The organism is Marispirochaeta aestuarii (genome assembly GCF_002087085.1).
Taxonomy (GTDB): domain Bacteria; phylum Spirochaetota; class Spirochaetia; order JC444; family Marispirochaetaceae; genus Marispirochaeta; species Marispirochaeta aestuarii.
In genome coordinates, this window is record NZ_MWQY01000004.1 from 1 (window position 1) to 57,336 (window position 57,336).

53 protein-coding genes (1 of these 53 only partly in view) are annotated in these 57,336 nt (G+C 53.2%); 19 read left to right on the plus strand and 34 right to left on the minus strand.

The window, feature by feature from the left end:
* Nucleotides 1–182 precede the first annotated feature (182 nt).
* The 4 genes from B4O97_RS04215 to B4O97_RS04230 form a co-directional block, all read right to left on the minus strand.
* Complete coding sequence (locus B4O97_RS04215) at nucleotides 183–812, minus strand: hypothetical protein (protein ID WP_083048645.1); 630 nt, start codon at nucleotides 810–812, stop codon at nucleotides 183–185.
* The gene (locus tag B4O97_RS04220) at nucleotides 809–1,126 is read right to left on the minus strand and encodes a hypothetical protein (RefSeq protein WP_083048647.1); all 318 of its coding nucleotides are present in this window, start codon (nucleotides 1,124–1,126) and stop codon (nucleotides 809–811) included. Before B4O97_RS04220 ends, B4O97_RS04215 begins: the two co-directional genes overlap by 4 nt.
* 212 nt (nucleotides 1,127–1,338) lie before the next feature.
* Entirely contained in the window at nucleotides 1,339–1,650 is a 312-nt protein-coding gene (locus B4O97_RS04225; RefSeq protein ID WP_083048648.1) for a CopG family antitoxin, read from the minus strand.
* A 1-nt stretch (nucleotide 1,651) separates the two neighbouring features.
* The gene (locus tag B4O97_RS04230; RefSeq protein ID WP_083048650.1) at nucleotides 1,652–1,918 is read right to left on the minus strand and encodes a hypothetical protein; all 267 of its coding nucleotides are present in this window, start codon (nucleotides 1,916–1,918) and stop codon (nucleotides 1,652–1,654) included.
* A gap of 907 nt (nucleotides 1,919–2,825) precedes the next feature.
* On the opposite strand from B4O97_RS04230, the gene B4O97_RS04235 reads away from it, so the two are divergent.
* Nucleotides 2,826–4,070 (plus strand): integron integrase, encoded by a 1,245-nt coding sequence (locus tag B4O97_RS04235; protein ID WP_083048651.1) that lies wholly within the window; start codon nucleotides 2,826–2,828, stop codon nucleotides 4,068–4,070.
* 150 nt (nucleotides 4,071–4,220) lie between these two features.
* Here the strand turns inward: B4O97_RS04235 and B4O97_RS04240 are convergent, their stop codons facing one another.
* From B4O97_RS04240 to B4O97_RS04250, 3 genes are all read right to left on the minus strand, one after another.
* Nucleotides 4,221–5,942, minus strand: a complete 1,722-nt coding sequence (locus tag B4O97_RS04240) for a sensor histidine kinase (RefSeq protein WP_083048653.1) — start codon at nucleotides 5,940–5,942, stop codon at nucleotides 4,221–4,223.
* 3 nt (nucleotides 5,943–5,945) lie between these two features.
* Nucleotides 5,946–6,698, minus strand: a complete 753-nt coding sequence (locus B4O97_RS04245; protein ID WP_158084146.1) for a substrate-binding periplasmic protein — start codon at nucleotides 6,696–6,698, stop codon at nucleotides 5,946–5,948.
* Nucleotides 6,699–6,837: 139 nt separating this feature from the next.
* A complete protein-coding gene (locus B4O97_RS04250) occupies nucleotides 6,838–7,257 on the minus strand; it encodes a response regulator (RefSeq protein ID WP_083048656.1) in 420 nt (139 codons plus the stop codon).
* Nucleotides 7,258–7,462: 205 nt separating this feature from the next.
* Here B4O97_RS04250 and B4O97_RS04255 point away from each other — a divergent pair, with 205 nt between their 5' ends.
* Entirely contained in the window at nucleotides 7,463–8,224 is a 762-nt protein-coding gene (locus tag B4O97_RS04255; RefSeq protein ID WP_158084147.1) for a substrate-binding periplasmic protein, read from the plus strand.
* A 44-nt stretch (nucleotides 8,225–8,268) separates the two neighbouring features.
* Here B4O97_RS04255 and B4O97_RS04260 read toward each other — a convergent pair whose 3' ends face one another.
* Nucleotides 8,269–8,838 (minus strand): DNA-3-methyladenine glycosylase I, encoded by a 570-nt coding sequence (locus tag B4O97_RS04260; RefSeq protein WP_083048659.1) that lies wholly within the window; start codon nucleotides 8,836–8,838, stop codon nucleotides 8,269–8,271.
* Nucleotides 8,839–9,103: 265 nt separating this feature from the next.
* Between B4O97_RS04260 and B4O97_RS04265 the strand changes: the two genes are divergently transcribed.
* The 7 genes from B4O97_RS04265 to B4O97_RS04295 all read left to right on the plus strand — a co-directional run bounded on the left by B4O97_RS04265 (nucleotide 9,104) and on the right by B4O97_RS04295 (nucleotide 16,915).
* Nucleotides 9,104–10,819 (plus strand): TrkH family potassium uptake protein, encoded by a 1,716-nt coding sequence (locus B4O97_RS04265; RefSeq protein WP_083048661.1) that lies wholly within the window; start codon nucleotides 9,104–9,106, stop codon nucleotides 10,817–10,819.
* A 13-nt stretch (nucleotides 10,820–10,832) separates the two neighbouring features.
* On the plus strand, nucleotides 10,833–11,537 hold the full coding sequence (locus tag B4O97_RS04270; RefSeq protein ID WP_083048663.1) for a potassium channel family protein: 705 nt from the start codon (nucleotides 10,833–10,835) through the stop codon (nucleotides 11,535–11,537).
* A gap of 2 nt (nucleotides 11,538–11,539) precedes the next feature.
* Entirely contained in the window at nucleotides 11,540–12,328 is a 789-nt protein-coding gene (locus B4O97_RS04275) for a PAS domain-containing protein (protein WP_083048665.1), read from the plus strand.
* Nucleotides 12,325–13,389: a magnesium/cobalt transporter CorA gene (corA, locus tag B4O97_RS04280; protein WP_083048668.1), complete on the plus strand. Its 1,065-nt coding sequence runs from the start codon at nucleotides 12,325–12,327 to the stop codon at nucleotides 13,387–13,389. Before B4O97_RS04275 ends, corA begins: the two co-directional genes overlap by 4 nt.
* Entirely contained in the window at nucleotides 13,380–14,570 is a 1,191-nt protein-coding gene (locus B4O97_RS04285) for an MFS transporter (RefSeq protein WP_083048670.1), read from the plus strand. Before corA ends, B4O97_RS04285 begins: the two co-directional genes overlap by 10 nt.
* On the plus strand, nucleotides 14,557–16,029 hold the full coding sequence (locus B4O97_RS04290) for a nucleotidyl cyclase domain-containing protein (RefSeq protein ID WP_083048672.1): 1,473 nt from the start codon (nucleotides 14,557–14,559) through the stop codon (nucleotides 16,027–16,029). Before B4O97_RS04285 ends, B4O97_RS04290 begins: the two co-directional genes overlap by 14 nt.
* 61 nt (nucleotides 16,030–16,090) lie before the next feature.
* Nucleotides 16,091–16,915, plus strand: a complete 825-nt coding sequence (locus B4O97_RS04295) for a hypothetical protein (protein ID WP_083048673.1) — start codon at nucleotides 16,091–16,093, stop codon at nucleotides 16,913–16,915.
* Here B4O97_RS04295 and B4O97_RS04300 read toward each other — a convergent pair.
* The 9 genes from B4O97_RS04300 to B4O97_RS04340 form a co-directional block, all read right to left on the minus strand.
* On the minus strand, nucleotides 16,909–17,805 hold the full coding sequence (locus tag B4O97_RS04300; protein WP_083048675.1) for a DUF4340 domain-containing protein: 897 nt from the start codon (nucleotides 17,803–17,805) through the stop codon (nucleotides 16,909–16,911). The genes B4O97_RS04295 and B4O97_RS04300 overlap by 7 nt on opposite strands.
* Complete coding sequence (locus B4O97_RS04305; protein WP_083048677.1) at nucleotides 17,802–19,838, minus strand: GldG family protein; 2,037 nt, start codon at nucleotides 19,836–19,838, stop codon at nucleotides 17,802–17,804. Before B4O97_RS04305 ends, B4O97_RS04300 begins: the two co-directional genes overlap by 4 nt.
* Before the next feature lie 3 nt (nucleotides 19,839–19,841).
* Nucleotides 19,842–20,546: an ABC transporter permease subunit gene (locus B4O97_RS04310; protein ID WP_083048678.1), complete on the minus strand. Its 705-nt coding sequence runs from the start codon at nucleotides 20,544–20,546 to the stop codon at nucleotides 19,842–19,844.
* Nucleotides 20,543–21,493: an ABC transporter ATP-binding protein gene (locus tag B4O97_RS04315; RefSeq protein ID WP_083048680.1), complete on the minus strand. Its 951-nt coding sequence runs from the start codon at nucleotides 21,491–21,493 to the stop codon at nucleotides 20,543–20,545. Before B4O97_RS04315 ends, B4O97_RS04310 begins: the two co-directional genes overlap by 4 nt.
* A 91-nt stretch (nucleotides 21,494–21,584) precedes the next feature.
* Nucleotides 21,585–22,241 (minus strand): class I SAM-dependent methyltransferase, encoded by a 657-nt coding sequence (locus tag B4O97_RS04320; RefSeq protein WP_083048682.1) that lies wholly within the window; start codon nucleotides 22,239–22,241, stop codon nucleotides 21,585–21,587.
* A gap of 54 nt (nucleotides 22,242–22,295) precedes the next feature.
* Nucleotides 22,296–22,832, minus strand: a complete 537-nt coding sequence (locus tag B4O97_RS04325) for a PadR family transcriptional regulator (protein WP_083048683.1) — start codon at nucleotides 22,830–22,832, stop codon at nucleotides 22,296–22,298.
* A gap of 84 nt (nucleotides 22,833–22,916) precedes the next feature.
* Nucleotides 22,917–24,710, minus strand: a complete 1,794-nt coding sequence (locus tag B4O97_RS04330) for a methyl-accepting chemotaxis protein (RefSeq protein WP_158084148.1) — start codon at nucleotides 24,708–24,710, stop codon at nucleotides 22,917–22,919.
* Between the two features lie 219 nt (nucleotides 24,711–24,929).
* Nucleotides 24,930–25,859 carry a SufB/SufD family protein gene (locus B4O97_RS04335; RefSeq protein WP_233142907.1) on the minus strand — a complete coding sequence of 310 codons (930 nt, stop codon included), beginning with the start codon at nucleotides 25,857–25,859 and terminating at the stop codon, nucleotides 24,930–24,932.
* Complete coding sequence (locus B4O97_RS04340) at nucleotides 25,856–26,611, minus strand: ATP-binding cassette domain-containing protein (RefSeq protein ID WP_083048687.1); 756 nt, start codon at nucleotides 26,609–26,611, stop codon at nucleotides 25,856–25,858. Before B4O97_RS04340 ends, B4O97_RS04335 begins: the two co-directional genes overlap by 4 nt.
* Nucleotides 26,612–26,784: 173 nt before the next feature.
* Between B4O97_RS04340 and ftsH the strand changes: the two genes are divergently transcribed.
* Nucleotides 26,785–28,650, plus strand: coding sequence for an ATP-dependent zinc metalloprotease FtsH (gene ftsH / locus B4O97_RS04345; RefSeq protein ID WP_083048689.1), 1,866 nt, complete (start codon nucleotides 26,785–26,787; stop codon nucleotides 28,648–28,650).
* 38 nt (nucleotides 28,651–28,688) lie between these two features.
* Here ftsH and B4O97_RS04350 read toward each other — a convergent pair whose 3' ends face one another.
* On the minus strand, nucleotides 28,689–29,210 hold the full coding sequence (locus B4O97_RS04350; RefSeq protein ID WP_083048691.1) for a cyclic nucleotide-binding domain-containing protein: 522 nt from the start codon (nucleotides 29,208–29,210) through the stop codon (nucleotides 28,689–28,691).
* A gap of 39 nt (nucleotides 29,211–29,249) precedes the next feature.
* Between B4O97_RS04350 and B4O97_RS04355 the strand changes: the two genes are divergently transcribed.
* A complete protein-coding gene (locus tag B4O97_RS04355) occupies nucleotides 29,250–30,176 on the plus strand; it encodes a methylated-DNA--[protein]-cysteine S-methyltransferase (protein ID WP_083048692.1) in 927 nt (308 codons plus the stop codon).
* On the opposite strand, the gene B4O97_RS04360 is transcribed toward B4O97_RS04355, so the two are convergent.
* The 4 genes from B4O97_RS04360 to B4O97_RS04375 all read right to left on the minus strand — a co-directional run bounded on the left by B4O97_RS04360 (nucleotide 30,173) and on the right by B4O97_RS04375 (nucleotide 33,261).
* Nucleotides 30,173–30,625, minus strand: a complete 453-nt coding sequence (locus B4O97_RS04360) for a YhcH/YjgK/YiaL family protein (RefSeq protein WP_083048694.1) — start codon at nucleotides 30,623–30,625, stop codon at nucleotides 30,173–30,175. The genes B4O97_RS04355 and B4O97_RS04360 overlap by 4 nt on opposite strands.
* Before the next feature lie 74 nt (nucleotides 30,626–30,699).
* Complete coding sequence (locus B4O97_RS04365) at nucleotides 30,700–31,668, minus strand: D-2-hydroxyacid dehydrogenase (RefSeq protein ID WP_083048696.1); 969 nt, start codon at nucleotides 31,666–31,668, stop codon at nucleotides 30,700–30,702.
* 115 nt (nucleotides 31,669–31,783) lie between these two features.
* Nucleotides 31,784–32,479 (minus strand): PrsW family intramembrane metalloprotease, encoded by a 696-nt coding sequence (locus B4O97_RS04370; RefSeq protein ID WP_083048698.1) that lies wholly within the window; start codon nucleotides 32,477–32,479, stop codon nucleotides 31,784–31,786.
* A gap of 14 nt (nucleotides 32,480–32,493) precedes the next feature.
* Nucleotides 32,494–33,261: a TrmH family RNA methyltransferase gene (locus B4O97_RS04375; RefSeq protein WP_158084149.1), complete on the minus strand. Its 768-nt coding sequence runs from the start codon at nucleotides 33,259–33,261 to the stop codon at nucleotides 32,494–32,496.
* A gap of 174 nt (nucleotides 33,262–33,435) precedes the next feature.
* Between B4O97_RS04375 and B4O97_RS04380 the strand changes: the two genes are divergently transcribed.
* The 3 genes from B4O97_RS04380 (at nucleotide 33,436) to B4O97_RS04390 (ending at nucleotide 36,544) form a co-directional block, all read left to right on the plus strand.
* The gene (locus tag B4O97_RS04380) at nucleotides 33,436–33,702 is read left to right on the plus strand and encodes an RNA recognition motif domain-containing protein (protein ID WP_083048701.1); all 267 of its coding nucleotides are present in this window, start codon (nucleotides 33,436–33,438) and stop codon (nucleotides 33,700–33,702) included.
* 63 nt (nucleotides 33,703–33,765) lie between these two features.
* Nucleotides 33,766–34,509, plus strand: a complete 744-nt coding sequence (locus B4O97_RS04385; RefSeq protein WP_083048702.1) for a TrmH family RNA methyltransferase — start codon at nucleotides 33,766–33,768, stop codon at nucleotides 34,507–34,509.
* A gap of 64 nt (nucleotides 34,510–34,573) precedes the next feature.
* Nucleotides 34,574–36,544, plus strand: a complete 1,971-nt coding sequence (locus B4O97_RS04390) for a GNAT family N-acetyltransferase (RefSeq protein ID WP_158084150.1) — start codon at nucleotides 34,574–34,576, stop codon at nucleotides 36,542–36,544.
* A gap of 70 nt (nucleotides 36,545–36,614) precedes the next feature.
* Here B4O97_RS04390 and B4O97_RS04395 read toward each other — a convergent pair whose 3' ends face one another.
* The 6 genes from B4O97_RS04395 to B4O97_RS04420 all read right to left on the minus strand — a co-directional run bounded on the left by B4O97_RS04395 (nucleotide 36,615) and on the right by B4O97_RS04420 (nucleotide 41,917).
* Nucleotides 36,615–36,836 carry a ferredoxin gene (locus B4O97_RS04395; protein ID WP_083048705.1) on the minus strand — a complete coding sequence of 74 codons (222 nt, stop codon included), beginning with the start codon at nucleotides 36,834–36,836 and terminating at the stop codon, nucleotides 36,615–36,617.
* A 75-nt stretch (nucleotides 36,837–36,911) separates the two neighbouring features.
* The gene (locus tag B4O97_RS04400; RefSeq protein WP_083048707.1) at nucleotides 36,912–38,006 is read right to left on the minus strand and encodes a sugar kinase; all 1,095 of its coding nucleotides are present in this window, start codon (nucleotides 38,004–38,006) and stop codon (nucleotides 36,912–36,914) included.
* A 100-nt stretch (nucleotides 38,007–38,106) separates the two neighbouring features.
* A complete protein-coding gene (locus B4O97_RS04405) occupies nucleotides 38,107–38,640 on the minus strand; it encodes a nitroreductase family protein (RefSeq protein ID WP_083048708.1) in 534 nt (177 codons plus the stop codon).
* Between the two features lie 103 nt (nucleotides 38,641–38,743).
* Nucleotides 38,744–39,349 (minus strand): peptide-methionine (S)-S-oxide reductase MsrA, encoded by a 606-nt coding sequence (msrA, locus tag B4O97_RS04410; protein WP_233142909.1) that lies wholly within the window; start codon nucleotides 39,347–39,349, stop codon nucleotides 38,744–38,746.
* Between the two features lie 57 nt (nucleotides 39,350–39,406).
* Nucleotides 39,407–41,260, minus strand: a complete 1,854-nt coding sequence (locus B4O97_RS04415) for a DUF2264 domain-containing protein (protein WP_083048710.1) — start codon at nucleotides 41,258–41,260, stop codon at nucleotides 39,407–39,409.
* Nucleotides 41,261–41,314: 54 nt separating this feature from the next.
* A complete protein-coding gene (locus B4O97_RS04420) occupies nucleotides 41,315–41,917 on the minus strand; it encodes a protein-L-isoaspartate(D-aspartate) O-methyltransferase (protein ID WP_083048711.1) in 603 nt (200 codons plus the stop codon).
* Between the two features lie 69 nt (nucleotides 41,918–41,986).
* On the opposite strand from B4O97_RS04420, the gene B4O97_RS04425 reads away from it, so the two are divergent.
* The 3 genes from B4O97_RS04425 to B4O97_RS04435 are packed head-to-tail and all read left to right on the plus strand — an operon-like array spanning nucleotide 41,987 to nucleotide 47,198.
* Complete coding sequence (locus B4O97_RS04425) at nucleotides 41,987–44,746, plus strand: DEAD/DEAH box helicase (RefSeq protein WP_143305537.1); 2,760 nt, start codon at nucleotides 41,987–41,989, stop codon at nucleotides 44,744–44,746.
* A gap of 8 nt (nucleotides 44,747–44,754) precedes the next feature.
* Entirely contained in the window at nucleotides 44,755–45,939 is a 1,185-nt protein-coding gene (locus B4O97_RS04430) for a hypothetical protein (protein WP_083048714.1), read from the plus strand.
* Between the two features lie 47 nt (nucleotides 45,940–45,986).
* The gene (locus B4O97_RS04435; RefSeq protein WP_083048716.1) at nucleotides 45,987–47,198 is read left to right on the plus strand and encodes an MFS transporter; all 1,212 of its coding nucleotides are present in this window, start codon (nucleotides 45,987–45,989) and stop codon (nucleotides 47,196–47,198) included.
* 378 nt (nucleotides 47,199–47,576) lie between these two features.
* Here the strand turns inward: B4O97_RS04435 and B4O97_RS04440 are convergent, their stop codons facing one another.
* A complete protein-coding gene (locus B4O97_RS04440; RefSeq protein ID WP_083048717.1) occupies nucleotides 47,577–48,287 on the minus strand; it encodes a response regulator transcription factor in 711 nt (236 codons plus the stop codon).
* A gap of 81 nt (nucleotides 48,288–48,368) precedes the next feature.
* Here B4O97_RS04440 and B4O97_RS04445 point away from each other — a divergent pair, with 81 nt between their 5' ends.
* Both B4O97_RS04445 and glgX read left to right on the plus strand, forming a co-directional pair.
* Complete coding sequence (locus tag B4O97_RS04445) at nucleotides 48,369–50,534, plus strand: methyl-accepting chemotaxis protein (RefSeq protein ID WP_083048719.1); 2,166 nt, start codon at nucleotides 48,369–48,371, stop codon at nucleotides 50,532–50,534.
* Between the two features lie 96 nt (nucleotides 50,535–50,630).
* Nucleotides 50,631–52,751 carry a glycogen debranching protein GlgX gene (gene glgX, locus B4O97_RS04450; protein WP_096348839.1) on the plus strand — a complete coding sequence of 707 codons (2,121 nt, stop codon included), beginning with the start codon at nucleotides 50,631–50,633 and terminating at the stop codon, nucleotides 52,749–52,751.
* A gap of 151 nt (nucleotides 52,752–52,902) precedes the next feature.
* On the opposite strand, the gene B4O97_RS04455 is transcribed toward glgX, so the two are convergent.
* The 5 genes from B4O97_RS04455 to B4O97_RS04475 form a co-directional block, all read right to left on the minus strand.
* Nucleotides 52,903–53,469 (minus strand): 5-formyltetrahydrofolate cyclo-ligase, encoded by a 567-nt coding sequence (locus tag B4O97_RS04455; protein ID WP_143305539.1) that lies wholly within the window; start codon nucleotides 53,467–53,469, stop codon nucleotides 52,903–52,905.
* A gap of 89 nt (nucleotides 53,470–53,558) precedes the next feature.
* Complete coding sequence (locus B4O97_RS04460) at nucleotides 53,559–53,921, minus strand: cyclophilin-like fold protein (protein ID WP_083048722.1); 363 nt, start codon at nucleotides 53,919–53,921, stop codon at nucleotides 53,559–53,561.
* 11 nt (nucleotides 53,922–53,932) lie between these two features.
* Entirely contained in the window at nucleotides 53,933–55,300 is a 1,368-nt protein-coding gene (locus B4O97_RS04465; protein ID WP_158084151.1) for a lactate racemase domain-containing protein, read from the minus strand.
* A 116-nt stretch (nucleotides 55,301–55,416) separates the two neighbouring features.
* Nucleotides 55,417–56,403: an aldo/keto reductase gene (locus B4O97_RS04470; RefSeq protein ID WP_083048725.1), complete on the minus strand. Its 987-nt coding sequence runs from the start codon at nucleotides 56,401–56,403 to the stop codon at nucleotides 55,417–55,419.
* A gap of 53 nt (nucleotides 56,404–56,456) precedes the next feature.
* A protein-coding gene (locus B4O97_RS04475) for a LacI family DNA-binding transcriptional regulator (protein ID WP_083048726.1) crosses the window boundary here: on the minus strand, nucleotides 56,457–57,336 show its 3' portion. 122 nt of this gene lie beyond the right edge of the window; the window shows 880 of its 1,002 coding nt (coding positions 123–1,002); its start codon lies beyond the right edge, outside the window; it ends in the stop codon at nucleotides 56,457–56,459.

A 57,336-nucleotide genomic window follows, 5' to 3' on the forward strand; every position in this document is an offset into this window, starting at 1 on the left:
ATAACATCCAATTGAGCTGTGTGGCGTTAAGCTGGCATGTGTTTGTGCTGCAACTCTTATACATTCTACTACGATTTCTACCCGGAATCACATGAAATATTCAGTCACCTGGTTTACCTACTGCACAAACCATGACAGTAGCCACATCTGCTCCAATTGCTGGTTATGTTCTACATCACATCCTATAATTTTTTCCATTCAGCAAACTTTTCCCGTGGATCATTGCTTAGCGCATAAACTTTTACACCTTTAAACTGTTTTAATTGGTGATGATCTAATGGGATATCTGAAAAATAGTTTAAATAAAGATCCAGCATGTTATTTTCTTTAAGTATACCTACTGCACTTATGTAAGTTCCATGGTTTTCTGTGAGTCGTCTATCAGAACCAAATCGTTTTATTATGTTCCCAGTTTTATCAAGAGTTCGGTGTTCGATACCATACATTCCTGTTTTTATTTCATATTCGCTTAGAATACTAACTTGAGAGGAACGATTATCGTGGATGATGATAATTGATGGATATTTATTTGCACAATATTTCCTTAACTGAACGCTGCCTTCCTTTATCTTTTGACGAATTCTATTCCCAGGTTTTGAATTCCCCCAGACTGCAAAGTCATTTTCAGATAATTCATTTATTGCACTTTTCTCATCTGGATTTGTCTCTAGATCTTTTATCTCAATGTATATCAAATTATCATTCAAATATATTAAAAAGTCAGGAGACTTATCTTTTCCTTCAACTATTCTTTCATATCGAATATTTAAAATCGAGCATAAGTTAATGAATTCATACTCTCCATTAGTCATTTTCTTTTTAATTTCTCTAATCTTTCAATTAATTGATTTGGTTTTTTACCTGGTGAATGTCTTTGCTTTGAAAATCTTTCTAGAATCTCAATTTCTTTGTCGATCATTTTTTGCTTCTTAAATACCGTTGCTAATTTTTCATAATACCAAGGTGCCACACCAAATTTCTCTATTTTATCTTCAGATTCAGTTGCTTCAACTAAATTCCATAGTAGCTTCTCCGCATCGTCAAGTCTATTTTCAGCGATCATTTGTTTTACATCATCTGCATATTCAGTGTAATGTTTCCCTTTAAAAATACCCGGCTTTTTCATTTAACCATCCTATAATTCATAATTTTAATCAAATTTATTTTGTATGAACATAACATCCAATTGAGCTGTGTGGCGTTAAGCTGGCATGTGTTTGTGCTGCAACTCTTATACATTCTACTACGATTTCTACCCGGAATAACCTGAAATATTCAGTCACCTGGTTTACCTACTGCTCAAACCATGACAGTAGCCACATCTGCTCCAATTGCTGGTTATATTGCCCTCTCTTCCTTCAGCAGCCTGAACGACTTAATGATCTCATCCTTCTCAAATAGCTGATTTGTAATGTATTTATGAAGCACCGTTGTAATAAGCGTTTGGTACGGTAACCCTTCCTGTTCTGCCTTCTCTTTTAGTTTTTCTAAATCATAATTTGAAATTCTTAGGCTTATCGCCTTATTTTTCTTGGCTCCAGCTATTATGGATTCGACCTTCTTTCTCTTTTCACCTGTGACGGATCGATAGGTGTCAATTTCATTTTCTATTTTCTTCTCTTCAGCAGTAAGGTTATATCTTCGTTTCATATCATTTCCTTCGATATTTCTTGTGGTATTTTCGACTCTGATAGGCAGTCTTCAATACGATATTATCATCCTCATCTATTATGAATGGGACAATCCACGTATAGTCTTGTATTTCCATCACAAAATACATCTGCCCCTCACGTACTGGATTCTCAATAATATCCATGTACATTCCATCCATAATCATCTGACTTATTTCATCAAAAGAGATATTTCTCTCTAAAATGAGTTTTTCATTTTTTTCTTTATCCCAGATGATGGAATTCATATCTAATAATACTTTATCGTATATACATTGTCAACCTTATTCAAACACACATGCAACGTCTTTATACATCGAAAACAGCTATGCAGGTGCTTTTTAATACTCAGAATCATACAGCGTCTTTACACCATTTTTACCTGGTTGAAGGTGTTAAATTCTTATTCTTCTTTTCAATATGCATTTTTTTAAGATGTATCGTTTCAAGTTATCACATCTGTGATTCATCAACACCGTTAACCGGCCTTCTTCAATTCTTCTTTTTATTTCTCTAAGTGTAAGCATTGTTCCTGTGCATTTGTCTTTGATGTCCCTAACTTCTTCCCTGGGTCAATATAACACCCAGTTGAGCTGCAAACCGTTAAGCTGGCGCAGTTTGTGCCTCAATCGTAAACAGTATAACTCCACTTATAATCAAGAACAATCGAAAACTATTGTTCCCCATTTTCACGAGCCTGCACAAACTGTGACAGTAGGTTTGTCTGCTCCAACTGCAGGTTATACTGCGCTGATCCCCCAGGCAGAAGAACCATTTTTCGAACCATGAGGAGAATTTCCATCGAACACCGAAAAATAGTCTCAAAGGAAAAGTGCGTTTGGCCGTAGCGTGGCCATTAATTGCGTTGGGTTGCGTGCAGGCCTTTGCGTGGCTGCGTGGCCAGGCGTTGGCCAGCGATAGGCCTTAGTGTAATCTCGATAAACTTTCGTTATCGAATTCCCTCTTCCTTTCCTTCTTCGAAGTCCCCAAAAAAGTGTCTGTATAACATATTCTACCCACTACTTTTGTCCTATTTTAACCTCTTATCATCTGAATGCGCAATTATTTTACAAAAACGGCGTTCAAAGTAAAAGCATTCAACATTAGCTATGGTTTTAAACAATAGAAACTATTGTTCTCCGGAGGTCAATATCAATGGACCAGGAAGTGTACGGTCGATACATTAATTATCTCCAGAAATATCATAAGATAAAAGAGAATCACCTTTCCTGGTACCTCCATTGGGTAAAGAAATATATCAACTATTGGAATAACGATAAGAACTACCTCAAGGACGACTCAATCCGGAGATATTTTCAATTCCTTGCAGACCGGTATGAACCATGGCAGGTAGAGCAGGCTGCCGCGGCGATTCGTCTTTTTGTTCATTACATGAACAAAATGGAAAATAGCGCAAAACTACAGAAACCGGGGAATTGGCCGGAGGTTCTGGATAAGATGAAGTCTGAGCTCAGGGTGCAGAGCAAGTCGTATAGAACAGAGAAAACCTACCTCTACTGGGTCCGCGATTTTTCCCGATGGCGCAACCCTAAAAACCCGGATCAACTTGGATCTGACGATGTCCGCGCTTACCTCACCCATCTTTCAATCAACCGTAACATATCCTTTGCAACTCAGAAACAGGCTTTTATCGCTTTACTGTTTTTATTCCGTCATGTTTTAAATATAGAGATAAATGGCCTCGAATCAGTGGTCCGAGCCAGAGTAAATAGAAAACTCCCTGTCGTTCTTTCTCCATCCGAGATATCAGGGATCTTACAATATGTGCCTGAAGAATACCGTCTGATGTGCCGCATTATCTATGGGGGCGGACTTCGACTTTCAGAATGTCTGGAATTAAGAGTAAAAGATGTCGATATCGACGGCGGATCAATCATTATCCGTTCTGGTAAAGGTAATAAAGATCGCCTGACCTTACTCTCACGGTCGGTGATTCCGGATTTACAGAAGCACATTGTAAAAGTCAGACAGTTATACGAGTCTGATCGCCTTGAAAAATTGCCAGGTGTACCTCTGCCTTTTGCATTGCAAAAGAAGTACCCTCAGGCATCTACGGAATGGAACTGGTTCTGGATCTTCCCTTCCCCCCGGTTTTCGGTGTGTCCGCGGACCAATCAGCCAGGCAGGTTCCATGTGTTTCCATCAACTCTGCAGCACGCCTTTCATGAAGCGCTGAGAAAATCCGGAATCCCAAAGAAAGCAGGCATCCATACCCTGCGACATAGTTTTGCGACACACCTGATAGAGGCAGGTTATGATATAAGAACAGTACAGGAACTGCTCGGCCATTCGAACCTAAGTACAACAATGATCTATACCCACGTAGCCACAAAGAATAAGCTCAGTGTAATCAGTCCCATGGACAAAATGGACATCTGACCTTTGAATAGAAGAATCACCCTTGACCTATTGGAGCCTCAGGGAAAAGCTCGCCAGAACTTTAATCTTTCAGCTATCCTGCTCAATATAAAAGCATTGTTCCCCATTTATTGACCAGAACAATGCGGGGCTATTGTTCTGCCATTCCGTTTACACGTACTCGGCCAGCGGCAGGGAAACAAAGAAAACTGTTTCTCCCGGTTTTGACTCTACCCAGATTTTCCCCTGGGATGATTCTATGATCCTCCTGCAGATATCGAGGCCAAGGCCCATTCCCTGCATAGTGTTTTTGGTAGTAAAGAAGGGTTCAAATATCCGATCCTGGATTTCAGGAGGTATTCCGGGGCCGTTGTCTTTAACCGAGATAATCCCCCGGCCGTCCTGCTCCTGTGTCGTGATTACGATTTCGCCGGAACCATTCAACACCTGAACAGCATTTCGTATCAGGTTCATCCAGACATTGGATAAGGTATCCGCCCTGGCTTGAACAAGCAGTCCGGAGAACTCTGTTTTGACGCTGATTCCGTGTTTCAGCAGGTTATGCATAAGGGTCAGCACCTTTTTTATATCCGTTTCCACATCGATTATCTTTGTTGTATCGAAAACAGTTGTTGTAAGGTATGACCGGAGCGCTTCGATAACATTCGACGCTTTTGCAGAAGATTCTGTAATAACCTCGATCATCCGTCTGATTATTACCGTATCCGAAACCTCCGCCAGGATTTCCCGATTCCTGTTTATTGCAAGGTACGGTAAAAGATCATCGAGTTTGTTCAACAGCCCCATATCAGCAAGGCATGCGGTAACTTCAGGACTGTTTGGAATGTTCTGCTGTTCCAGCAGAGCCTCGATTTCTTTCGTCTCCCGCCGGGAGGGAAGATAAATATCCAGCGTTTTATTGCTTTCTAAACCCAGAACAACAGTTTTCGTGTATAAGTTCTGTTCCTGATCGGACAGGGAAGAGAAAAAGGCCGGCTGTTCAGGGAGCTTTTTGTCAAATGAATTGACCATCGATGAGACGGCGGATTGTATCGCTCCCAGCGGTGTGTTCAGTTCATGGGCTATACCGGCGGAAAGCTGTCCCAGAGCGGAAAGTTTCCCGGATTCAATGAGCCGTTCCTGCATGCGCCGTAATTCAACGAGAGAGTCTTCCAGTTCCGCCGTCCGCTCGGCAACCCGTTGTTCAAGGGATACATTTATCTCCACCAGTTCGGCATTTTTTCCCTGGATTCTTCTGGTCATTTCATTCAGCAGGTTTATTATTGCATCTATATCTTCGTAATCCGTCTCGGGGATCGTATACGCATAGTTTCCGGCTCCGATTTCGCTGATTCCCTCGGATAATGCTGAAAAGACCCTTTGTGTCCGCTTTTGAATAAGCACCCGTGTGGCGATTAAATACACTGTCAAAATCGCGATTACCGCAACAACCATGGCAAACAGAAAACGCTTGATTGTTAACAGCAGCTCGTTATCACTGAACTGCAGTTCTATTGTTCCGAGAAAAAAATCGTTATAGTTGACTTCTCTGATCCGCGGCTTGATCCATCGGGACTGGACTGGGGCCGGCTTGTTTACAACAATTCCTGTTGCAGAGGTATCAATAACGATACCGGAGATCCGACCGGAAGAAAGCAGTGCATCGGCAATCCTGCTAATCTGGCTGTCGTCCACATTATACAGGGGTTCGGTCAGGATATAGACTGTTTCGTCCGCTGCATTTTCTGCTTTGTTATTCAAATCGAGGATAATAAAGACGGATATGGCAAAAATAGAAACAATCTGAACAATAAATATGGTACCTATTGATATGACAAGAGAAAGAACCTGGGTTCCTTCTATAAGCCTTTTCGCCGGGTTTTTACCAGCCATTTTCTATTGATTCCCTTCAGCGACAAAAGACCTGACCATTTTTTCAAAAATCCCCTGTTCCAGGCCTTTCGCATTCACATTGTCGTAGCGGTTACGAAGATCCCTTCCTTTTTCGGTGTTCCGGAATACTGTATACACATGTACCGCTTCCGTCGGCAAAGGTATTACCTTTACCCGCTCCCTGTATCCCTTCTGATTCAGATAATAGATCATGGATATATAGTTAATATCGAGAACACCGTCCAGTCTCCCCGCCCAGAGTTTATTCAGATTGATCTGCCGGTAATCCTGATGCTGAACCAGTTCCAGCTTTATCCTTTCGTCAATGAACATGGGAGGTATATACGCAGCGTCCAGGAACCCTATTGTCATACCGAAAAGATCCGCCGGCTTGGTTATCGAAGAAACAGGACTGTCCGGTCGGACTATCAGACAACTGTCTATCTTTGCAAGTATCGTTTCCGGAAACAGAAATTTTTCTTCCCGTTCAGGAATCTTTGTCATATTTGGGATAATGTCGATCTCTCCCGATTCAAGAAGCGCAAGAGCCCTGACAATCGGGAATACCCCCAAAACATCAAGCTCAACCCCCATACGCGGGGCGATATATTGTCGCCAGTATTCCACCGCGATTCCGGTAACGCCTCCTGAATCGTCGTACATCATGAAAGGTTCAAGTCGAAAAACAGCCATTTTTACCGTTTCCGCATAAAGATCATCGGAAAAAACAGCGAAGCAGAGAAAAATAGCGGCCATTATAAGAGATATCTTTTGTATAACCATCACCGCCCGCCCTGACAGGCTTGATGCTGCAGAAACAGCCTGAGTCACAGGTATAAGTCTAGTCAAATTATCCTGAAAATCAAGAATCGCAACAGATGTTTTATTGGCCGGGTCAGAGACACGTGGAACAAGTGGAACGGACGGTATGTATCAGTTCTTCAGCCCGCCACGGCTTCTTGAGTACTGCGGCTACCGATGAGATGCTGCTGACCCGTTCAATTGCCGCTTTATCCGCCTGTCCGGTTATCATTATTACCTTTATTTCCGGATACGTCTGTTTGACAATCTCGATGAACTCGTCTCCCTTCATTCCTGGCATAAGCCAGTCGGAGATTATCAGAATGACATGGATCCCGTCTTTACTCAGTTCATCGAGAATACGCAGGGCATCTTCGGCGCTCTTTGCCCGTTCATAGATAAACTGGTTCCCCAGGTTTCTTTTCAGCTCCTGCTGCAGCGCAAGCAGGATAATCGCTTCATCATCGACGCATAAGATCGCTTTATCAGAAATGGATTGAGCGGACTCGGACATGCATTTCCCCTTGGTTATCCTTACTGATAATCTTATGGTCTTCAAGAGAGATTATCAATATAAAATGATAAGGGCATATCCGGGAAAAAACAAGACTGACAACAGATCCCCTGCATCCGCTTTTTCACGAATCCGCATGCCATCGATTCCGTTAAAGCAGGAAAATACCCTTGCTATCGACGCCCCTGTATCTATACTTGGTAGTATGAGAGGACGGTTTTTTCGTCTCGAAGTAATCCTCTGTCTGCTTATACTGATCCCCGGTACGGCAATGTCTCAGGCAGTACACTATGTGTTTCAGGAATATAAACCCGCCAACTACCTGGATGAGTCGGGACAGCCCGCCGGTTTTTTCGTTGATATTATCCGTGAAGCAGTAGAAAATCGCCTTGGTCTGGATCTGCGAATAAGCGTCTTTCCCTGGGTGCGCTGCCAGGCTTTAGTCAGACAGGGCGAAGCGGACCTTATGACTACCATCCCGACTCCGGGCCGTTTGGAATACGCCGACCTCGTGAACGTACCGATCTGGATCAAGCAATATCGATTATATACCTACCGGGATCACCCTCGCATTCCCGAGATGCATGGTATCCGCAGCCTTGAGGAAATACGCAAGGTCCGGTTTACAGTGATCTCCTACATCGGCAACAACTGGGCAAAGACAAACCTGGAGGATATTGGCGTCCCGGTTCTGAATGCCACCTCTGTTGAAGGTATGTATCGAATGCTGATTGCCCGCCGTGGAGACATCATCGTTGACGATCCGATTCTGGTTAGAGACAATCTGAATTCTGCCGGATTGGAAAACAGGATAGTCCTTACCGAGGGCCTCGTGGAAAGTTCCGCATTCTATCCCATGATCAGCAAACAGTCCGATCTTTCCGCCAGGACCGATGAGTTTGCCGCTGCTGTGCAGGCGATGTGGGATGATGGCAGTATTGCATCTATTATGGAGCGTTATCAGTGATGCAATGTTCTATTACAGCTGCCTGTACTCCTTATGCGTAAGGACTATGCCTTTAATTCCCGGTACCTGAAGCAATCGGTGGTATGGGAGTTTATCAGGCCGATGGCCTGAATATAGGCATAAATTATTGTCGGTCCCACAAAACTCATTCCCCGCTTTTTGAGGTCTCTTGAGATCCTCTCTGACAATTCGTCTTTGGTCGGAATCTCATCTAAGACGGCGAAGTGTCTGTCTATCGGATTTCCATCCACAAATTTCCAGATAAAGGTATCGAAGCTGCCGTACTGGTGCTGGATTTCACGAAAAACCCGGGCATTCTTTACGGCGGATTGAATCTTCAATCTGTTCCGAACTATCCCATTATCCTGAAGCAGTTCCCGGATTTTCTCTTCAGAAAAAGCTGCGACTTTGACGGGATCGAACTTTTCAAAAGCCTCGCGGTAGTTCCTGCGCTTTTTCAGTATGGTGTCCCAGGACAGTCCGGCCTGCGCCCCCTCAAGGATCAACATTTCGAACAGTCTGATATCATCGTGAACCGGCACCCCCCATTCAGTGTCATGATACTCCCTCATCAGGCTGTTCTCCGGGTTAACCCATGCACAGTGCTTTTTCATTTCCGGTTCCCCTTTTTACAGGCAGGTTGATTATGCTTCAATATAAAACTATTGTTCCATGATTATTATCCATGAACAACCGTTTTGCATTGTTTTGCCCCCTTTTCACCACTTTTATGCGTACAGTTATCCGGTTCCGGAGCTTTTCCCAACTCCCCGGGGTATCCGGCAGGAGGGGACTGCAAAAATTACTCATCCCTCTGGAGAAATCCGTCAAATCAGTGTTTAAAAACCCTTTCTCTGCGGTTATACTTTTTCTTACAATATGAAAAAGAACCTGATTTTGCTTCCTGTCCTGTTGAGTATTGTAGCCCTGTTTCTCGAACAGCAGGTCACCATGACGGTCTTCTGGCTTGTCATAATAAACGCCCTGGATATTACGGTCCTGATTATCCTTGTAACAGAGGTTGTAACTGCCTTTAAGGCTGCGCCGTACAAATATATCTATATACGGCAGAATATATTCGCCCTGATCTTTACTGCCACCTTCGTGCTTCTCTTTGCCTACTCAAAGGTGCAGACCTTCCAGGTTCATTTTTCCCCCGAGAAGGTGGATCCCTCCCTTACTGCCGCGGTTCTGAAGAATACCTTCCTGGTGCTCAAAGTCCTGACCAGGTTTCGAAAGCTCAATACCCTCCTTGAATCCATCAGTCTCAAGCCTGCCCAGACTATGGTGCTCAGTTTTCTGCTGGTAATCCTGGTCGGCGCCCTCGTCCTGATGGTTCCCTTTACCTCGTCATCGCACAAGGGACTGCCGTTTCTGGATGCTCTGTTCACCTCCACCTCGGCGGTGTGCGTTACCGGGCTTATCGTCGTCGATACCGCCACCGCCTACTCCATCTGGGGACACATAAGCATCATGCTTCTCATCCAGATTGGAGGCCTCGGTATCATGCTTCTCTCCTATTTTTCTATCTTCGTCCTGCGCCGGGGGATAAGCCGGCAGGACAAGCTCATTGCCGCCTACATGCTGAGCCAGGACGATCTGCGCTCAATAAAGAAAACTGTAGTCGCCATCATCGGCGCAACCTTCCTTTTTGAAGCCCTGGGTACGCTGTTGTTGTATCTCTCGACCCCCTCCTTTACCGGCCCCTGGGGCGGACGTCTTTTTGCCTCCCTCTTTCACGCGGTATCCGCCTTCTGTAACGCCGGATTCGCCCTTTTCACCGACAGCCTGGAGGGCTTTAACGGAAACCTGCTGTTGAACGCCACCATAGCGCTGCTTATTATTACCGGAGGATTGAGTTTCGGCGTCCACATGAATCTGCTGGACCTTTTCAAGCGTGACGGACGCTCCGCTTCACGGGTTCGACGGCTCTCGGTTAATTCCAGGGTGGTCCTGATCATTTCGTCGGTCCTGATAGTTACCGGAACCCTGATCTTCTACGCCCTGGAGCATGGCGGGGTACTCAGGGAGCTCGGGACGGGGAAACAGTACCTGGCCGCCTTTTTCCAGTCCGTAACCCTGCGCACCGCCGGATTCAACACGGTTCCCCTGGGTGCACTCGGCAGTGCCACCTATCTTTTCATGTGCCTCTTCATGTTCATCGGTGGTGCGGCAGGCAGTACCGCCGGGGGAATCAAGGTTAACAATCTCGCTGCCATGGGGGCCTACTTCCGTTCTCTGCTGAGGGAAACAAAGGAGGTCACCCTTTTTCGCTCCTCCCTGGGCAGCGATATCATTCTCAAGTCCTTTACCATCGCCACCTTCGGTCTTGTTACCGTATTTCTGGGAACTTTTATCCTGATGCTGACAGAGGATGCCCCGGCGATAAAAATACTCTTCGAGGCAGTCTCCGCTTTCGGCACTGTCGGGCTCTCTGCGGGGATTACCGGGGATCTTTCCCCGATGGGAAAAAGTGTTATTATCATCATGATGTTTCTGGGCAGAATAGGGCCCCTGACCTTCATTGCCGCCGCCGGTTCACGTCAGGGACAAAGGGAGATACACTATCCCGGGGCGAATCTTTCGATTGGATAAACTGGAGCAGGAAATGGCAAAAGATACAGGAAAAAACTATCTGGTTGTGGGACTCGGAAGCTTCGGCAGCCGCCTCTGCGAAGTTCTCGAAGAGAAGGGCGGTACGGTTATTGCAGTAGACGCCGACGAACTCCTGATAGAACGGATAAAAAACAGCGTGACCCAGGCAGTCCACCTCGATTCCACCGACGAAAGCCGCATGAGCGAACTGGACCTGGAGGACGTGGATGTCGGAATCGTCGCCATCGGAAACAGCTTTGAAGCGAGTATCCTGACTACGGCCATCATGAAACGCCTCGGTGTTCCCTACATCATTGCCCGCTCTCTGACGGAACTGCATCACCAGGTGCTTCTCCAGGTCGGAGCAGACGAAATAGTCAATGTTGAAATCGACGAGGGAACACGACTGGCCAACCGCCTTATCGCTCCGGATATCCTGGACAGGATTCCCCTCTCCGGGGAGATCAGCGTGGCGGAGGTCAGAGTACCGAAGGGCTTCGTGGAGAAACAGCTGATAGAACTCGATCTTAGAAAACGCCTCCAGATCAATGTCATCGCCATCCGGCGATACAGCTACGGCGTGGACGAAATTGGCAATCCCACCAGAAGCGAAAGCCTCATTTTTCCCGGAGGGGAGGAGGTCCTTCAGGAGGAGGATATCCTGCTTATCGTGGGACGAAACGAAAACATCTCCTCCTTCAATGAGCTGCAGGAATAAGCATGGATATCAAGAGTAACCGCTGGATTGTTCTGCTGCTGATTCTCGGCGCCCTGGGTATCCTTGCGGTGGGAGTATCGGCATATCTGTTGTTGACCGGCGCCTCGCCCGGGGCTTCCGGGGATCCGGTTTTTATAGCCCAGCGTATACTGTTTATCTCGATTGTGGTCTTTCTTGTCTTCCTTACGGCCTGGAGCATCACCGTTTTTCGCGGCATTTCCATCGAAAAACGCCTGGACCGTCTGATCAACAAGAGCAGATACCGCCGCCTGGACAGAAAGGCTGATTTCGCAGGATTCGGTTCTCTTGGCCCGCGATTACAGGATCTCTACAGGAGTCTTACCGACGCTAACGGAAAACTCAGCCGCAAGATAGCAGCCCAGGGGACCCTCCTGGATATTATAATCTCCAACTCGCCGTCCCTGATGCTGGTAACGGACAGCACCGGCAACGTCGTTTTCGTAAGCCGGGCCCTGCTGGAAACCCTTGAGAGGGATAAGCAGGATGTAATTAAAAAACCGGTGTCCTCAGTCTGGGAGGAGCTCAGTTTCAGCGATCTGCGAATCTCCATGGAGGAGACCTTCTCTCATGTCAACCTTAAAGTGGAGAAATACCCCCTTACGGCATATCCGGTAGTCGGCAGCGACGGCTTGATATCCTACGTGGTATTCAACGCCGAAAAGCGGCCCTTCATGTATAGTCAGAAGGTCCAGGAAACCAGGCAGAAGGAGGTATCCCTGCAGTCCCGCCTGATGGGACTCCTCCGTCGTGGTAAAGGAGGAGCAAAATGAAGCGTTTCATCAATCTGTTTTCCCGCAGAATAGGCACCGTCCCGGGGACAATCATCGATGTACCCTCCAATGGCAGCCGGCCGGTGGAAATGGGGCTATTCCGTTACAATGCCGATTCCGTTGAGCAGCGACAGCTGGCTGCCGATGACTCCCTCGAGAACCTTGCACAGGAAAACCAGATACTCTGGCTGGACATACCGGGGGTTCACGACTCGGTCCTGCTGAAGAAGGTCGCCCGCCGTTTCGATATTCACCCCATTGCCGCGGAGAACATCCAGCATACCGGACAGCGTCCCAAGGCTGATGAATACGAGGATCAGCTCTTCCTGCTCCTTCACATGCTCACCTGGAACGGGGAAGAAAAAACCGTTGAAACCGAGCAGGTCAGCATCATAGCCGGCAAGGGCTATGTCATCTCCTTTCAGGAACATCCCGGGGACGTCTTTGATCCGGTCCGGCGACGCATCTCGGAAGGTCTGGGTCGGGTACGCCGAATGGGAGCAGACTACCTGAGCTACTCCCTGGCGGACGCGGTTGTGGACAACTACTTCCTGGTTATGGAGGACCTGCAGGAGGAGTTTGAAGAGCTTGAAGAACAGGTCCTTTTCGAAGACGGACCGGACCCTTCAGCCAAGGTACACTCCCTCACCAGGGAGCTGCTCTCCCTGCGCAGGGCAGTCTGGCCCATGAGGGAGGCAGCCTCGGCCCTGATGCGGGGACAGATCCCCGCGATATCCGAGGAGGTCCAGATCTTCTTTCGGGATCTTTACGATCATATTGTCCAGATTATCGACTGGATCGAGCTGATGCGGGACAGCCTGAAGGGTCTTATGGACTCCTACCAGAGCAGGGTCGGAAACTCCACGAATGCCATCATGAGGGTCCTGACCATTGTGGCGACCATTTTCATCCCCCTGACCTTCATTGTCGGTATCTACGGGATGAACTTCCAGAGGATGCCGGAACTCTCCTGGCCCCTGGGCTATCCCATGGTCATGGCCCTTATGGCCCTGGTTGCCCTGGGAATGCTTTTCTACTTCAAGAAAAAGAAATGGCTCTGACGGAACATCCCGGCGGCTATACCCTCAAGGGCCTTGTCATGCCCATTTACGCTCCCGCCTTTCTCTCCTACCTCGCCCAGGGACTGACGACCTCCTTCGTCGTGCTTTATGCCCTTCAGCTCGGAGCCGGTCCCGGGGCCGCCGGGGTAATCGCGGCCCTCCAGCACCTGGGAACTCTCTTTTTTGATATACCCGCCGGTCGATTTACCGAACGCTTCAACCTGAAACGGGTGTACATGTTCAGTACACTGTTCCTGGGGATTTTTCTTTTCCTGATCTGGTTCCTCGACTCCCTTCCCTTTCTGATTATGCTGCTCATCGGTTTCGGTGCGGCACGGACTTCCTGGTCCATAAGCCAGGTCACCGTGGTTCGCCGGCTCGTGGACCCCGGTCTGCGGGGACGGGCACTGGCAAATATGGGAGGACTGGTACGGGCAGGATCCTTTCTCGGACCGGTCATGGGGGGGTATATTGCGGATATTCTCAGCCTGGGAGCCCTCTTTCTGAGCGCCGCTCTATGTACCTTCATCTCCACAGCACTCATACTGCTTAGAACCCCGGAAACGGAAGAAGAAAACGGAGCCCCCCCCGTCTTCCGCAGAATCCCGGAAACTTTCCGCAGATACAGCAGAATACTCCTGAGCGCCGGTACCGGGGTTGTCATACTGGGAGTTCTCAGATCCGCCCGCCCGGTCCTGCTGCCCCTCTACGGCGAAAGTCTGGGACTCAGCCTGGGGCAGATAGGCCTGGTCATGGGATTGAGCGGTCTGGCGGATTCCCTGCTGTTCTACCCCGCCGGTATTATCTACGATCGCTGCGGCATCAAGCGCGGAGGGGTTCTCTGTCTGGGACTCTTTTCTCTGGGCCTGATTCTGCTGCCCCTTTCCGGCGGTTTTTTCAGTTTTGCCCTGGTTTCGGTTTTCATCGGTATCGGTAACGGATTCGGCTCAGGTATCAACATGGCCATGAGCGCCATACTCGCCCCCGACGGGGAAGTCGGCGAGTTCATGGGTATCTGGCGCCTCTTTACCGATGCTGGTGTGTTCTCCGGCCCCCTGGCCGTGGGGCTCATAACGGCAGCTCTCAGTCTTGCCGCCGCCCCCTTGGCCCTGGGGGCTCTGGGACTGGCCGGAGCCCTCTATTTTCAGTACTCTGTACACGAAAGCAATGAAAAGCCTTGAAGATTATGGTCCCGACACATCACCCTACGAGCTCTTCGAGCACCTCTATAACAGGGTAATCAGCCGTTCCATCAGGAGCTTCTCAAAACTCATGGAATATGTCAGCGCCCTGCCCAGGACCGAGCCGAACCTGCGGGTGTTCCGAAAAATTTTTCACCTCATCAAGGAACTGAACTGGGGCGTTTTTGCCCCTCTGGACGAAAAGGAGTTCCCCGGACTCTGGAAGGAACTGGTTTTACCCTTTTCCGGAATTTCCGGCACCGGGGACCTTAAGCGGAACACCTCGATATCCACGGTCTACGCTGCAATTCTCGATATTCACGGCTACTCCGCCTTTTGCCTGAAGAACCGCCGGAACCTCTCCATGCTGATGCTGCTGGACGAGTGTATCCAGGAAGACATCCGCAGGATTTCCAAAAACTTCGGCACCTTAAGCTGGCGCAGCGAAGGGGATGCGATAATCCTGATTTCCGACGATCCCAGGGGAATCAGCTCCGCGGCGGTCAATATCGCCGACTACTTTTCCAGGCGCAGGATTGTAAAGAGCAAGAAACTGCAGGAAAGCCGTATCGTCCATAAAATCATCCTGCCGGATATGGCGGTTTCCGCCGGAATCGCCGGAGGCAGAGCCTATACCCCCCTGGTGATCACCCGGGACGGCGACATCTCCGGCGACATCATCAATACCGCTGCCAGGCTCCAGGGCTTTGCCAACACCCTTGCCCCGACGGAGACCAAGATTCTCGCCACCAACCATGTGGTTCACCAGCTGCAGAAGGAGCGCCCGGGAGCTGAATCCGATCTGCTGGACGAGGTAGGATACTTCAACCTTGGCAGGTTCCAGTTCAAGGGGATGGAAATAACGGTCTTCGAGATTCTGTTCAGGAACTCCCAGAAGGAAAAGCTGATCTACCAGGGTCATCTGCTCAAGCTCTATTCAGCCATCGAAAAGGAACGCTGGCGGGACCTGATTTTTACCTCCCTGGTAAATGTCTTTGCCAGGGTCATAAGCTCCGCCAGGCAGATAAAAATCGGGGAGGTCTCCAGAAGCGAGCTTTTGAATAAATGTTCCCGGGCATTGAAGCTGTACAAGTCCGGCACCGATTACCACCGCCCCATCGCCATTCTGCGGGAACTGCGGGAATCCCTTGCCCATCTTCGCAATGCAGACCCCATTCTCGGAATATACACCGATCAGATTCTCGAAAAATACAGCATGATAGAACACCAGTTCCATGACTATCTGGAAGAGCATCTGCCGGAAATGATCAACAAATTCCTGGACCTTCAGCAGCGGGACCTTTTTCTGAAAGCCTCAAAAAGCAGAGAGATTTACGATCAGCTGAAGCAGAAGGGACTCGATGAAATGATGAAGGAAAACCAGAAATATACCTGGTACCGAATCATTGACGAGGAACGGGAGACCCTGAGCAGCCGCATCCACATAGGCAAAAAATAGAAAAGCTGCCCCTTTCCTCCGCATTCCCCGGGGTGTATACTTAATCATGGAGGGTACAGGGATGGCGACAAAGCACTATACCGTTGACCTGCAGAACATCGACAGCGTCTCCGAAACCCTGAAGGCGATTCAGAACCTTCTGGATCGTGCGGGGAGCGGCAACGGCCGTACTGGGACCGAAGAAGAGCATCTCAGCCTGGTATTCGGCAGCCAGGAAAACGGGAATTTCACCGAATTCGCCCCTCCCTCCTGGCATCTTGAAACACAGAGCGGACGCCCTATACCCCTGACCAGCGAGCACACCTTTTTTCATGCCGCCGGCGGCTTCGATATTCCCGGGCAGATTGAAGAGACCCTTGAACGCATGGGGGAATCAATGCTCATGGAGTCCGACACGGCCCCCCTGGGGTCCTATGCTTTTGTCGGCCTGATAATGGCCGGTCCGGAGTGGATACGCCCCTATGCGGAGTATCTGCAGATTCTGAAGCGCTTTGATATGTTCAGCGATACCGAAGAGACCGACGGGATTTCCGCCGCGATCCAGACCTACGGATGGACCGAGGACACCCTGGAACTTCTGGCAATCAGAATGTTCTCCTGCCAGGGACACAGCGGAGGCGAGGCCTTCCAGGTGTTCAGGGATGAATTCGGTCTGAACGACGCCCTCGAGGATGATGAGCTCCTTGGAGCCTTTGAAGGGGCCTTACGGCGGGAGATAGAGGAACTCGAAGACGCAGACCTGGAATCATACTTCTGGTCCTGCGGCTACGACCCCCGGGGGGGAGCCCCGGCCCAGGGCGAGGCAGGTACCCCCTGTGACGAAGTTATCTGGAACCTCATCAGGGAGTACCTGGTCCTGGACGACGAGGATTACGAGTACTACTGATCCCCGCGTAAAAAGTCAGCCGGTGATTTAATCAGCTGATTCGCCTTGAAGGCTGCCAGACTGAAGATATAGGGGGTTTCAGAGGATCGGGCCAGATACGGGCCCTCTTCGGTCTCCGTAAGAATCTCCACGCTTATATCCCCTCCGTCGGTTTCAAGGATTATCTGCATAATCAGTTCCCCCGTATCCACCGCATCCTCAGGAAAATCCGCGGCGCTGAAGGCCGAGAAGTTCCGGACATACTGATCCAGCAGATCGGCATCGGCAGCTTCCCCGCTGTCGCTGGTCCAGCCCCCGTCGCTGCGGATAAATCCGCCGGGCTCCTCTCCCGTTTTGGCAAGAACAATCCGGCGAATACTCGCGGGGTCCAGGGTAAAAAGCTGTTTCTCCCGCAGGTCCCCGGCGGAAAGCTCAAAATCCCGGCGCAGGTTATCCGCAACAAGGATAACCTCCTTCTCTCCCGGAAAGCGTATATAACTCTGCCGGCCGGTGGTTCCGGCCTTGCCGATCAATACCGAACGAAGCTCTTCAGACCCCGAATAGACGGTCACCCGGATGGCCTCTTCCTCCTCGAGGCGGTAGGGGCGGAAATACCCTGAACTGCTCACCTGCTCCAGGGGCTGCAGATTGAGAATTTTTTCCGCCAGGTTTTCGATTTTATCGGCATCCCCCGGATAATTCTCAGAGCCTATCAGCCATTCTCCTCCGTTCTTCCTGAGTTCAATGTTCCTTTCGCCGTCGGCAATCGTCATGGCGCTTACGTCCGCCTCGATTGGCGCTACCTTCGGCTGTACAGATCTTCCCAGAAACTGCTGCAGCACGAGAACGGCAAGGAGCAGCGCGATCAATATCAGATAGACAGTTTTCCGTCTGCTCAAACCCTGAATCATTTTTCCACCTCCCTGTTTCCTTCCCCGGTAAAGGTCCGGCGGATGTTCCTGCGCCTGGCTTCACGCAGCCGCCAGACCAGAAGACCGGCGACGATTACCAGGAGCGGCATCCCGACCATGGCAAAACCCTTTACAAAACTCCGGTACCGGGGCGATGTATCCCCCAGGGGCATAAGGTTCAAGCCTTTGCTGCGGGTCAGGGGCAGCTCCTCGTTTCCGTTCATATAGTCAAGCATGTTCTGAATGAGAATGGCATTGGGACTTGTTCCCTGAGGGTCGACGAGCTGGGCCCCGGTAAGTTCGGAGCTTCCCGCCACAAGCAGCTTGCCCCTCCGGATTCCCCGCTCAATATGGCGGGAACCACTGATCCCCTCATCCAGGACCTCCGTTTCCAGGGGACCTTCAAAATAGCTCGGGAAGTAGCCCTCGGCAAGGATCATCAGGGGGTAGCTCTGCAGTTCCGAGTCCGCCGGGGGACTCATACCCATGGGATTCAGATCGATAGTATCCTCCATGGTCCAGGCTTCATCGGAGGAGCGGGCCAGTACCCGGAGGTCCACCTCCGCAGGCGGATTTTCCGCACCCTTCAGGCTGGAAGCTGCAAAGAACGCCACCTGTCCAAGATTCTTTGTGATGGGATGCTCCTGGTCCAGGCTCTTTTTCTCGAGAAGAGGTACGTAATAGAGGGGCATTTCGCCGAACTGCTGGCGTACAGTATAAGCATTTTTATCCAGAAGAATATTCTGCTCAAGCTCCACACCATAGCGGGAAAGCATTTTGGTAAGACCGTGGTTTATGGGCAGGTACGATGGAGGAGCGTTCTGGGTCTGGACAATCTCGTAGGGATCCGCCAATACCATCAGGCTTCCTCCCTGCATCAGAAACTGGTCAAGGGCGTAGAGCTCCTTTTCGGGAATCGGAGATTTTGGCCCGTTGATTATCAGGGTATTGATTCCCGCGGGGATTTCATCCTGCTTCAGGTTGATTTCCCTGAATTCATACAGATCGCTGCTCAAATTCCGAAAGACCCCGGCACCTCTCTGGCTGTCGTCCAGAGCTTTCTCGCCGTGCCCCGTCAGGTAGCCCACGGCGGGGTTATTGCTCAAGAGCCCTTCCAGGGCCCCCTCTATCCGTTCCTGTATATTCGAGAGCCCCGCCAGGGCATATCCGCCGAAGAGCTGCTGGGAAAGATCCAGAGGCAGGGTCTCAAAGCGGTCTCCCAGACGGAGAACCATGCCCACCGTGGCCTGGCGGTTCCGTCCGGGATTGTCCTGGTCCGGGTAGGATATCCGCTGAAAACCGTACTGTTCCCCCAGGGATGCCACCGCGGCATCCTGATCCACGGTTTCCACTCTCAGGTCCAGAATCCCGTTCTTTTCCGCGTTGACCGCCTGTACAGCTTCCGTCACAAGGTCTTCCAGCTCATCGAAACCGGCAATGCGGTAGGAAGCCAGGGCGGGGCTGTAATACAGAACGGTCTCCACCTTTTCATCCAGGGCCGCTGCGGCCTCAACGGTACCCACCAGGCGGGAGATGGTGGTTGTAATCCGGTATTCCAGTCCCTCGGTGCCGGTGATCTCCTGCAGCTGGGCCACCTCGTCGGCGTAGCTTACGGCAATACCCATGTAGGCGTTCCGGGACTGGAACTCGTCGCTCCTGACCTCCTGAACCTGAACGCTGCGGATACCGTAGGAGTCGGCGGTCTCCCGGCCCCCGTCGCTCTCCATATCCACCAGCTGATACCGGAAGTTGGGATTCCCCAGGGAATCGTATTCCGCAAGCAGGTCCCGGACATAACGGGCCACGGTATTATAGGGTGCCGGAAGGTCCCGGGAAAAGAAGACCGAGACCGTCAGAGGCTCCCGGAGGGTGGCGATGGTCTCACGGCTGACGGAGGAGAGGGAGTAGGTATTCCCCTCTGTCAGGTCGATCCGGAAAAACCAGTCCAGGCAGACGAGATTGACCAGTACGATGACAACAAGCAGAAGCAGCCGGTTGCTGCGCTCGGAAGCAAGATATTCTTTAATTTTCATGCTCTACCTCCGTGCCTCTACGCCCCGGACAGCGCCGATCAGAAATACCAGACTCAAGGATATAAAATAGACGAAGGCGCGGGAATCCAGGATCCCCCGGGAGATGGTCTCGAAGTGGTAGCCGGCGCTGAAGTATTCCAGAAAGCCCACCAGGAGCGGAGGAAGGAATACCATGAAACTGTCCATGAAGGTCAGCACCAGGCAGATGGAAAGGGCGGTAACGAAGGCCACGATCTGGTTGCCCGTTCTTGAGGAGGCATAAAGCCCCACCGCGGTGTAGGCCGCACCGAGAAAGAAGGCGCCGAGATACCCCCCGGCAACCGGACCGGGATCGATATCCCCGGCAGGGGCGATCAGCAGCAGATAGAGCAGCGTGGGCCCCAGTAAACCGCAGAGTATCCCCAGGGCTGCAAGGTATTTTCCCACAATGATCTTTTCCGCTCCCGCCGGAAGGGTTATCAGCGTCTCGATGGTGCCGCTCTTGAACTCCTCGGAGAGCATCCGCATGCTTACCGCGGGAAGAAAGAAGGAGAAAAACAGGGGAAGCAGCCGAAAGAAGCCCCGCAGTTCCGCCCGGTCGAAGATGAAAAAGGTGGGAAAAAAGAATACGGCGTTTATCAGCAGAAACAGAGCAATGACAATGTAGGCCATGGGGCTCTGAAAAAAGGAAGCAGCCTCGCGTCGGGCAATGATCAGTACCGTCTTCATGCGGCACCCCCTTCTTCAGTTCCTTCAAGGGTTAGCCCCCGGAAGACATCCTCCAGAGAGTTCTTCTGCTGGCTCAGTTCATAGAGCTGCCAGCCCCTTTCCGCCACGCTGCGGGCAATAACAGGCCGCAGGTCCTCCTTCCCCTCCAGACTCAGCAACACCCCGGAAAGCCCGGCCTCGGCATCTCCGGCGGGATACGCATCCTTTACACCTTCAAGACTCCGCAGGCTCTGTTCAAGCTCCGCGGCGGAACAGCCGGAAACCTGAACCCGAATTGTAACGCTGCTGCCGAAACGGGCGGTCAGCTCCGTTGTGGGTGAGTCCGCCACCAGCCGTCCGTGGCTTACAATCATTACCCTGTTGCAGAGGGTCTCAACCTCCGGAAGAATGTGGGTGGAGATTACAACCGTCTTGGTCCTGCCGATCTCCTTTATAAGCCTGCGGACTTCAATTATCTGGTTCGGATCCAGGCCGGAGGTCGGTTCATCCAGAATAAGCACGTCCGGATCATGTATAAGGGCAAAGGCAAGGCCTACGCGCTGCTTGTAGCCCCGGGAGAGGTTTTCAACATTCTTGTGCATTACGTCTTCAAGGGCGCACATTCCGGCTACCGTTCTGATTCTCTCAATGCTGTCGATTCCATGCATGGCCGCAGCATAGCGAAGAAAATCGTAAACCATCATATCGCCGTAAAAGGGAGCCATCTCCGGAAGATACCCGATCATGTTCTTTACCTTTTCGGGTTCCGTCTGAACATTGATATCCCCTATCCGGACCGCCCCCCTGCTTGGTTCAAGGTATCCTGTTATCATTCGCATGGTCGTGGTTTTTCCGGCGCCGTTGGGTCCCAGGAGCCCGACAATTTCTCCCTTGGGAATGGAGAAGGACAGGTCGTCCACGGCGCAGAAGTCACCGAAGTAGCGGGTCACATTGGCAACATCGATCATTAATCGTGCCTCCTGCTATGAGAAAAATACGTTCTTCCTTCGTTTAACTGATAAAATACCGCAAAGACCCGTTTTTCTGCAAGATGTATTTCTATTTTGAGCCGGCAATCTCGATCCCAAAGGGAGTTTCTTTTATGGAACAGGTTCCAAAGCGTGTCCCGCTGAAAACAGCAGTGATTTCATGTGCCGTATAAGCCGCACGAACGGAAGTTTCAAGTCCCCTTTTAACGGCCTTCCCTTTTACCATGAGCTTCATAAAAAGAAGAATCAGCACATTCATGCTACGTTTCAGATCACTGATAAAGAATTTCCCTCCGGGTTTCAGAACACGGTAGATCTCGTCAATAACTCTGCCCGGATTCTCCCACTCATGGAGGGAGCCGTTGGAGAAAACCGCATCCACGCTCTCATTTTCCAGGGGAATATCCATAACGGTGGCGTGCAGGTATTCTGCACGTTCCTGCAGTCTGTACTCCTTCCTGTTCCTTTCGGCTACAGCGATCATGGCCGGACTGATATCCACCCCGACAAGGGAAGTATTCTCTGTCTCCTGCAGCCATTCAAGACCCAGGTATCCCGGCCCGGGACCCAGTTCAAGGACACGTCCAGACGAGATTCCTGCCTTCAGAATGCTCTTCGTCTCCATAAGCCCGCGGTCCCTGAGACCTCTCTGCATGATATCATACTGCTCCACCGTGGCTTCTTCCCGGATTCCTTCTGTTGTTTCGATCACTCTTTTCTTCTTCATCATTTTCTCCTTATATCATATTGTATATACAACCTTGTATATTGTGACAAAAAATTACAGCCGATCAAGCTCAATCCCCGCTAAAACCTCCTCAAGCCAGGCAAGTTCGGCCCTTACATGATGCCGGGTATGGGAAAAGATAGCCCCCGCAACAGGTGGAACCCTGGGATCGGAACGCATCTCCTTTTCATGCCCGCCAAGATAGTCGAGGGTCCGTCGTGTATCTTCAAGGCGTTTCCGGATAAACTTCAGCTGCTCTTCCCTGGACAACTCCTTCAGAAAGAACAGGGCAATGTCAAAGGGATAATAAACTCGGTCCTCCCTTGTCCAGGCGTCCCGCAGAAGAGAACGGAACTCATCCTTACCATCATCGGTCAGCTCATATACCCGTCGGGAGGGTCTGCCCTTCTCCTGTTCGACAGCCAGCTCCCGGACAAGCCCCTCCTCGGTAAGCTTTCGCAGAGCAAAGTAGATTGAACCGAAGGCGATACTCGTCCAGTCGCCCATGAACTGCTCAATTATGCTCTTGAGTTCATATCCGTAAAGGGGCCTCTCCTTGAGGAGTCCGAGTATTGCCAGTCGCGTTGACATTTCTTCCCTCACTATACAAGCTTGTATATTATCGATTGAAATCTGCGCAGTGTCAAGCCTATCCTTCGATGGAGAGGCCCTGAATCAGACCTTGAAGCGACGGACTTCCCGGATAAGAGACTCGATACTCTCCCTGTTCTCCCGGCTTATATCGTTGACCTTGTTTACGCTGATACTGATCTCCTCGGCTCCGGCGGCCATTTCGCTGATGCTTCCGTTTACCTCTTCGGTTATCCTGCTCAGCATTTCCGTCTCTTTCATGACCTCTCTGGTTCCGTTGAGCATTTCTTCGGCTCCCGACTGCACTTCCGTTGTTACACCGTTCAACTCTCCGATGGCACTCAGGATTTCCCGGCTGCCGGCACTCTGTTCTTCCATGGCGTTGCGGATTACCTGTTCCCGTTCAGATACGGTCTTTATTTTTCCGTCTATGTCCTCAAACTTCACCAGAACGGAAGCCGCGGCTTTATCGATTCCATCCATGGCGTCACGGATTTTCTTCAGGGCGGCGGAGACTGTTTTGGACTGGTTTCCGGAAGATTCCGCGAGCTTTCTTATCTCGTCCGCCACAACGGCAAAACCCTTTCCTGACTCACCGGCATGGGCCGCCTCGATAGCGGCGTTCATGGACAGAAGGTTGGTCTGACTGGCGATGTCCTCGATGACGGTGCTGATCTCCAGCAACTCCTCCGACTCCCGGGCAATTCTGCGGATGCTGGCGGAAACCTCCTTCAGATCCTCACGCCCTTCAGCAGAGGCGTCACTCAGGCGAATTACGTCTTCCGAATTGTCCGCCAGGATTTTACTTACCGAGGAAATATTCGACAGCATCTCCTCTATTGCCGAGGAGGACTGGGTAACACTGGCGGCCTGCCGTTCGATAAGGGAGTTTAAATCCCGGATATTCCCGGTGATCTGTTCAATAACGGCACTTGTTTCCGTTGCCCCGGCCGCCTGGCTTTCCGTCTGATTTCTGATGCTCTGGATATTGGCACTGATCTGGTTAATCGAAGCGGCTGTCTCCGTCATGTTGGAAGCCAGTTCAATACCAACCCTGGACAGAACCTCCGTTTGTTGCGTAATCAGGCGTATTAAATCCGAGACTTTTATGAAGGTCTTGTTCAGTACACGGGCCATGGTACCTATTTCATCAAAACTCCTGAAATCAAGCCTTCGGGTAAGGTCTGTGAGCTCCCCCTTTCTGATCTCATTGAGCATTCCCACCACCTGCCGCACGGGAGCGATGACCTGTCCGGCCAGGATCCTGATATTGAGGGCGGCGATTACGAGAGAAACAAGCAGCACAACAGCGTTTTTCCGTATCAGCGAGGAAAGGACCAGCCCTTCCCTAAAGGAGTTGAGCACTGCGATATTGAAGATAAAAAGAAAAAACGTCGCTCCAAAAAAGGTATAGATGGTGCTGATGCCGAGCTTCCAGCGGAAGCTGACCACCGTCTCCTTGCTGTCGCTATCCTTTTCGGCAATGAACTTCTCCAGCATCCTCGTGCTTATCATGATATGGGGAACGCTGAACAGGAAGATCAGGGGTATTGAAAGAAGGTTCGACAGGATAATTTGCTGAAGGGAGATTCCATCTATCCCGAACAGTCCCGTATTCGGCCCTATGAAGCAGAACACAAAAATCGACAGAAGGTAGAAATTCGGAATGCCGCGCCGTTTCTCCCGGCGCAGGAGCTTCCCCCGGAGAATGAAAAAAATACCTGCAATAAAAACGAGAGCATACACTCCCTGCAGCGGGTTTGTAACAACCGTCTGAAAAGTGTCCCCGGTCAGAATACCGCTGTAATTGACAAACAGGTTCCAGACCAGAGGGGGAACAAGATATCCGGTCAGATAGATAATGAGTAGTCTCTTCATAACAGGGATACTATACTTGACATTTTGGAAGCTGAGAAGGGTGGATGGAATTATCCGGAGCATGCAGGAGATTGACCTGAGGGAGAAACTCCTGCGCTATCCCGTACCGGAAGGGCTTACACCGGACGCCACAAGCCGGTATACGAAGGGTGTAAAAATCCGCCCTGAAGAACGACACTGGAGCATTTTCCGGGACCTGTGTTCTTCAGGGCATTCGGATCAGCTCAGCAGGCCCTGGATAATCAGGTCCGTCGCGTCTTCCTCGTCCAGTCCCCTGGCCATAAGGGTCTGGAGCTGTTTTGAATCCACCGAACCGATGGCCGCTTCATGGGTCACGTGGGCCAGGGGATGGTTTACCGAAACGATGGGAATCGCCCTGGCCTTACCCCGGTCCTGAACAATCTCCTTGCAGTCCACATGCCCCCTGCAGCCCGGGGCATTGGCGGAAAGATCGCTGTAAATCTCCGCGGAGGCATCCCCCCGTACCGCCAGGTGGCTGACCAGGACCCCGGTGGCCCCTTCTCCGTTGAGTTCCGCAGCCTCCCTGATCTTTACCCTGTCATCTTCCCGGGCGTAGATCCTGGCAAGCATGTCCAGCTGGCTGCGGGCTTCAGCTGTTGCAGAATAGTCCATGTCCAGAATGCCCACCCGCCCCTTTAACAGCTCGAACTCGGTTTTAAACCGGGCACCTTCCGCCAGGCGTATCACCGATTTGGGTACCACGTTAATCCCTCCGTTCTCGGCGTGTACATGGCGTTCAAAATAGGAGTACCTGGCGTTGGGGCCGACGTTCAGGCGGGCGTCCATCAGATGCTGTACATCCACGGCATTGGGAAAGCTGCAGTGGGCCAGAAAGGAGACCGCAGCGCCCTCTTCAACGTCCACGGCCATGTCGATCTTCTGAATCCCTTCCTCAGGGAGCATGCCGAAGCAGAGGTGTACCGGCTTTTCGAAGCGGTAACCCGCCTCGACCCGAACCCGTACTATGATGCCGTCCCCGGAAGTATCCGTCTCCAGGTAAAAACCGGGGACGGAGCCGGAACCGAGTATACGGTTTCCGTCTATCTCCAGATGGGCGGTCCCGTCAAGATTGTGCTTGTGCATGTTGATTGAGGAGAGAAGTTTCTCCAGGGCGGGATCAGCGCTCACTGAATGCCTCCTTTTCCGTCGAAAAGCTCCGTCAGTTCCGGGGCATTCTTGTGGGTGCAGGGGATGCACTTGCCGCCGAAATAGGCCAGCATTCTGGCGGTGGGACCCTTGTCCATCAGGTTTCCGTGACAGAGCAGAAAAGCATGGTCCGATCGGCGTAAGACCTCGGCACTGTGGGTTATCAAAATTATGGTGGTTCCTTTCTCCCTGAGCTGATCTATGACGCTGAAGATATAGTTGACCGCCTCGATATCCACCCCTGAATCGGGTTCATCCATCAGCACGACCTCCGGGTCCATGACGATTATGGATGCAAGCTCTATGCGTTTCCGTTCGCCTCCGCTCAGGGTCTTGTCCACCCGTCGGCTGCGATAGCGCCCGGGAGAGAGCCCCACCAGCTCCAGGGCTGCGTCGATCTCCTGAACTGAGGCGCCGGGCTTTCCGGCTCCTATGAAGGCGCCCACCCCCAACCCCTCGAATCTGGCAGGTTCCTGCCAGGCCAGGGTAATCCCCAGCCGGGCCCTCTGGTTCACCGTCAGTCCCTTTATGGATTTACCCTTGAAGCGAATATCTCCTTCGTGGTGTTCATAGCCCGCCAGTCCCATGATCGTCATGGCCAGGGTCGATTTACCCGCACCGTTGGGCCCCACCACGGCGTGTACATGGCCTTCCCAGAAGTCGAGATCAAGGTTGTTCAATATGCGATGGCCGTCCAGTTCAAGACTGACCTTGTCAAATTCGAGAATTCCCATTTTAAATCCTTGTATGATAGTCCTTCCCCCATACTACTCCTATTTCCGGGGCTTTCACAAGATTGAACGGTCCCGACGGAAGGTAATTTGCCAAATAGTTCCAGTTGTTCCAAATCATGAGGGCACTGATACTGTTGACTTCGACGGTGCCAATCGCTACTTTTAATACCAACATGCAAACACCAGATAATGAACACAAGGGGGACTCCCCCAAAAACAACGGGAATTTTCCCTTTCCCTTCGGCAACGGTAAATTCAGATTCAATCCGTTTCTGCTCGGAATTCTGCTGCTCTTTCTTGTTCCGGGTATCGTAAACTTCATGATGCGGGACACAACGTCCAACCGGATCAGCTACAGCCGTTTCCGGGCAATGGTCCAGGAAGGAGCTGTCTCCCAGGTTACCGTAACAGACCGTACCATCGAAGGTATGAGCGATATCGGGCCCTTTGTCACCTATTATCCCTCCTTCGGGGATGAGGCCCTTATGAACCTGCTGGAATCCAATAACGTTGTGGTGGAGACTAAACCACCCCAGGATTTTTCGATGCTCTCGATAATCCTGAACCTTCTGCCTTTGCTGCTCCTGGTATGGATCGGCCTGCGGATGTTCCGGGGAATGAACAACCAGGGAAAAAATATCTTCAGCGTGGGTCAGAATAAAGCCAAGCTCTTCGAAAAGACCAAGGAATCCGTCCTTTTTAAAGACGTTGCCGGCCTCGACAGCGCCAAGGAAGAGATCCAGGAGGTGGTGGATTACCTGAAATCCCCGGACCGTTACGCCTCCATGGGGGCCAAGATTCCCCGGGGAATCCTGCTTGTCGGTCCTCCCGGTACGGGCAAAACCCTGATCGCCAGAGCCATTGCCGGTGAAGCGGACGTTCCCTTTTACCACATCAGCGGTTCCGATTTCATGGAGATGTTCGTGGGCGTCGGCGCCTCCAGGGTGCGGAACCTCTTCGCCGATGCCAAGAAGAACTCACCGTCCATCATCTTCATCGATGAGCTCGACTCCGTGGGACGCCACAGGGGCGCAGGACTCGGCGGCGGTCACGACGAAAGGGAGCAGACCCTGAATCAGATGCTCTCGGAACTGGACGGCTTTGAAAAAAACGACTCCACCATTGTGCTGGCGGCCACCAACCGTCCGGACATCCTTGATCCTGCACTGCTGCGTCCGGGCCGTTTTGACCGACGGATCACCATCGGGCTGCCGTCAATGAAGGACCGGATCAAGATCCTGGAGATCCACGCCAACCATAAACCCCTGGCGGATGACATAAATATGGAGAAAATCGCCCAGGGAACCCCCGGATTTTCCGGAGCGGAGCTGGAGAACCTTCTGAACGAATCGGCCATCCTGGCCACCCGCCGCAGGGTCGAAAAGATCACCATGGAACTTATCGAAGAGGCCCGGGACAAGGTAATGATGGGACTGGAACGGAAAAACCTGACGGTTACCGAAGAAGAGAAAAGGATAATCGCCTACCACGAGGCAGGCCATGCCGTGGCTGCCGCCGCGCTGCCGAATACCGATCCCCTCATCAAGGTTACGGTAATTCCCCGGGACTACGCCATGGGCGTGACGGTCCAGATGCCCAAGGAGGAGCAGTATATCTACAACAAGCATTATCTGACCGACCGGTTGAAGGTCCTGCTGGGCGGCCGTTCGGCGGAGATGCTGGTCTTCGGCAACGAGACCTCCGGGGCCGCCAACGACCTTAAGGAGGCATCGAAACTCGCCAGAAAAATGGTAACAGAGTGGGGCATGGGAGAGACCCTGCAGCTTTTAACTGCCAACCAGGACCACACGAACGTTTTTCTTGGGGAGCAGATCGCCCAGGGCAGAGAGTTCAGCGAAGCTACAATGCAGGAGATCGACAAGGAGATCAGAACACTGCTATCCAAGGCCTACGAGGCCACCAACGAGCTCCTGACCCGTTTCCGCGCGGCCCTCGACCAGGTTGCAGATCGTCTTTTAAAGGAAGAACAGATCTCCGGAGACGAGGTCAACCGGATAGTCGCAGAAATCGCCGGATAGAATAATGGGGGGTGTCTAAAAAACAGACACCCACTCATTCAGTTCCCCGCAAGCTGGGCCACCAGGGCGTCCACGTCGTCCTGGTGGATATCCGCCCGGCGTTCAAAAGCGAGCTCCTGGTTTGCAGCCCGGAGTTTTCGCAGCAGGCTGTAGATAATCAGCATAAGGATCTTGTTTCCCGCCCTGGGATAATCCCTGATGAACTCCATCATTTCCGGCCGCTGTATTCGCAGCAGCACTGTATCCTCCGCGGCAATCACATCGGCGGTGCGTTTGAGCTTCATGAACATGGCCGCTTCACCGAATACATCCCCCGGGCCTATGGCGCTGATAAAGACATCGCTCCCTTTCTGCTGGACGGTGACGTTGACAGTCCCCCTGATCACAATAAAAAATGACGGGTCCACGTCCCCCTCGAGGACAATCTTTTCGTTTTCGGTATAGGAGATAATCTCCGATCGCTCGGCAAATTTGGCAATTTCATCATTATTTAATGGGCGGAACAGCAGCAGAGAACGAAGCTCGCCGCTGTATTTCTGTTTATCTGATAATCTCTGCATCCGGTGTCTCCTGTTAATCAGTATAATAATAATCGCCGAATGCGCAAGGAACGGAATGATTTTTTCGATTCCAGGACATATACTGTCATCATCATGGATTCAGACAGGGAATATACGCTAAATCTTCAGGATTACCGCCGCATTGAAGCGGCCATCTCCCTTATGAAGGAGGAATACCCCAGGGGAATCGACAGCCGGACTGTCGCCGGGCATACAGGGCTTTCGGAATTCCATTTTCGAAGGCTTTTTCGCCGCTGGGCAGGTATTCCCCCGGAGCGCTTTATCCGCTACCTGGCGAAGGAGCATGCCCTGACGCTGATTCGCGAATCAGCTTCCTACCTGGAATCAGCCCTGGAGGCGGGGTTCTCGGGACCCGGCCGTTTTGCAGAGGCCTGCCTGAGCTTTGAAGCCATGACGCCAAGGGAACTTCGTTCCCGGGGAGCAGGCATGACCCTCCGCTGGGGTACCGGGGATACCCCCTTCGGCAGGGCGATACTGGTTACAAGCGAAAGGGGTATTACAGACCTGGCATTTCTGGAGGGAGAACTGCTGGAACATCCCCTGGGAGCCGTCCGCGGCGGTCTTGAGCGGGCGGATTACAGGGAAGACCGGGAAATGGCGTCGAGGCTTTTTCAGCGCATATTCAGTGAATCCGGCGGGGGGGATCAGGTGCTCCATCTGCGGGGTACAAATTTTCAGATAAAGGTCTGGGAAGCACTCCTGCGGCTTCCCTTCGGGGGGGCCACAGACTACGGGAGCATCGCTTCTGCCCTGGGAACTCCCGGCGCCGCCCGGGCCGTGGGCAGCGCAGTGGGGGCAAACCATGTGGCCTGGCTGATACCCTGTCACAGGGTCATTCGGCGAATGGGAGAGAGCGGAGACTACCGCTGGGGGGCCTTCCGCAAACAGTGCATGCTTGCCTGGGAGGCCTCCCGGGTAGAACAGATGCAGCGCAGGGATGACTAAAGGGCGACCTTAACTACTATCTTGAGTACATCCGAGGGAGCGCCGGCAGAAAGTTTGGGAGCGTGGGCATCGTCGGGCAGAAAAACGGCGAAATCCCCCGCTTCAAGAAGCAGCCGGGAGGCTTCTTTCATCTCGAAAAAAGCGACATCCCTGTCTTCACTGTAGGGGGTCTTTACCGTCATTCCCTCTGCATAGCAATAATCGATCCGCTCCCGTCCTTTCAGAATCACCTGGATGTCCGCGTAACGCTTGTGGGTCTCCAGAGCACCCTCCGACGGGTCCTTGGTGGTGTATTTCTGCACCAGGGCATATACGGCATCCCCGTTTACGGTAATTTTACCTTCTTCGAGTTCCTCGGCCTTAACCGAGGCCAGAAATTTGAAGGCGTCGGCAAAATTTTTGCCCAGAAAGGTGTATTTTTCTCCATTGGTCAAACGGTCCTGAACCATATGAACCTCCTGTTGTTTTCTTCAGTATATACGAAACAGGCGGGGGCAGGACACTGCCCCCGGCATGAAAAAGTTCAGATTCCGTTAACCGAGTTCCGGGTCTTTCCGTCCAGGAAAGCCCTGACGTTCTCCACCGCCGTATTCATGAGCCGACTTCTGGCATCCAGGGTCGCCCAGGCGATGTGGGGGGTAATGCTGAGGTTCGGGACCCCGTACAGAACATTATCCTTTTCCGGGGGTTCGGTGGTCAGCACATCGAGTCCGGCTCCGGCAATATCACCGTTCTTCAGGGCAGCGGCCAGGTCTTCGGCGACGATCAGCGGTCCCCGGGAGACATTCACCAGGTAAGCGCTTTTCTTCATGGTTTTCAGGCTTGCACTGTTTATGAACCCCGTATTCTCCTGAGTAAGGGGGCAGTTCAGGCTGACAAAGTCGGACTCCTTCAAAAGCTCCTCTATTGAGGTAAAACGGAAGCCCTCCCAGTCAGGCGGATTCCCCTGGTAGACATCATGAGCCAGGACCTTCATACCGAAGGCGTCGGCCATTTTACCCAGGGCCCGGCCAATCCGGCCGAAACCGATAATACCCATTGTTTTTCCCGCAAGTTCGATCAGGGGGAAATTCCAGTAGCAGAAGTCCTCTCCACCGGCCCAGTCTCCGGCCATGACTGTATCGGAGTGCTCCTTTACATGGTGGCAAAAATGCAGAATATGCGCCATGGCCATCTGGGCCACCGAAAAGGTGCCGTAGGTGGGGATATTGGTAACCGGAATACCCTTCGAGGCGGCGGCTTCGGTATCTACCACATTATAGCCGGTAGCCAGGACACCAATGTACCTGAGACCGTCAAGGGACTCTATCGTTGCTTTGGACAGGGGGGTTTTATTGGTCAGAACAATCTCTGCGCCTTTCGCCCGTTCCAGGATAGTTTTTTCATCAAAGGGGGTACGGTCGTATACCTTTACCTCGCCCATAGCTTCAAGATTTTTCCAGCTCAGGTCACCGGGATTCAAGGTATACCCGTCAAGCACAACAATCTTCATTACAGACTCCTCCGTTGCAGTATATGTATTCTGGATAAGCAGGGTTACTGCCGCTACAGGATTCCACAGTGAAGAAGAGCGGGTCAAGAGGTACCGGCAGTCGGGAATCGCCGATTCAGATACCCCTCTTCCGGTCCGCGATCTCCGCCCGGCGCAGGCGTTCCCGCACCATGCGGACCGCGATAAACAGTAGCGGAAATACAGTCAGGGCAGACAGGGCTCCCCAGAAGGGAACCATGAACAGCAGGAAATTGTAGGTCCCATGGATAAATACCGCCAGAAAGAGGCCGCCGCTTATAAGCCGTTGTTCTTCATCGGCGGTCGGGGCAAAACGGGCCATTCCCAGGGCGTATCCCAGGAGTGCCGAACAGACGGCATGCAGAGGAACCGCTGTAAAAGCCCTGGTCAGGGCAACGGTTATACCCCCGGATGCAACATAGATGATGTTCTCAAGGCAGGCAAACCCGAGCCCCGCGGCTACGGTATAGAGAATACCGTCCATAACCTCGTTAAAGTGGGCACGCCGGTAGAGGAAATAGCGTACAACCATCAGTTTTATGCCTTCCTCACACAAGGCGGCCACAACAAATGCCTCCAGGACCGCCAGATACAGGGGGTTGGTAAACCAGGGACTGAAAAAGGCGTCCACCAGGATTTCAAGAACGAGTACAGGAATTGTGGAAAAGACCCCCAGAACAAAGGCCCGCAGAATCTCCCCCCGGGGTTCCGGCCGTCTGCGGTCAAAGCGCATAAACAGGAGGACCAGCACGAGAGAGGGAATAATTGCCATGATTATCGGTACAGCTGACATTGCAGGGGTCTCCTTTATACCATGCTCTTCTTTTTCCGGGCAAGCTCATACAACAGGATCCCTGCGGCAACCCCGACATTCAGGGAATCAACCTGCCGGGAGATCGGGATCATGACAAAAGCATCGCAGGCCCTGCGCCAGGTTTCGCTGATACCGTGTCCTTCGTTTCCCAATACCAGAACGGTCTCTGCATCCATGAAAAGCTCCCCGGCAGAGACGGCGCCGGGACAGAGGTCCGCTCCTATAATCCGGTAAGCACTGCTCCGCAGAAGCCGGACCGTCTCTTCACAGTCGTCTTCCGCAGCCATGGAGAGGGAAAAGCACGCCGCCATGGAAGCCCGTATTCCCCGCCTGGAATACGGGTCACCGCAGTTCTTCCCCAGGAGAATCCTGCCTGTACTGAAAGCAGCTGCGCTGCGCAGTATTCCCCCCAGGTTCACCGGATCGGTAATCCCGTCCAGGACAAGGACCGGTCCGGAGCCTTCCTCGAGCAGTGCCCGAAGCGAAAGATAATCCGGCCTGCGGAAGGCCCCCAGCACCCCCCGATGAAAGGGATAGCCGGCAATCCTGCCGATCTCCGGCTGCGAGAGAACCTGCACAGGCAGGGAGCCGGGGCAGGCCTTCCGGAGTCCCTCCAGCATTCCGGGAACGGCAGCAATAACCAGGGGTTCAAGTCCTTCCGAGAGCATCCGTTCCACGACAAAACGGCCTTCGCCGACGCATATTCCTTCTTCCGCCAGTCTGCGGTCCTTGAGATCCGCCAGCAGGGAAATATCCAGCAAACTCATCTCCTGTTGTGCCTTTACTGTGATAAAAGTACCACGTTTTTGGGAGCTGGGGTAAAAAAGAAATTGACAGTTTACCATCAATACTCTACTCTTTTTTCGGCGTACGTCTGCAAGACGACTATCCCTTGGATAGATGCCTATTTTTCATCATTACATGAGGGCCATTGGATGTCCAACAAACTTTACGTCGGAAACTTAAGCTACCAGTCCGACGAAGACAGTCTCCGTGAACTTTTCAGCCAGTACGGTACCGTAACCTCCGTACGCATCATCACCGACCGCGAAACCCGCCGATCAAAGGGTTTTGCCTTCGTCGAGATGGAATCCCCCGAAGAGGCTTCGGCCGTTCTGTCGGCACTGGACGGCGCCGATCTCGACGGCAGACAACTGAAGGTTCGGGAAGCAATAGAAAAGGAGCGCCCCTCCAGGTTCTAAAACCTTGATCCCGGAGGGCGGTATGTCGCGGCTCCGGGGTTTTTCAGCCCGGCACCTTCTACAATGATCAAGAACGATGAACTCTTAACAATGCTGGCACGGCATGTAACCGCGGCAAGGTTCAGGCGTATCGTGGAAGTCTCTTCCCTGCGCACACGGTATCTGGCTATGGTTGCAGAGGACCTCTACTACAGTCAGAACGCCAGTGCTCTCCTTCGCAGCTGCGACTGTTTCGGGATCCAGGATGTTCATATAATCGAGAACCGGAACCGTCTGCCCACCATCAATCGTCATGTTGCCCTGGGAACCTCCCGGTGGCTCACCATACGTCGCTACCGGGACAGAGCCGACAATACCCGTACTGCCCTGTCAGCCCTGAAACGGCGGGGGTATCGTATTGTGGCGACGGTTCCAGACACCGATGCCTGCTCCATCCACGACTTCTCCCTGGATGCGGGCCCCGCTGCCCTCGTGTTCGGCAACGAACGGGACGGAATAAGCCCGGAGGTACGGGAGATGGCTGACGAGTTTCTGACCATTCCCATGTGCGGTTTTGCCGAGAGCCTGAACATTTCCGTCTCCGCGGCAATAATCCTCTCCACCCTGGGGGACCGGCTGCGAAGAGGTCAGATCTCCTGGCAGCTTCCGGAAGAGGATCTCGCCGAGTTGCGCCTCAAGTGGGTCCGCCGCTCCGCAAAGCGGGGCACGGAGATAGAAGAAGAGTATTTCCGACGCTTTCACCGGTCCATTGATCTTGTCGAAAGCGATGTTACCGAGAAGGACATCCCCGTGGGGGACCAGGAATAAGACGGATCCCGGCGGAAGCATTCCGTAATTGTCTTTTCCTGCCATGGGGTGTAGGCTGAACTGCATGCAGGACCGGGGAAACTACGAAGCCATACAGAACATGAACCCGAAGATCGAGGAGCGGGTCATCCGCAATCCCCTTCTGAATATCGATACCTTCGTCATACCTTCACCCTTTATCCACAACCCGGCGGTCCAGAAGGATTACTCCCACAGCTACGTCTGGGTCGAGGAGGGTGAAATCCTCGGGTATATGCTTGTTTACTCCGATCAGGCGGGAGAGGAGTTTCTCATCTACAAGATCGTCACCAGCCCCTTCGGCCGGGGGCGGGGAATCGGCACAAGTTTTATCGAACATCTGGCCCGTAATATTCCCCGGGAAGCCTCGGTGTACATATACATCTGGGAACGCCAGGCTGATACGGTGGAGTTTTTCCGCAACAAGGGCTTTGAACCCGACAGTTCGATAGCCTACCGCAAACTGGTCTACCACAGACTGGTCTCCTGCTGCGGGGCGATCCTCACAAAATCCGCGGAGGGGCTCAACCGCAGCCTGGCTCCGGAAGAGATCAGCAAGACCCGCCACGACGCCCGCAAGGTAGCGCGGCTGATAAACTCCATGGTCGAGGCCCTGGGTACCGAGAACAGCGATACCATCGTGGAGAGCATCAACCGCGAATCCACAACCCTGATCAATATCCTTAACTCCTTCCGGGACAGCATGAAGATTATCCACGAGGTTGATCTTCTGGAACTGATCTTCGAACGTATCGTCCCCTATGTGCAGGGGTCCACTGTGCGCTGCGAACTGCGCCTCGACCTGGATACCGGCGCCCCCACAATACAGGGCTACCATGTAAATATCGGGAGGGCCATGGTAAATCTGGTCTCCAACGCCCTGGATACCATCGAAGAGTCGGGACGCAAAGGAATCATCGACATCGTCATGCGGGAAAAAGGAGACTTCCTGATCCTTACCATAGCGGACAACGGAACCGGAATGCCGGAGGAGCTGCTGGTAAAGGACTCCCGGGGATATCCCCGCTTCGTGGGCCGAACCACCAAGGGCAGGAAAACCGGCGAGGGTATCGGTACCCAGCAGATCTACGCCGCCTTCGGACCCGAAAACATCGAGGTAAACAGCATAATGGGCCAGGGGACCTCCTGGACAATCCGCTTTGCCAAGCATACCGAGACAGTCTCTACCTGGTTTGTCCGTATGAACCGTCGCTACAACGAGTTCAAGGACCTCTGGGAGGTTGCCATGGTCGGCCCCAGGACTCCCCGTCGGGAGGTTGTGGCATACATATGGCAGGTTCGCAAGATAGAAATATTCCTCTTCGACCTGATCCTCCGCTTCAGCCGCTACCATAATATCCGGGACATCTACCGTTCAATTCTGGCCTATCTGCAGGGGGTCACCAGAGAGGCTGACCTGGAACGGGAGATTGCCGGATACAAAAGCGATACGGAAAAGTACAATTTCTGGCTCCTCGATATCAGCAGGGAGATACGGCGGCGCATGAACATTCTGAAGGATTCCGTGGATATGGACAGCTACTGGGCTTCCCTCTTCCGCAGTTACGGCCAGGCCTACAGGAACGTGATAATCTTTACCGCGGACCCCGAAACGGGAAACTTTCTGGCCACGGACCGAAAACTCGCGGAGCACCTCGATTTCGTGCCCTATCTGGGAAAACCCCGGGACAGCCTTCTGCGGGGGGAGTTTCTTGGAGACCTGAATGTGGAAGAAAAACCCATACAGTTCGGAGTCTGGTCGATATCATCACGAAGCGACGCCCTGAACAAGCTCAGGCTGATCCGGCAGGGAGCCCGGACCTTCCTGCGCAAGGGCATCCATCCGGAAAAACGCCTCTCCTTCTACCATACCACCTACATAAGCGGCGGCTTCGACATAGATATCAACAAATCCAGTACCTTCGGAGATTTTGCCCGCCTGGAGGACGCTGAGCTGGAGACATTCATTATCGGCAGGGAAGAAGAGATGAGCGGTTACCTGATGGGGAGGGAATAAGAAAGCGGAACACCGGACATCGAATCATGCCAGCATTCCGCTTACATACGTTTTTCCTGTGATGTCCGTCTCAGCCGTCGTTGCCGATAGCTTCCACCGGACAGCTGTCCATGGCGGATTTCGCCTCAGGATCATCCGCAGGTACCTGGTGAAAAACATAGGCCTTGTCTTCGTCGTTGGTCTTGAAGACCTCCGGAGCCTCGCTGATGCAGAGGCCGCAGCTTATGCAGTTGTTGTCGACATACCAGACACCATCGATGTTCTCGGCTACCTTATCATTTTTATCAGCCATTGAGTCCTCCTTGCTACAAGATAGTAATCCTCCGGCGTAAAATCAACGCACAGGCAGCGAATCACCCTCAGGAATCTAGCGGATTACCCGGGCACTTCCGCCGCCGACGATCCGTTCCACCTCTTTCAGGGTCGCCATGGAGGTATCTCCCGGGGTGGTCATGGCCAGTGCACCGTGGGCGGCACCATACTCGACAGCCTGGGCTGCATCGTTGAAGGCCAGGAAACCGTAGATCAGTCCGGATGCGAAACTGTCGCCTCCGCCTACCCGGTCGTAGATCTCCAGCTTTTCCCGGTGCTCCGCCTCGTGAATCTCACCATCATGCCAGCAGAGGGCACCCCAGTCGTTGACGCTGGCGGAGTGTACCGTCCGCAGGGTCGTGGCGACAACCTTGAAGTTGGGATAGGTCTTGATGGCTGTTTCAATCATCTTCTTGTAGCCTTCAATGGGAAGCACCGTAAGGTTTTCGTCCGCCCCCTCTACCTCAAATCCAAGGCTGGCGGTGAAGTCCTCTTCGTTTCCTATCATTACGTCCACGTATTTCGCGATTTCCCGGTTTACTTCCTGGGCCTTTTCTTTCCCCCCGATTCCTTTCCACAGGGAGGGCCGATAGTTCAGGTCGTAGGAGATGATGGTTCCATGCTTCTTGGCAGCTTTCATGGCTTCGATAACCACATCGGGAGTCGTTTCGGAGAGGGCTGCAAAGATACCCCCGGTGTGGAACCAGCGGGAACCCGCCTTGCCGAAAATCTCTTCCCAGTCGATATCCCCGGCCTTCAGCTGACTGGAGGCGGTATTGCCCCGGTCGGAATTACCCAGGGCGGCCCGCAGGCCGTAGCCCTTCTCGGTAAAGTTGAGACCGTTGCGGACATTGCGGCCGATCCCGTCATAGGGGACCCATTTGATGAAGCCCGTATCCACACCGCCCTGCATGATAAAATCTTCAATAAGATGTCCAACCTCGTTGTCGGCAAAGGCGGTAACCACCGCCGTGGGAAGATTGAAGCACTTGCGCAGGCCCCTGGTTACATTGTATTCCCCGCCGCCTTCCCAGGCCTGGAAAGAACGGGCAGTCCGGACTCTGCCGTCACCGGGATCAAGGCGCAGCATGATTTCTCCAAGGGAAACACAGGCATAACGACACTCATCCTGGGGTCGAATTTTTAACATACAAACCTCCTGTTCAGTTTTAATCAGTATATCACTGATACCCTATTTTGGAACTCTTGCCAAGTGTTCCCTATAAGGCATGCTGTTCCATATAGGGGATTCACCAGGTCTCATAATGAACGAAGGACTCCTTATACCGCGTCCTGGGAGACCTTTCTTCCCCAGGATAACCGACTGCAACAGCAGCCAGGGCTTCTACCCCCTTCGGAAGCTTCAACACATCAGCGATATGTTTCTGCCGCTCCTCTCTGGGATATATCCCGAGCCAGCAGGTTCCAAGACCGAGCTGATGGGCTGCGATGAGCATGTTTTCCAGGGCCGCCGTACAATCCTGAACCATGTAGCCTTCCAGTCCTCCGTGGGCGGCGTTCCGGTCGCCGCATACAACAATCCCCAGAGCCGCATCGGAAAGAAACCTTCCGTTGGGAAGCCCCCGGCTGAGATTGCGGAGGTTTTCCCTGTCCCGGACCAGTACAAAACGCCAGGGGTCTTTTGCTACCGCGGAGGGTGCGGCCATGGCGGCTTTGAGAAGGATTTCAATTTTTTCATCTTCCACCGGCTGCCCGGTATATTTTCGGATACTGCGCCTGCCGAATATGCAGTCCAGGGCGGGATTATCTTCGGGTTTACTCATATCTCCTCCGTCGTTGTGCGTTTACTTCAATGCTAACGACGGAAGAGGATAGAGGTCAAGGAGATTTTAGAGATGGGGAAAATACCACGTTTTTCAAGCTGCTCTATTTAATCGAGCGCCACTCAAGGCCGAGTTTCCGCAGCTTCGGCTGGATAACATAGGAGCAGTATCCGGCAAAGGGGTTATTGTCGTAGTAATCCTGATGGTATTCTTCGGCCAGGTAGAAGGTCTTGAGGGGAACGATCTGGGTGACCACGGGTCTGTCGAAGTTCTTTCCCGCCGCGGCCTTCGCCTCTTCCGCAATCCGGCGCTGCTCTTCATCCGTATAGAGAATTATGGAACGGTACTGGGGCCCCACATCCGCGCCCTGACGGTTCACCGTCGTGGGATCATGGGCGGTAAAGAAGAGATCGAGGATCTCGCGGTAGCTGATCACATTCGGATCGTAGGTCAGCTTGACCACTTCGGCATGGCCGGTCCTTCCGGCGCTAACCTGTTCATAGCTCGGGTTCTCCACCGTTCCCCCGGCATAGCCGGAAACAGCAGATGTAATGCCGTCTATCCGTTCGTAGACAGCCTCGACACACCAGAAACATCCGCCTCCGATAACAGCTTCGGCCTGAGGTTTATTCTCCATATCGACTCCCTGAACAACAATACCGGCTCCCGCCACAAGCAGGAGCACCGGTATCAAGATAAATCTCCTCATCTTAAACTCCTTGTGCGGGCTATTTATTATTAATATACTCAAGAATAAGGCTTCAGGCTATGAACTCTGGAAATCGTATTCAAAAAAAACCTTGTTTCCCGAAAGCAGGGAAACCTTGTCCCCTTTACGGCTGAAACTGATGGAATCACCCTTGTCCAGGTTCTCCGGATCGGTTCCGGCATGTACAAAAAGTACGAGGAACTGGGTCTCCCGGGAACGCAGAACCGTTTCCACCCTGGGGAGCAGGAAGGAGGAGGAAAGGGTATGCCCCTCCTTGCGTCCCTCGTAGCCCTGGGAGATGGCTGCAAAGCTGTACCCCCCCAGAATCCTGACAATGGAAAACCCCCGGGGGCCTTCCACCATGGCCAGCTGCCCGCTGGCAACCGTCTCCACTGAATCATCCGCTTCCAGACCGAGGGCATAGCCGCCTTCCCGCAGGTTGACCGCCCCGCCGCCGAAACCGGCCCTGCGGATCCGGTGGATCCGGACCTGGGCTCCGGACCGGAGGGGAACAAGCAGGGTATCCACCTTCAGGGTGCCCGAAGCACCGCCATCAGAGGCTACAGGCAGATGCATGCTGGTCAGCAGAACCCGGTCGGCAACCAGCTTGAAGGAATCGATCCTGTCCCTGTGGCTCCAGCTCTTTTTATCGCCGCTGGCAGAAAGGGTATTATCGCAGCAGAAAACCCGTTCCTTCGGCCCTGCACCAGCTACAAAACCCATAATACCGGAATAGCTGAACTTGCCGTATCGACTTATCGTATCGCCGCCCCGCTGCCGCTTGTTCCGCCGGGACCCTCCGTTAATGAGCTGGACGTGATCGCCGGATTTTGCTCCGTGGACAAGCCAGCCCGGGGAGGGAATAAAATGGACAAAGTCTCCCCTCTCTATGGGCAGTGCTTCCTCCTGTATACTCCAGAAGCTGTCCTTCTCCGGAATCATCAGGAGAAAACCCAGGGTCTGCATGGCGCGGTAATCGGCTATAGCAGAAAAATCAGCGCTTTTTTCCCCTGCTTCCAGTCCGGACTGCAGTGCCAGCCGAACCAGTCGTTTGAGCACTCCGCTTTTCCCCGGCCAGACCCCGGCAAGATACCCCGCCACAGGGCCTGCGATTCCCGCCAGAAGCCCCGGCGATTCCTTTCCGTAGCCGGGACCCCTCCCGCTGGAATCGTAGAGATAGGGTAAATCCCGCAGGTCCTTGCGCAGTCGCGGTCCCCAGAGCTGATAGCGGGGAGACTTTTTGCCCCCCTCGACATGAAGCACGGCAGCAAGCAGGCTGAAGTATCGCCAGCTGATGGAATCATCGAAATTGTCTGCCCCTCTGCCGCCGTCGGCAAACCAGCCCTGGTCCAGATAACAGCGTTCCAGGCTTTCGAAGGCCGCATCTATCACCTTGGGATCATGTCTCAGACCCATGCCCCTGCGGGCCACATGATTCAGTGCCACCGCAAGGCTCCGGTAGCTCTTTTTCTTTACCGATACGCGTCCTTCTGTTTCGAGCCACTGCTCGAAGAGCTGAATGGAACGGTTGGAAAGCCGCCGGAACAGCAGAGAACGGCAGGACCAGGCGGCGAAAGCCACCAGGGCGGCAAACTCGGGGGACCGTTTCGTACTCCGCGGTCCAGCTCCCCAGTATCCCGGGTTTTCGGGATTGCAGCCGTTTTCAATCGCGTTGATCATATAGCTGGAAAGAGAGAGCATCTCACCCTGGTAATCCACAACGTCGCTTCGTTCATCCCCGGACAGGTAACCGCCCAGTGCCACCAGGGTCAGCAGGACGGGTTCCGGAGAATCGTGATTCTTCAGGTAACTCATATCCGGAGTCAGGGATCGTTTACAGAAGCTCATATATCGGAAAAAAACACTGGTCACATGATGGAAGGTCAGTTCGTGCTTGATGGGCTGGTCCATGTGCCTGAGTATATACCCAGCACTGTGTCTGTCAAGGCGCCGCAAAATCCGTAATCACGCCATTCCACGAACAAAAGGAACGAAGACGACCGGACACAGCCTCTCCCGTGTACAGGTTCCCCGGGAATCCTTAAGAATCCGGATCAGATACTGCATACTCCGTCCCCCCTGGGGAAACAGCATGATTCCCCCCGGTTTCAGCTGCCCGATAAGCTCCTGAGGTTCCGACCTGACAGCGGCGGTAATCATTATACGGTCAAAAGGGGCCTCCTCCGGCCAGCCCGAGAACCCGTCGCCATGACGTACCATGATATTCGAGTAGCCCAGAGTCTCGAGTCTCTCCCCGGCGCTGAGAGCAAGCTCAGCGATCCGCTCCATGCTGTAGACCCTCTTCGCCAGTACCGAGAGTACTGCCGCCTGGTACCCCGAGCCGGTACCGATTTCCAGTATCCGGTTCTGCGGATCGATTTTCAGGGCCTCGGTCATATACGCCACGATATAGGGTTGACTGATGGTCTGTCCCTTCCCGATAGGCAGGGGCCGGTCCTCTTCCGCCTCATCGACAAGGGGGGGAGGAACAAAGCGCTCCCGCGGAACGATACGAATCGCTTCGAGGACCCGGGGATCGCGAATATCCCAGTACGAAAGAGGGAGCATACACTAAGAATACTCCCGGAAAGGGCGCTTTTCCAGTCCCTGTTCAGCATGATACTATGGTCAGCCTTGATGAGTGACCTATTTGATGCCTTTAAACAGAGTTCAACCCTTCCCTTGCCGGCACGTCCGCCCCGGGACCTGCGCTGCGTGTTCGTTCCCCCTCCGGGAGAACCGCGGCTCAGTTTCTACTCGGGGGATGAGGAGATTGACCCTCCCGCCGCCCGGTCCTACGCCGGTCCCTGGCGGGACCTCCTTGCAGTCTGCGAGGATATTCGTCGAAGGGAAGAACTCAGCCTGGAATGGGACAATGATCGAAAAAGGGGATTCTCCCTGAGCCGGCATCCGGGGCTTATCCCCCTGGCCGCCGCAACCGGCAGCCTGAACCTTCCGGGGGGAACTCCCCTGGAGATCCGGGAGGAACAGATCGCGGTCCGTATATCCGGTCCGGGCCCCTATTCCGCCCGCCTTGTGGACGCCGCGGATCGGCCCCTGGGATTCCCCCAGGGGATTGCCGAAAGCTGTATCCTGGACGGAAACATACTCTACCAGATGCCCCCCATGGGACCGGGATTCCGCAGTATCCGGCATCTGGGGACCATAATCCGCGAAGAGGACCTTCACCGCTACCTGTCGCTGACGCGGACCCATTTCCCCGGACTTCCCCTGCGGTTCAGGGAGTACAGTATCCGCAGCGCCGGGGCCGTGGAGCTTTCCGAGGGGATTATCTTTTCCAAAATGGACCGGGACGGGGTTCTGCATCTGCAGTTCACCCTGACCTGGCCGGGATACCCTCCCGATTTCTTCACCGCCTACGACACTGCCCAGGTTGTCGAAATAGACCGGCAGAAGGAGTGCATAACCTTCCATCCCGCTCTTATTCCGGACATCCGCAAGGGCATCGCCTCCCTGAGGCGGCGGATACAGCGACTTCAGAAACGTCACCAGGACTCGGACGGCTTTTTTGTAGACGATACAAAAATCAGTCTGGGCCCGAAGCTCGCCGAAGCCTTCATCGAGGAGGAGCTTCCCGGACTTTTTACCCGCTACCTCTTTTTCGGGACGGAGAACCTCTCTCATTTCCGGGTTACCCGCTCCCGGCCGAAGCTGCACCTGCGCCTGAGCGGAGGGGCCGACCTTCTGCGGGGAGAGTGCGACATCTCTGTGGAAGGCGAGTGGTTCACTCCCGGGGAACTGATGGACCTGCACCGGGAGAATGGCTTCATTCCCCTGAACAGCGGCGGCCGGGCCCTTATCGATCAGAAATTCCTGGAGCGCCTGCGCCGGGTGCTGAAAGAGATCAACCACGGCGAGGTAACCCTCTCCTTTTTCGACCTGCCCCTGGTGCAGGAGATCATAGATGAGAACCTCGAAGGTCCCGGCGCGGTGGAACCGGAACGAATCTACCGGGGCTTCAGCGAGCTTGAATCCAGACCGGTTCCCGTTCCCCGTATTCAGGGGACCCTTCGGGAGTACCAGGAACACGGTTACCGCTGGCTCTATTACCTGTACCGGACGGGTCTGAACGGCTGCCTCGCCGACGATATGGGGCTGGGAAAAACGGTACAGACCATCTCCCTTCTCTCCCTTGTACACGCGGATCCGGGATTTCCCTCCCTGGTGGTACTGCCGAAATCCCTGATCTTCAACTGGCAGGGGGAGTTCGCCCGCTTTGCCCCGCAGCTGCAGATCAGCACCTGTTACGGGCCCGGCAGGGACTGGGAATCCGCGGAGGAGTCGGACATAATCCTGACAACCTACACGGTGGTGCGGAACGATATTCAGGAACTTCGCAAACGGAAATTCCGCTACATCATCCTCGACGAGGCACAGAACATCAAGAATTTGAGCTCCCGGATAAGCAGGGCCATGCTGCTCCTCGAATCGGAACACCGGCTGGCCATCAGCGGAACCCCCATGGAAAACAACCTGATGGAACTGTATTCCCTCTTCCGCTTTCTGAACCCCGGTATGTTCGGCTCTCCCAAGGAGTTTCAGCGGGATTACGCCAATCCCATCCAGAAGGAGTCCTGCCAGGTAACCGCGGAGGACCTCCGCAAAAAGATCAGCCCCTTCCTGCTCCGGCGGCTCAAAACCGATGTTGCCCGGGACCTGCCGGAAAAGGTGGAACAGATCCTCTACGTCGAGATGGAGGAAACCCAGCGGGGACTCTACGAATCCCGGAGGGACTACTTTTACCGGAGCATCAGGGAACGCCTGGAACGGAACGGTATCGAAGAATCCCAGCTCTATATTCTGCAGGCGATCTCCGAACTGAGGCAGATAGCCACCGTTCCCGAGAGCCGCAGCTCCGGGGTAATAACCAGCCCGAAACGGGAAGTCATGAGAGAGAGCCTGGAGGACGTTTTTGCTATCCACCATAAGGCGATCGTCTTCTCCAATTTTCTCGACTCCCTGGAGACCCTCGGCTCGGACCTGGAAGAGATGGGAATCTCCTATCTTCTGCTTACCGGTGCGACCCGGGACCGCAGGGGGGTTGTGGAACGGTTCCAGAGTGACGACACATCACAGGCCCTGCTCATGACCCTGAAAACGGGAGGAGTGGGTCTCAACCTTACGGTGGCGGATTACGTGTACCTCCTCGATCCCTGGTGGAACATCGCGGCGGAAAACCAGGCCATCGACCGCAGCCACCGCATCGGCCAGCGTAATACCGTCTTTGCCTATCGGCTCATAACGAAAGAGACCATCGAGGAACGGATACTGGAGCTGCAGCAGCGCAAACGGGAGCTGTTCAATTCCGTCATAACCGCTGATTCCGGGATACCCAAAAGCCTGACCCGGGACGATGTGGAATTTATTCTGAGTTAGGAGAAGCAATGTCCCAGGTTTTCAGTACAGAGGAGGAACTCCCCCACTGCGTGGCCAGCCGCTCCGCAGGGGAGATACCACAGATCTCCATGCCCCCCGGGTTTCCCGACGACCCTCAGTGGCGATCGTGGCCGGGACAGCTCTTTGCGGCACTTCTTGAGCCCGGCTGTCCGGTGGATCCCCTTCAGACGGCCCGGATAACGGCTGAAGCGATATCAGGGCAGACCGACAGCCTTGGCAGGGAACTGCTGCTTCCTCATCTGAAGCATCGTCCCCACACAAGGCGGGGAAGAGAGGGAAAGAGGAAAGCTCCGATCCTGCATCTGCTCTTTTCCATGCTGCAGCAGGAAGGCGGTTCATCCTGGAGGTCTGCCCGGGAGTATATCTCCAGGGCGACGAAAGCAGAGGAGCTTATACACTATCTGGACCCCGATTATGCAGCGGACTATGTCTACTTCGAAACCCGGGGATACTACCGGAACTTTCTGGGGGATTCGGGTATTCACGAGGAACAGCGCTATCTGGAAACTACGGAGCTCTACAGGGAGGCATGCCTGCTTCCCCTGGTACAGAACTACCTTGGCGCTGCGTCTCTCCTCGGTATGCTGGAGGTCCGCTACGGCACATCCGAAAGCCCCTATACCCCCTGGGCCGGAATCACGAAGTTCAGACTGACCGACTGGGGTCGCTATGTTACAGGGATACAGGAGAAGGTTCCCGTATGGAAGCCTCGACGGGTGCTGGAATTCTCGGCCAGCGGAGAAATCGTCAGTCTCCGGGAATCCTCCCCTGGGGCAGAAAAGTTTCTTCGTGAGATTGCAGGCGAGATCGCCCCGGGGATTTTCCGGCTGGGCCGAAGTCAGATACTGGCGGCTGCCGCCACAGAGGCGGAGCTTGGCGATATTATTGACAGGCTTTTGACCATGGCGATTGAACCTGTTCCTGTATTCTGGACGGAAATGTTTGAATCCCTGGATAACAGTATTGTCCGTCTGGAAGAGGCATCAGGATATCTGGTCTTTCAGGTCCCGGATCATTCCAGCATCCTCTCCCTGCTTCGGGAGGAGCCCTCCCTTGCCCGGCTGGCAAGTCCCGCCGCGGGCAGGAAAATCCTTATTCACCGGGAGGACCTGCCCGGACTTCGAAGGGAACTGAAAAAGCGGGGATTATTACTGGAGATAGGCCGAGTCTAAGTTTGTTGGACAATACCTGAAAAACAGAATACAATGCGCTGACACCAATGAACGAATACACAAAGACCGAAGGCAGGATAATACGACTTACCATTGCAGGTCATGGCTTTACCCACTTTTTTGAAGGTGCCATCCCTCCCCTGATACCCCTTCTCATGCTGAGTTTCGGGGTGGATTACTTCCGCATAGGTATCGTGGTAACAGTATTTTCCTATGCTTATGGCCTGGGCTCCCTTCCCGCGGGGTTTATAACCGACAAAATCGGCTCCAAGGGGCTGATTTCCCTCTTTTTCTTCGGCACCAGCATACTTTCACTGACGGTGGTGCTTGTGAATGGATACTACGCCTTTCTGATCGTCATGGGTGCCATCGGTCTGACAGGCAGCGTCTACCATCCAACCGCCAATACCCTGATAAGCCACAGAGTACGGAACAGGGGCAGGGCCTACGGGATCCACGGGATCTCCGGGAGTCTGAGCCTGGCCCTGACCCCGGCGATTGCGGCCCTCATGGGGGCCCGATTCGGGTGGAAATCCGCCTATCTCGCGGCGGGCCTTGTGGGAATCTTTCTGGCCTTTTACTCCCTGACCCTGCCTGAAGACCGCATTAAAAGAGAGCCCGACGGTAAACCCGATATCCGGGAGGCGGCGGAAGAAGAACTGCCCTCAAAGATGTTTCTGGTTGCATTCTTTATTTCCGCGGCATCCCTCGGCATGGCCTACAGAGGAATTATGACCTTTTTGCCGGCCTACATGGCGGAAAATTTCTCCCTGGGCAACTCAGACATCGACAAGGTCAGCGTGGGAGGGATCATTGCAACCTTAAGCCTCCTGTCCGGAACCGCAGGGCAATACATCACCGGTCGTATAATCGACCGAAGAAGCCCGGAAAAAATATATACCCTGATTTCGTTTGCCGGAGGAAGCTTTGTTCTGTTGATGTCCTTTACCAGGTCTCTGCCGCTTCTTCTATCTGCAATCTGTTTCGCCTTTTTTTACTTTTCAGCCCAGCCGGTGCAGAACTATATACTTGCCAAGCACATGCCCCCGCGGGTACGGGGCCTTGGATTCGGGGCTCATTTTTTCATGGTATTCGCCGTCGGATCTACTGCCGCCGCCATATCCGGCTTTCTTGCCGACCGCTATGGATTGAGCACCGTCTACCTGTCCATGTCGGGATTTTTCTTCCTATCCTGGATAATGACCCTCTACCTGGTAAGGTACACCCAAAAGACCACGCTGCACAAACTGGAGACTTAAAAAGAAGACTCCCCTCAACGAGGGGAGTCTTTCAACAAGAAACAGCATTTCACCTTTTTACCTGGGAACCTCTTTGTAATAAACCTTTTTAAAATTATTTACCTTTTATGAATCAGCACTTAAAGTCTACAGAACATTCTGTATTATACTATCATGAACTTTATTCACTCCAGGATACTACATGTAAATATACTTTTACTCTTTAATCTGAAAAGAAATTATCATGTTTCTATGTATCAACATATACGACCAAAGTATGAAATTTGCACTTTTTTTATACAACTTTCTTCTTAGAAACTGGTCTATTGCCAGGATATCGACACATAATACAAATTTATTGGAAATATTGAACACATAAAAATCATCCCAAATCCGCCTCTAATGCAGACAGTTGTGCCGCACGGCCCATAAAACAGCCTCCGACCTGCGGCGTACTCCGATCTTCTTGTAGATGTTGTAGATATGAGTCTTTACGGTTGCTTCTCCGATACCCAGTTCTTCTGCAATATTTTTATTCCGCAGCCCTCTACCCAGGTTATGGAGAATCTGTTTCTCCCGCCTGGTAAGCAGAATATTGGGAGGTTGAAGAGAGAGTTTATCATACAAATCCTCCGCATCCCCCTCCTCATCCTCCAGGGGCTCAAAGAGTGCTCCCCTGGGTATCCAGAGCCCCTCGGTAAACAGCGTAAAAACTCCTTCCCCCAGGATTTCGAGACTGTCGGTTCGGTAGAAAAAGCCCTTAACCCCCAGATTGATTGCCTCACGCTCACGGCCCCAGTGGGGAAGCAGATTAAAGAAGGCCACAAGCTGAAAATGGGGCACAATATAATCCGTCAGCTCCCGTCCGGCCAGATAGTTGTCCATATCCCGTTCAAGACAGTCGATAAGCACCAGACGGCGGCCTCCGTTCAGATTTGACGAGACCGGAAAGGCCTTTATATCCGGGCTCAGGCCGGGATACAGCTGCAGCTCGTACTGAAAAAGATCGCGCATAAGTTGATTCTGGATTGTAATTCCACCGAGAATATAAACCTGGTGATGCCTGATCAGTCGTTTCTGATCAATGCTCAAAATATGGGCTGTAGCCATGGTTCATGGTAAATCGCCGGGAAGGAACTGTCAATTAATATCCCCACTATTCAAATTTTCAATATATAGGTATTATCAACTATGGCAGCAAAACGGGACACAACATCCATTACAACCTATGTGGTAATCCTTATAAGCGCAATCTGTGCCACGGGAGTACTCATCCTGGTACTGCAGTTTCTCAATCTGCGGGAACTGGACAAACGTTTCAACAGCCTCAACAAGCAGCTGGAACTGCGCACGAAGCTGTTTGTCCGTATACAGCAAAGCCTGGGATACGACGGAATTATTCATAACCTGAAAGACTTCGTTATCCGCAGGGATTCCCGCTATCTGGAGGCGGCGCAGGAAAAGGTGGACTACGCCCTGGAACTGCTGGAGGAGTACCGCGGTTTGGAGGGAGTTTCCGAGGATGAAGTATCCCGGATCGACTTTGTGGGGAACATGGTTGGAAAATACGACCAGATAACCAGATACTTTGCTTCAACGGACACATCTTCCATGAATACCCGTGAACTGGACGCCCTGACCCAGGTGGATCATACAATGGCGGTAAACTCTCTGGAGAACCTGACCCGGGACTATGAACTTTTTGCATCCCGGGGGCGGGAAGAGGTAATGCAGGTAATCCGTTTAAGCATTGTCGGCCTGCTGGCTCCCGCCCTTGTCGCAGCCCTTGCTCTTCTATTCCTTTTTCTCCTGATCGGAAGAAGATTGCGAAACAGGATTCTCCGCATACAGAAGGCAACCCTGCGTATCGGACCCGGAGACCTGAGAGACTCAATCGCCCTGGAGAGCCGGGACTTTCTCGGGTCAATAGCCGCAAACTTCGATACCGCCATAGAGCATTTCCAGGACGCGGCTCTCAGTATACGAGCAACCCTTACGGAGAGCAGAGCAAGCGCCGGAGATCTTACACGGCAGATAGAAAGTATTCTGACAGCTACAAACAGGATCAACAGCGAAATACGAAAACTCCAGCTGGCCACCCACCGGCTCAGTTCGAATGCGGCGGAATCCAGCACCGCAACCGAAGAGATTACCGCAACCATTCGCAACCTCGCCCGGGGAATCGACAACCAGGTGAGCGCAGTTACCCAGACATCGGCTTCCATCGAGGAGATGGCAGCATCGATACGGAGCGTAGCCTCCGTTACCGAAGCACGTATGGAATCATCCCGGGACCTGGCACGTCTGACCGAACGGGGAGAAGCGGAACTGGCGTCCACGGACGGATATATCAGCGAAATCAGCGCCTCCGTCGACGATATGCTGGAGATGATCGACGTTATTGAGCATGTGGCTGACCAGACAGACATGCTGTCCATGAATGCCGCCATCGAGGCGGCCCACGCAGGGGAAACCGGAAAGGGCTTTGCCGTGGTAGCGGAGGAGATTCGAAAACTGGCGGAATCCACCAGGGAAAACTCCGGCCAGATCTCCGGTCGCCTGAAAAATACCATTACAAGCATCCACAGCGCCCTGGAATCCAGCCGTTCTTCCCGGGAGGCCTTTGTCGCCCTTCAGAACAGTATATCCGGCATGCTGGACTCCTTTGCCGAAATAAGCGACAGCACCCAGGAGCTCTCCGCAGGAAGCCGTCAGATACTGTCTGCGGTTGCTTCCCTCATGAGCGTATCGGGAGAAATAAAACTCGGATCAGAAGAGATCCTGAGCGGTTCGGAGGAGATCAGCGCTTCCCTCATTTCCATGCAGAAGACGGCGGATACGGTGGGGAAGGACGTATCGGAGGTATTGCAGAGCGCAGGAGCGATCTCCGATGCGGCTGCACATATCTCTGAAGCGGGTATACACAACAGCGAAGGATTACAGAGGCTCGCCTCCCGGGTCAGTTTTTTCAAACTGATGGACGACGAGTCTGCCTCAGAGGAAATCGATTTTTCCACCTATATTCTGCAGCACCACCGCTGGGTATCCAGGGTCGGGAGCGCCCTGGCGGGCAACGAGACAATCAGTCTGTCCGAGATGACCGATCATCACGGCTGCGATGTGGGCAGGTGGATTGACAGCGAGGGGGAGAACCTTTTCCGCGACAAACCCGTATTCGCGGAGCTGAAACAGAGCCATGAACAGGTACATCAACTCCTGCGGCAGATAGTACGGAACCTTCATGACGGAAAAACCGAAGAAGCCAACGATGGATTCTCGGATCTTATTGAAACATCGAACCGGCTGGTGGCACTCTTTTCACGATTGAAGGATACTCCTGATACCAGGGAGGCCTGATACGGGCAGCTCCCGGGGGGCAGACCAAAAAATTCCCCCACTTTTTTTACTCTTTTTCCCGCAATGCCGCCGTCTATTGAGTATACTGACAGGAAGATGAATAAACAGAATACACCCGAACATACCACCGAGCCGGGTCATCCCCTTCACTTCGGCTCATCCCTGACCGGCCGGGGAGTCCAGTTCAACCTTTTTTCCCGAAACGCGACGGCCGTCAGCCTGCTTCTCTTCGATGAAGCGGAAGATACCGGACCGGCAGAGGTGATTCGTCTGGATCCGGAGCAGAACCGTACCGGTGATGTCTGGCATATTCATGTATTGGGACTACGGACAGGCCAGCTCTATCTGTATCAGGTGGACGGTCCCTTCGATCCCGACAGGGGACACCGCTTTTTGCCCGACAAGTGGCTTATCGACCCCTACGCCAAGGCTCTGACCCACGACCGCCCCTGGAAGAAGTGGAAGCGCGATCTGATGCCCAGATGCGTGGTCGTGAATGATTATTTCGACTGGCAGGGGGATGTTCCCCTCAACTATCCCCTCCGGGACTGCGTAATCTACGAAACACACCTGGCTGGTCTCTCTGAGCACCCCTCCGCTGAGTCCGCAGCCCCGGGCACCTACCGGGGAGTTATCGAGAAAATCCCCTATTTCCGGGACCTGGGCATAACCAGTCTCGAGTTCCTTCCCATTCAGGAGTACAATCCCCACGAGCTGCTTCAGAAGAACCCCCTGAACGGCAGGACCCTGACCAATTACTGGGGCTACAGCACCATCAACTTCTTCTCCCCCGCCGCCCGCTACTCCTCAACCGGGAGCCGGGGACAGCAGGTAACGGAATTCAAGGAAATGGTACGGGAACTCCATGCGGCGGGAATAGAGGTAATCCTGGACATAGTCTTCAACCACACCGCCGAAGGAAACGAGGAGGGCCCCACCATCTCCTTCCGGGGGCTGGACAACAGCATTTACTATATACTTGATGATACCAGGAGGGGATACAAAAACTATTCAGGCTGCGGCAACACCATGAACTGCAACCACCCGATCCTGCGAAACTTTATTATTGACTGCCTTCAGTACTGGGTCATGGAGATGCATGTCGACGGATTCCGTTTTGACCTGGGTTCCATCCTGGGAAGAGATCAGAAGGGAAGACTTTTGGAGAATCCCCCGATTATCGAGCGCATAGCGGAAGACCCTATACTGCGGGGAACCAAGCTTATTGCCGAGGCCTGGGATGCCGCCGGAGCCTACCAGGTGGGGAGTTTTCCGGGAGGCCGCTGGGCGGAATGGAACGACCGCTTCCGGGATGATATGCGGCAGTTCTGGAGAAACGATCCCCGGAAAATCTCGGCCATGGCAATGCGGTTTTCAGGCAGCTCGGATTTGTATCTTTCGGACGGACGAAAACCCTTTCACAGCATCAATTTTATCACCTCCCATGACGGATTTACCCTGAACGATCTTGTCAGTTACCAGGAGAAGCATAACGAAGAGAACGGCGAAGCCAACCGGGACGGCCACAATGCAAATTACTCCGCCAATTACGGGGTCGAAGGTTCAACGGAAGACGCAGGCATCGAACAGATCCGTTCCCGGCAGATAAAGAACTTCCTTGCCAGCCTTCTTCTTTCTACCGGGACGCCGATGATTCTCGGCGGCGACGAGTTCCGCCGTACCCAGAAGGGAAACAACAACACCTATTGCCAGGACGGCCCGATATCCTGGTATGACTGGACTTTGATTGAACGCTACCCCGTGATCCACCGTTTTTGCAGGGAGCTGATCAAGTTTCGCCGGCGCCACCCGGCGTTTATGCGGCCCAACTTCTTCTCCGGACAGGACCTGAGTCTGAACGGACTTCCCGATATTACCTGGCTGGACGAAAAATGCGCCCCCGTGGACTGGAACCGGGAAAAAAACATCCTGGCGGCGCTCATAGACGGAAGCAAGGCGGATATCCAGGCGGACAGGGATGATAACGACTTCTTTCTTATGTTCAACGCCACCGGCGAAGAGGTACGTTTTCAGATCCCCGACCCGCCGTCCGGCAAGGTGTGGCAGCGCAAAATCGACACCTCCATGAACCCGGATATTCTGGATATAAATGTGGTGGAGGACCTGAACCGTCAGGAATATTACAGGGTTGAATCCAGGTCCTTTGTACTTCTGATTTCCGAACATTACGGGTCTGAAGCCATTCGCCTCGGATAGCATCCATTATATCCATTATGTTTTCTTGGATAAATTTATCCATTTAGCTTGACAAAGATCCATGAATATACTATTATGAATATATAAAGAGGCTTTCGCCAGGAAACAGCAGAAAAGGAACCGCTCCCCTCACCAGGGTTGAGCGGTTTTTTTAAACCTTCCCGGAAACAAAAAGACTTCTGACCTGCCGGTCGTGGGCTTCCACGGGCAGTCCGAAGAGCAGCTGTTCCCTGAACAGACAGCTGACGGTATCGACGGATTCGGGCAGAGACGACAACAGGCGATCATAGAAACCGCCGCCGTAACCGATCCGGTATCCCCGACTGTCAAAGGCGAGGCCCGGCACTATAATCAGCAGCCCTTCCGCGGCCGCCTGCTCTGCCCTTACCACAGGAGAATCGGCTTCGGGTTCCCGCATTCCGTAGGAATGGACAATCCAGGGGCCGTCAAGGTTCGGAACCTCATGAAACTGCAGGTGCTTCCTCTCGACCCTGGGAAGAGCAAGACGTTTACCCGAGGCGAGGGCTGCCCCCAGAACAGGCTCCAGGTTAAACTCATGCCCCATGGGAAGATACGCAAAAACCCAGCAACAGGTCTCCCAGGGGGGAGACTTCAGAAGGGAAGCTGTTACCTCTTTCTCCTGTCGGTGCCTCTCTTCTTCCGGCAGACCCGACAGCAGGGCCCTGATCTTTTTTCGAATTCGCACCTTTTCTTCCATAGGTCCCCCGAAAAGAAAACGGCCCACCGCACACCGAAGGTATTCCTTCTGATCACGGCAGGCCGGAATTGAGCTGAAAATGTCAGGCCTTATTTCGCCCTGACTTCAACCTTACCGCCCCGGCATCCTTTCAGAACCGTGGCATCACCGATGATCCGCCCGAAAACTTCGCCTTCACTGGCAATTCGGGGTTTGGAACCGGTACTGGCCGGAGTAGGACCATAGAAGATGCAGAAGGCGTTTCCCGGGGGCCAGTAGGCAAGATCTCCGACCTCCATATCGATCTGGGGCTTTTCCACCTCCGGAGATATGGGCATGGAGAAATAGAGCTCATCTCCCCAGGGGGATGCATGCCCGCTCAGGGGCAGAATGCCGGCAACCTCCCTTCCAAGGGCGGTATCGAAAAGTTCGCCTTCAAGTTCTTGTCCTGCAACAGAAATAATGATCTTCATGTTTTCTCCTTCTATAGAGGGATTCCATAGGGGCCGTCTTTCAGATAGGCGATCCGCGGTTCGCCGGACCCCGTGTAAAGCTCTTTCAGTTTATCGATTCCGGCGGCCACCAGCTTCGGCACCAGGACCTCCGGATCTGCAGATTCAGGTATACCCGCCATTTCAGATAACCTGGAACCTGCGGTCAGCTCATACTCGGCATCGCCGAACTGGGGGCTGTAATAGTAAAAGTGATCGATGGGAATCTTTTTGAAGAGGCGGGTCCACATCTGCACCTGCCACTGCTCCGGAATAAAGGTCCAGTCCGGAGAGAGAAGAATCTTTTCCACCGCCTCGGGACCGCTGAGAGTAAGGATCTGAAGCACCGTCTTGTAGGCAAGACTCCCTATTGGATCGGTATCGGTATTGTCGGCGAGCATTATTACGTGCCCCCCGGGCTTGATGATCCTGGCAGCCACGGTTCCCGCCTTGGCAACCTGGTAATGGTTGATCCCCACAAAACCGCCGTGGCTCAGCACGATGTCGTACTGCCCCTCGTAGGGCACGGCGGTATAACTCTTAAGATGCTCCACCGCCGCCTCATGGGCAGCCTTCAGCTCTCCTGCGAATACCCCGGTTACCTTGAACTGATGGTCCAGGGTAACGTTGACGATATAGTCGGTACCGGCGGTGCTGGCGACCTCGAAGGACTCTTCGTGGCAGGGGTTACCCTCCAGAAGCAGGTCCGTGGTGTTCGGATGCGCCATCATGGGGGCTCCGTGGAACACGAAGGTGCTCTCTTCGCCGATGAGACCGGGACAGATCGATTTTCGTCCCCCTGACGCACCGGCCATGAAGTGGCTCTCCACAAGGCCGGTGAGGATCCGTATATCGCTCTCCATATAGAACCTGTTGATGTAGATTTCACTGCCCCGGGCAGTCGTACCCAGGTAGCTCAGGCCCTTGTCATTCTTGCAGTTGTGGTTTTTCACCTGAACCCCGGCGTCCAGTACCCGGGGATCGATCATCTTCGAGATTTCCGCCTCGGTCAGCCCCCGGTGCATACCGGTGGCCACAAGAACGGTTATTTTTCCAGCCCTGACCCCCTGTTTCAACAGGCGATCCACGAGGGGCCAGAGGATTCCCTGATCCCCGGTGTATGGAACAGGACGCGTATTATCGGAGATTACGATCACCGCCGTTGGATCATCGATCTTCTCCTTCTTTTTTCGGATTATCTCGTCGATTCCCGGGCCGCCGATGGACGAGTCCAGGGCCTCCTGAATTTTCTGAGCCGGATTGTCCAGGGCGACAGGACTGCCCATACTCAGGATGTCTACCTCGTCTGGAAGTTCCAGAGCGATATGTCTGCTGCCGAAGGGCAGATCAGTTTTCTGCATGTCGTTCTCCACACTCTTACAGGATAAGGCCGGGTCAAACAATTGACCTGACAACCAGAGTATACTAGTTTCAGGCAGCTGGGAAAACCCTGTCCTTCTGAACCGGTGCCCCCGGATCAGCGTATCCTGCTGTCTCCCTGCCATAAATCAGCATTCGGTCCCATGGCGTTTTTCAGCTCCTGCGACTCCCGGGTAAGCCTGTCGACAACATCCGCAGGCAGGTCTTCTTCCACGTAACGCAGATTATCCGCCAGCTGCTTTTCGTTCCCCGACCCGATTATCACGCTGGATATTCCAGGCTGTGCCAGAACCCAGCCAATGCCGCAATGGGGCAGGGAGAGTCCCGCCTCGTCGGCTATTTTTTTAAGAGCAGCAATAGTCCTGAATACCAGCTCTTCATGCCCCGCTTCGCCGTGCCGTGCGTTGGGGTTCTCAGTGGAAAAGTGCCGCGTTCGTTTGCGTCCAACCGGGAACTCCTCCGGAGAGCTGTACCTGCCGGAAAGCAGTCCCTGCATGAGGGCGCTGTAGGTCAGCACACCGAGCTTCTTTTCCCGCAGAAAGGGGAGCATTTCAAACTCGATGGCCCTGAAGAGCAGACTGTAGCCTATCTGATCGCTGATTACAGGGAGACTGCTCTCCGCCAGATTTGCAGGGCCGAAATTGCAGACCCCGAAATGGCGGATTTTACCTTCCTCCAGGAGACGGGAGATCACCCCTTCCGCCTCCGCCTGGGTAAAGGATGCATCAGTAAAAGGCCAGTGCTGCTGGTACAGATCGATGTAATCCGTTCGAAGGCGCTTGAGACTCTCTTCGAGAACAGTCCGTATATCCTCGGGGCGGGAAATTCGTTGAGGCATAAACTTGGAAGCCAGGAGGACCTTATCCCGACGTCTTTCCAGGGCTTCGCCCAGAACCGACTCACTTACCCCATCGCCGTAACCTTCGGCGGTATCGATCAGATTGATGCCCTTATCCATGGCGGCATGCACCATTCTGACGGATTCCTTCTTTTCCCGGTCGCCCCAGATGCCGCCTCCGGCAAAAGACCAGGTGCCGAGGGTAAAGCAGGAGACTTCAAGGGGACCCAATGTATTGTAATGCATATTTTCCTTCCTCTGATTATTCTGATTCTTTGTCCATTTCCATGGAAACTTTATTACTCTCGAACCGTTTTTCTGATAACAAGTTCCGGGGGCAGGATGACGTGCTGGGCATGGTTTTCTTGAACAGGATTTATTTTCTGCACAAGGATCTCCACCGCCGTCCGGCCAAGAATATACTTCGGCTGGGCCATGGTTGATAACTCAATCTCCGGAAAGGAGGCAATCGGAATATCATCAAAGCCGATTACTCCGATTCCGGATCCCAGCCTGTCGGGGAGAGCCTTGAGGGCCCGCAGCAGATCGAGGGCGATCACATCATTGGCTGCGAAGAACGCGTCGGGGCCTTCCCCCCCCTGCAGCTTCGCCACAGCCTTCTTCAGCGCGGCACTGTTTGAGACGGCAGGCCCGCTGAAAATCAGCTCAGCGTCATAGAGAATCCCGAAATCCTTTAAGGCTTTGTTATACCCCACCAGGCGGTCTTCATAGGTCTCGGAGGTTATTTTCCCGCCGACAATGGCGACACGTCTGAATCCCAGCTCGAGCAGATGCCTGGTGGCCAGGTAACCGCCCAGTTCGTGATCGATTGTGACAAAACTTGTGCTATCCACCGCATTCTTGGTATTGAGAATTACCGACGGGATTCCCGTATCCAGTACCTCAGTTTTCGCATTGGAAGAAACCGGCATTATGAGCAATCCGTCGACCCGGTTGGAACCAAGCCGCCTGATATACTGGCTTTCCAGTTCAGGAGAGTAGTTCGTGTCCCCAAGAATAAGAGTATAGCCGAACTCCTGGGCAGCGTTTTCCACGCCCCTGGCTACCTCGGCGGAAAAGGGGTTTGTAATGTCCGGCACCAGCAGACCGATCGTATCGGTCCGCTGCATGACAAGACCCCGGGCCAGGATATTTGGCTGGTATCCCATGCGTTTGGCC

Bases quoted from the DNA above. Each gene is read 5' to 3' on its own strand.
- B4O97_RS04215 (WP_083048645.1), bottom strand. From the start codon at position 812: ATGACTAATGGAGAGTATGAATTCATTAACTTATGCTCGATTTTAAAT.
- B4O97_RS04220 (WP_083048647.1), bottom strand. From the start codon at position 1,126: ATGAAAAAGCCGGGTATTTTTAAAGGGAAACATTACACTGAATATGCA.
- B4O97_RS04225 (WP_083048648.1), bottom strand. From the start codon at position 1,650: ATGAAACGAAGATATAACCTTACTGCTGAAGAGAAGAAAATAGAAAAT.
- B4O97_RS04230 (WP_083048650.1), bottom strand. From the start codon at position 1,918: ATGAATTCCATCATCTGGGATAAAGAAAAAAATGAAAAACTCATTTTA.
- B4O97_RS04235 (WP_083048651.1), top strand. From the start codon at position 2,826: ATGGACCAGGAAGTGTACGGTCGATACATTAATTATCTCCAGAAATAT.
- B4O97_RS04240 (WP_083048653.1), bottom strand. From the start codon at position 5,942: ATGGCTGGTAAAAACCCGGCGAAAAGGCTTATAGAAGGAACCCAGGTT.
- B4O97_RS04245 (WP_158084146.1), bottom strand. From the start codon at position 6,698: ATGGCCGCTATTTTTCTCTGCTTCGCTGTTTTTTCCGATGATCTTTAT.
- B4O97_RS04250 (WP_083048656.1), bottom strand. From the start codon at position 7,257: ATGTCCGAGTCCGCTCAATCCATTTCTGATAAAGCGATCTTATGCGTC.
- B4O97_RS04255 (WP_158084147.1), top strand. From the start codon at position 7,463: ATGAGAGGACGGTTTTTTCGTCTCGAAGTAATCCTCTGTCTGCTTATA.
- B4O97_RS04260 (WP_083048659.1), bottom strand. From the start codon at position 8,838: ATGAAAAAGCACTGTGCATGGGTTAACCCGGAGAACAGCCTGATGAGG.
- B4O97_RS04265 (WP_083048661.1), top strand. From the start codon at position 9,104: ATGAAAAAGAACCTGATTTTGCTTCCTGTCCTGTTGAGTATTGTAGCC.
- B4O97_RS04270 (WP_083048663.1), top strand. From the start codon at position 10,833: ATGGCAAAAGATACAGGAAAAAACTATCTGGTTGTGGGACTCGGAAGC.
- B4O97_RS04275 (WP_083048665.1), top strand. From the start codon at position 11,540: ATGGATATCAAGAGTAACCGCTGGATTGTTCTGCTGCTGATTCTCGGC.
- corA (WP_083048668.1), top strand. From the start codon at position 12,325: ATGAAGCGTTTCATCAATCTGTTTTCCCGCAGAATAGGCACCGTCCCG.
- B4O97_RS04285 (WP_083048670.1), top strand. From the start codon at position 13,380: ATGGCTCTGACGGAACATCCCGGCGGCTATACCCTCAAGGGCCTTGTC.
- B4O97_RS04290 (WP_083048672.1), top strand. From the start codon at position 14,557: ATGAAAAGCCTTGAAGATTATGGTCCCGACACATCACCCTACGAGCTC.
- B4O97_RS04295 (WP_083048673.1), top strand. From the start codon at position 16,091: ATGGCGACAAAGCACTATACCGTTGACCTGCAGAACATCGACAGCGTC.
- B4O97_RS04300 (WP_083048675.1), bottom strand. From the start codon at position 17,805: ATGATTCAGGGTTTGAGCAGACGGAAAACTGTCTATCTGATATTGATC.
- B4O97_RS04305 (WP_083048677.1), bottom strand. From the start codon at position 19,838: ATGAAAATTAAAGAATATCTTGCTTCCGAGCGCAGCAACCGGCTGCTT.
- B4O97_RS04310 (WP_083048678.1), bottom strand. From the start codon at position 20,546: ATGAAGACGGTACTGATCATTGCCCGACGCGAGGCTGCTTCCTTTTTT.
- B4O97_RS04315 (WP_083048680.1), bottom strand. From the start codon at position 21,493: ATGATCGATGTTGCCAATGTGACCCGCTACTTCGGTGACTTCTGCGCC.
- B4O97_RS04320 (WP_083048682.1), bottom strand. From the start codon at position 22,241: ATGAAGAAGAAAAGAGTGATCGAAACAACAGAAGGAATCCGGGAAGAA.
- B4O97_RS04325 (WP_083048683.1), bottom strand. From the start codon at position 22,832: ATGTCAACGCGACTGGCAATACTCGGACTCCTCAAGGAGAGGCCCCTT.
- B4O97_RS04330 (WP_158084148.1), bottom strand. From the start codon at position 24,710: ATGAAGAGACTACTCATTATCTATCTGACCGGATATCTTGTTCCCCCT.
- B4O97_RS04340 (WP_083048687.1), bottom strand. From the start codon at position 26,611: ATGGGAATTCTCGAATTTGACAAGGTCAGTCTTGAACTGGACGGCCAT.
- ftsH (WP_083048689.1), top strand. From the start codon at position 26,785: ATGCAAACACCAGATAATGAACACAAGGGGGACTCCCCCAAAAACAAC.
- B4O97_RS04350 (WP_083048691.1), bottom strand. From the start codon at position 29,210: ATGCAGAGATTATCAGATAAACAGAAATACAGCGGCGAGCTTCGTTCT.
- B4O97_RS04355 (WP_083048692.1), top strand. From the start codon at position 29,250: ATGCGCAAGGAACGGAATGATTTTTTCGATTCCAGGACATATACTGTC.
- B4O97_RS04360 (WP_083048694.1), bottom strand. From the start codon at position 30,625: ATGGTTCAGGACCGTTTGACCAATGGAGAAAAATACACCTTTCTGGGC.
- B4O97_RS04365 (WP_083048696.1), bottom strand. From the start codon at position 31,668: ATGAAGATTGTTGTGCTTGACGGGTATACCTTGAATCCCGGTGACCTG.
- B4O97_RS04370 (WP_083048698.1), bottom strand. From the start codon at position 32,479: ATGTCAGCTGTACCGATAATCATGGCAATTATTCCCTCTCTCGTGCTG.
- B4O97_RS04380 (WP_083048701.1), top strand. From the start codon at position 33,436: ATGTCCAACAAACTTTACGTCGGAAACTTAAGCTACCAGTCCGACGAA.
- B4O97_RS04385 (WP_083048702.1), top strand. From the start codon at position 33,766: ATGATCAAGAACGATGAACTCTTAACAATGCTGGCACGGCATGTAACC.
- B4O97_RS04390 (WP_158084150.1), top strand. From the start codon at position 34,574: ATGCAGGACCGGGGAAACTACGAAGCCATACAGAACATGAACCCGAAG.
- B4O97_RS04395 (WP_083048705.1), bottom strand. From the start codon at position 36,836: ATGGCTGATAAAAATGATAAGGTAGCCGAGAACATCGATGGTGTCTGG.
- B4O97_RS04400 (WP_083048707.1), bottom strand. From the start codon at position 38,006: ATGTTAAAAATTCGACCCCAGGATGAGTGTCGTTATGCCTGTGTTTCC.
- B4O97_RS04405 (WP_083048708.1), bottom strand. From the start codon at position 38,640: ATGAGTAAACCCGAAGATAATCCCGCCCTGGACTGCATATTCGGCAGG.
- msrA (WP_233142909.1), bottom strand. From the start codon at position 39,349: ATGAGGAGATTTATCTTGATACCGGTGCTCCTGCTTGTGGCGGGAGCC.
- B4O97_RS04415 (WP_083048710.1), bottom strand. From the start codon at position 41,260: ATGGACCAGCCCATCAAGCACGAACTGACCTTCCATCATGTGACCAGT.
- B4O97_RS04420 (WP_083048711.1), bottom strand. From the start codon at position 41,917: ATGCTCCCTCTTTCGTACTGGGATATTCGCGATCCCCGGGTCCTCGAA.
- B4O97_RS04425 (WP_143305537.1), top strand. From the start codon at position 41,987: ATGAGTGACCTATTTGATGCCTTTAAACAGAGTTCAACCCTTCCCTTG.
- B4O97_RS04430 (WP_083048714.1), top strand. From the start codon at position 44,755: ATGTCCCAGGTTTTCAGTACAGAGGAGGAACTCCCCCACTGCGTGGCC.
- B4O97_RS04435 (WP_083048716.1), top strand. From the start codon at position 45,987: ATGAACGAATACACAAAGACCGAAGGCAGGATAATACGACTTACCATT.
- B4O97_RS04440 (WP_083048717.1), bottom strand. From the start codon at position 48,287: ATGGCTACAGCCCATATTTTGAGCATTGATCAGAAACGACTGATCAGG.
- B4O97_RS04445 (WP_083048719.1), top strand. From the start codon at position 48,369: ATGGCAGCAAAACGGGACACAACATCCATTACAACCTATGTGGTAATC.
- glgX (WP_096348839.1), top strand. From the start codon at position 50,631: ATGAATAAACAGAATACACCCGAACATACCACCGAGCCGGGTCATCCC.
- B4O97_RS04455 (WP_143305539.1), bottom strand. From the start codon at position 53,469: ATGGAAGAAAAGGTGCGAATTCGAAAAAAGATCAGGGCCCTGCTGTCG.
- B4O97_RS04460 (WP_083048722.1), bottom strand. From the start codon at position 53,921: ATGAAGATCATTATTTCTGTTGCAGGACAAGAACTTGAAGGCGAACTT.
- B4O97_RS04465 (WP_158084151.1), bottom strand. From the start codon at position 55,300: ATGCAGAAAACTGATCTGCCCTTCGGCAGCAGACATATCGCTCTGGAA.
- B4O97_RS04470 (WP_083048725.1), bottom strand. From the start codon at position 56,403: ATGCATTACAATACATTGGGTCCCCTTGAAGTCTCCTGCTTTACCCTC.